Source organism: Methylobacterium sp. J-076, assembly GCF_022829405.1.
Lineage (GTDB): Bacteria > Pseudomonadota > Alphaproteobacteria > Rhizobiales > Beijerinckiaceae > Methylobacterium.
The window spans coordinates 281,329-336,318 of sequence record NZ_JAKSXW010000133.1 but is presented as its reverse complement, the minus strand read 5'-3'; the positions used below and the strand labels follow the sequence as shown (position 1 = coordinate 336,318).

Below are 54,990 nucleotides of genomic sequence, written 5' to 3'. Positions count from 1 at the left end.
CGTTGATCACCGACTGGCCGATCATCGCGCAGCCGCCCATGCCGCCGAACAGCGCCGAGACGATGTTGGCCGCCCCCTGGCCGAGGCACTCGCGGTTCTTGTCGCTGCCCGTGTCGGTCATGTCATCGACGATCTGGGCGGTGAGCAGGCTCTCCAGCAGGCCGACCGCGGCGAGGGTCGCCGCGTAGGGGAGCAGGATCCGCAGGGTCTCGAGGGTGAAGGGCACCTGCGGCAGGGCGAAGCTCGGCAGGGCCGAGGGCAGGGCGCCAAGATGCGAGACGGTGCGCACGTCGAGGTGGAGCCAGGCCGTCAGCCCGGTCAGCACCGCGATCGCCACCAGCGGCGCGGGCACGGCGCGGGTGATGTACGGGAAGCCGTAGATGATCGCGAGGCCGAGGGCGATCAGCCCGTAGGTGGCCGGGCTCACCCCGGTCAGCTCCGGCATCTGCGCCAGGAAGATCAGGATCGCCAAGGCGTTGACGAACCCGGTCATCACCGATTGCGAGACGAACCGCATCAGCCGGCCGAGCTTCAGGAAGCCCGCCGCGATCTGGATGAGGCCCATCAGGATCGTGGCCGCGAAGAGGTACTGCACCCCGTGGTCGCGGACGAGGTCCACCATCACCACCGCCGTGGCGGCGGTGGCGGCGGAGATCATCGCCGGGCGCCCGCCGGTGAAGGCGATGGTGCAGGCGATCACGACGGAGGCGTAGAGGCCGACCTTGGGATCGACCCCGGCGATCACCGAGAAGCCGATCGCCTCGGGGATCAGGGCGAGGGCGACGACGATACCCGACAGGATCTCGACGCGGGCGCCGCCGAATTGTGCGCGAAGGCGCGCGGCAAGGCGCGCCGGAGGGGCGGAGGAAGTCTGTGATGTCATCGATTGAACCGCAGGGAGACCGGTGCCCGGGTATCGGGGCTGGCCGCGTCTCGAATGCGTGGTCCGGCGGATCGGCGGCCGGAAGAGCCACCCGGGCTTGCACCGGGTCCTTGCGAATGGCCCCCTGTTACGCGGCCTCGTGCTGCGATGCAACGTCCCGACGGACGCGCCGCCTTTCGCGCCGTGACCCCGAGGCGGCATCCCGGCGGGACGGCCCGTTCCGGCCTCCTACAGCCCCGGTCCCTTCGCGGCGCCGATGATGTGCCCGAGCCGGCCCTCGCGGGCATGCTGCACCAGCACCACCCAGCCGTCGGCCTCGGACACCGCGGCGGCGGAGGCCGGCACCTCGAACCGCACCGGCTGGCCGGTCCAGGAGCCGAGGCGCTGGAGACCGCGCACCACGTTGACGTAGGTGGCGACCCGGCCGCCGTTCTCGCCCGCCCCGACCTCCGTCTCCCGGCGCTTCAGGAGCGGCACCAGCCAGACGTCGTCCTTGCCCTCGGGCTTCGGATCGGGCTTGGCCGGGCCCCCGCGGACCCCGACCTCGACCACGATCCGGTTGCCCTGGACCTCGGCACTCACCGGCACCGGCAAAAGGGTCGCCCGGTCCACCTCCGACAGCAGGCGCTCGATGGCCGGGCGGTTCGAGCCGATGGCGGTGGGGCCGCCGTCCACGATGGCCTGCGGGGTCACCACCTGCCGGGCGCCCCGCGCCCGGGCATAGGCCCGCTGCCGCTCGTTGAGCGCGCGCAGGCCGAGGGTGTCGTGCCAGCCCAGATAGTCCCAGTAGGTCACCGGCAGGGTGAGGGCGATGACGCCCGGCTTGCGGGCGAGGTCGCGCATGACGGGCTCGGCCGCCCGGCAGGCCGTGCAGCCCTGGCTGGTGAACATCTCCACCACCGCCGAGACGGGCTCGGCCCGCGGGGCGGTTGACGCGATCAGGCAGGCGAGGCCCGCCGCGGCGGAGAGGACCACGCGGCGCGCGACGGTGCGGGTGCGGGCTCGGGCGTGCCTCATTGCCGGGCGATCACAGCGCGGTCGGCTCGGCCTGTGAAGTCACGTTGCCTTGAGATGCCGTTTTCCGTGGGGCGGCCTTCGGCAGCATGTCCGGGCGCCAGCGGCGGTGCATCCACAGCCACTGGCCGGGATTCTCGCGCACCCAGCCCTCCACCACGTCGGTCATCGCCTGCATGGCGCCCGTCACGTCGATCGTCCCGTCCGCGTCCCGGGGCAGGGTGACGGGCGGGGTGAGTTCGAGGCGGAACCGCTCACCCGGCAGGCGGATGACCCGCGCGCCGTGGACGGGGCAATCGTAGTGGCGGGCGAGCTTGGCGAGCAGCGGGTTCGCGAGGCACGGGCGGCCGAAGAACGTCACCACCACGCCCCGCGTGAAGTGCTGGTCGATGAGCTGGCCGAGATGGCCGCCGCGGTCCACCACCCCCTGCATGGCGAAGGCCGAGCCGGGGCCGGAGGCCGCCAGCCCGCCCATCGTGCTGCGGCGGACCTCCTGCACCAGCCGCTTGGCCGCGGGGTTGTTCGGCGGCCGGAACACGGCGGTCGCCTCCAGCCCGAACTTCGCCGCGCAGATCGCCGGCAGCTCCCAGTTGGCGAGGTGCGCCGAGAAGATCAGGCCGGGCTGGCCGTCGTCGCGCAGGGCGAAGAAGTGCTCGATGCCCTCCACCTCGCTGCGCAGCGGCCCCGTGGCCTCGGGGTCGTAGTCGAGCAGCGTGTCGAGGTGGGCGTATTCGGCCCCCGTGCGGCCGAGGTTGTCCCAGGCCGAGAGGGCGATCTCCCTGACCTGCGCCTCCGCCATCTCCGGGAAGGCGGCGCGGATGTTGGCGAGCGCCGTCCGGTGCGCGGGGAGCAGTGGCCCGATCCTGCGCAGCAGGCCCCCGCCGAAGGTCGCCGCCCGCTCCGGCCCGAGGAGGCGCGCCAGGGCGAAGATCAGGCGGATCAGCGGGATGCTGGCGAAGCCGGCGAGCCGCGGGAAGGACCGCTTCAGGATGAGGGCGAGGCGCAGCAACGTATTCAATATCCTGGACGAAGGCCGCCCTTAGACCATGTTTCCCGCTGCGGTGCGAATGGGGCAGCCGGACCGCGCGACCCTACAGCGCCACGATGATCTTCCCGAACACCTTGCGCGACTCGAGCCGCTCCAGCCCCTGGGTGAAGTCGGCCATGGGATAGACCGTGTCGACCACCGGGCGGATGCCGTCCTTCATCTTGGCGAGGGACTGGCCGATGTTGGCGAGCGAGCAGCCGAACGAGCCGGTGATGCGGTATTGCTGCTGGAACAGCTGCATCAGGTTCATCGTCGCGCTCGGGCCGGAGGTGGAGCCGCAGGTGACGAGGCGCCCGCCGCGCTTCAGGCACAGGAGCGAGCCGTTCCAGGTGTCGGCGCCCACGTGCTCGAACACCACGTCCACGCCCTTGCGCTTGGTCAGGCGGCGGACCTCACCCTCGAACCGCTCGGTGCGGTAGTTGATGACGTGGTCGGCCCCGAGTTCGGCCGCCCTCGCGCCCTTCTCGTCGTCGCCCACCGTGGTGAAGACCGTGCAGCCGATGGCCTTCGCCATGCGGATCGCCGCCGTGCCGATCCCCGAGCCGCCGGCATGGACCAGCACGCTCTCGCCGGGCTCCAGCTTGGCGTTGTCGAACAGCATGTGCTGCACCGTGCCGAAGGCGATGCCGGCGCAGGCGGCGTCCGCGTCGGCGATGCCCTCCGGCACCGGCACCACGAGGCGGGCGGGCAGGGTCACGAGCTCGCGGGCGAACCCGTCGATGTGGAAGCCCATCACGCCGCCGACCTCCTCGCAGAGGTTGTCCCGGCCCTCGCGGCAGGCGCGGCATCGGCCGCAGGTCAGGGCGCCGTAGGGCACGACGCGGGTGCCCGGCGCGAGCCCGGTGACGCCCTCGCCCACGGATTCCACCTCCCCCGCGGCCTCGGCCCCGACGATCAGGGGCATCCGGCGCTTGGCGAAGGCCATGCCGCGGAAGCCCCAGACGTCGATGAAGTTCAGCCCCACCGCGCGGATGCGCAGCCGCACCTCGCCCGGGCCGGGGGGCGGCGGCGGCTCGACCTCGGTCAGGCGCAGGTCACGGTCGCCGAAGAGTTGGAGGGCTCGCATCGAAACGGTTCCAGTGGATGGCATGCGAGGCCGGCGATGCGGACCTCAGAGGACGACGCTGCGGGGGCCGCAGGGGATCGCGTCGAGACGGCGGCCGATCCGCTGCCGGCTTGGCCCGGACAGCCGCCCGATCTGCGCGTTCGGCACCGTGAACGGCTTGCCGCGCGCGATCGGGGGATGCGACAGGCCCGCGGCGGCCCGACCCCCGATCGGGCAGTCGCTCGGCCGATGGCTGCCCGCGCCCGTCGTGTTCGTCGCGACCACCGCGTGCCCGTTGGCGGCGTCGAAGTCGGCCCCCGACAGGACGAGGACCGGCCGGCGCTTATGGACCGGCACGTCGATGAAGGGGAAGAGGGCGGTAGGAACGTCGAACCGCTCAGAGCCCGTCATGGGCCTCGGCATCTTCGGGGCTGTTCCATGCGGTCGGCGTCGCCGTCCGGGACAGGAGATAGGGATCGGGCGCATCCCGTTCGGCCGTGATCGTCGCCCCCCGCCGCGTCTGCAGCGCCCGCCAGAACGCGGCATCCCTCGGCTCCGGTGCGAGGCCGCCCGCCGGACGCTCCGCCTCTCGGGCGCGGCGGAACCGGAGGGGGCGCCCTTCGAGGCGCTGGACGAGCCCTGCGCCGGAGGCGAGCCCCCGGATCGCTTCCGACAGGGAGGGATCACCCTCGATGTGCTGCGGGCGGAGAACCGCCGCGCGAATGATCATCGTGGCCATCCGGGCACCTCGGGCCGCAATCTACGGGGTCGGCCCCGCCCGATCAATCGGGCGTGAGATACCGCCGCCGCGCCCAGCCTACGGTGCGGCCGATGCGGACGCGGCACCAGGTGGTGCGGCTCGGGGTGTCGTTGGTGCAGCCGAAGACCAGGGCGCGCTGGCGGATCTCGCCGACCACCTCGGCGGCGGCATCCGGCTCGACGCGGATGCTCAGCGGCTCGCCGGGGGCGAGGCCGGTGACCCGGTAGGCCTGCGGCTCGGCACGGGCCGCGCCGACGGGCAGGATCGCGAGCAACAGGGTGGCGGCGAAGGGGCGCATCGGCAAGGTCACAGGGCACTCAGGAGCGGTGGACGCCCATCATCGCGGTCAGGCCGCCGTCCACCGGCAGCACCGCCCCGGTGATGTAGCCCGCGCCCTCGCCCATCAGGAAGGTCGCCAGCGCCGCGACCTCCTCGGGCCGGGCGAAGCGGCCGGCGGGGATCTGGCGCTCCATGCCGGCCCGGTGGGCGGCGTAGGGGGCGAGCATCGCCGTGTCGATGAAGCCCGGGGCGATGACGTTCACCGTCACGCCGCGCTTGGCGGATTCGACGGCCAACGTCCGGCAATAGGCGATCAGCGCGCCCTTGCTGGCGGCGTAGGCGGCGTTGCCCGCGTTCCCCCGCAGCGCCGCCACCGAGCCGATGGCGACGATCCGGCCCGCGCGGGCCCGGGTCATCCCCCGCACCAGCGCCTTGGCGAGGCGGGTGAGGGAGAAGAAGTTCACCTGCATCGCCGCCTCCGCCCGGTCCTGATCGAACATGGCGGCGAGCCCGTCGCTCGACTGGCCGGCGTTGTGAACGAGGCCGTGGTAGCCGACCTCCTCGGCGGTGTCGCAGAAGGCGTCGAGCGCCGCCCGGTCGGCGAGGTCGACGGCGTAGCCGCGGATGCCGAGGCCGGGATGGGCCTCGTTCAGCGCGCTCGCCAGGGCCGCCGCCGCCTCGCCCGAGGCCCGGTAGGTGAAGTCGACCGCGTAGCCCGCCCCGGCGAGGCCGCGCACGATGGCGGCGCCGAGCCCCGTGCCGCCCCCGGTGACGAGGACGCGCTTCTCTCCCCCGCCGCTCATGCCGGCTCCGCCCCGAGCACGAGGCAGGTGTTCTGGCCGCCGAAGCCGAAGGAGTTCGACAGCACCGTCCGCACCGGCACGTCCCGGGCCTGCCCGACGATGTCGAGGCTCAGCGCCGGGTCGGGCTGGCGGTAGTTGATGGTGGGCGGGATGCGCCCGTGGCGGATCGACAGCAGGGAGGCCACGGCCTCGATGGCGCCCGCGGCGGTGAGGGTGTGGCCGATCATCGACTTGTTCGAGGTGACGGGCAGGGTGGCGGCCCGCTCGCCGAACACGGCGGCGATGCCCGTGGCCTCCATCCGGTCGTTCTCCGGCGTGGAGGTGCCGTGGGCGTTCACCGTGTCGATCTCATCCGGCGTGAGGCCGGCATCGTCCAGGCTCGCGCGGATCGCCGCGAGGATCGGCGCCCCGTCCGGGCTGGAGCGGGTGCGGTGGAAGCCGTCGCCCTTCTCGCCGCAGCCGAGCACGTAGCCGAGGATCGTCGCCCCCCGCGCCACGGCGGCGGCGGCGTCCTCCAGCACCAGGGCGGCGGCACCCTCGCCCATCACGAACCCGTCCCGGTCCTTCGAGAAGGGGCGGGAGGCTTCCTCGGGCGTGTCGTTGCGCGTCGAGAGGGCGGAGAGGAGCGAGAAGCGGATCAGCGATTCCGGGTTCACCGAGCCGTCCGTGCCGATGCACAGGGCGGCCGAGGTCTCGCCCCGCCGGATCGCCTCGACGCCGAGCTGGATCGCGGTCGCCCCGGAGGAGCACGCGGTGGAGAGGGAGATGGGCGAGCCCCGGGTGCCGAACCGTTCGGCGATCCGGTCGGCGACGGTGCCGAACAGGAACAGGTCGTGCCACGCGTCGAAGCGGCCCGTGGCCACGGCCCGGAGCAGGCCGGCATAGTCCACCGGCCCGTCGCCCTCGACGGCCTCGGCCAGCGCGCGGCGCTGGGGCCATTCCATCTCGACGGGGGGGACGGCGATGAACAGGGGCCCGGGGAAGGTGCCCTTGCCGCCGACATTCGCCTGCTCCAGCGCCTCCTCGGCGGCCACGGCGGCGAACCGCTCGGAGAGGAGCGGCGCCACCAGCGGGTCGGTGTCGAGGAAGTCGACGGTGCCGGCGATGCGGGTGCGCAGCCCCTCGGTGGGGAAGCGGGCGATCTCCCGGATCCCGGAGCGGCCCTCGGTCAGGGCGGCCCAGGTGTCGGCCTGGCCCCGGCCGAGGGAGGAAACGAGGCCGAGGCCCGTCACCGCGATGAGCGGCCGGCCCCTGGCGTCGCGATAGGCGCGTGCGGTCATGGGAGCGTCCTGTACGGGATTTTTCGGCTCCGCACAGCCGGGTGGCGTGAAAAGCTGGGCTGCGCAGTCAGGACTTCGGGTCCTCGCTCAGCCGCCGTTCCATGTATTGCCGGAGGACCGCGTTCATGCGGCTCTGGTAGCCCTTGCCGCCGCGCTTGAAGAAGGCGACCACGTCGCCGTCGAAGGTTGCGTGGACGGACACCCGGGCGGGGGGGAGTCCCACGAAGGCCTCCGCCCATTCGTCGTCCGAGGCGGTGGCCGGGTTGTCCGTGTCCGCGGCGGCGATGCGCTCGACCTCGTCGTCCGGCATGGCACGGAGATGCGCCCAGTCGGTCCTGTCGCGGTTCGGGTCAGGTCGCTTGGCGGTGGGCATGGTACAACTGCCTTTCCCGTCTGTTGGCGCGGCGCGCGGAGATGACCCGCTGCTTGCCATCCCGCGGTGTGAAGGTGACGTTCAGGACAAGGCCGTTCAACTCCACGAGGGCATTGTAGCGCGTCTCGCCGTAGTCGAACCGCTTGTCTTCGCGGGTGAGGAGGAAGCGGCCGTCGAAGACCGCATCCAGCCCGGCGAAGTCGAGACCGCGCTGGGCGAGGTTGGTCTCGCTCTTGCGATCATCCCACGACGTATGGTCGCCCTCTCCCACACCCCGCCCCCACGAGACGCGAAGTCAGCCTGGATCAATCCACCGTCGCCGGCATGTCGGCCAGGCGCAGCACGGTCTGGAGCAGCACGTCGGCGCCGGCCGCGCAATCAGCCTGGGTCGCCGATTCGGCTTCGTTGTGGCTCACCCCGTCCTTGCACGGCACGAAGATCATCGCCGCGGGCACCCGGCCGGCGAGGTTGCAGGCGTCGTGCCCCGCCCCGGAGATGATCCGGCGCTTCGACAGGCCGAGTCCCTCGGCGGCGGCCTCCACGGCGGCGACCACCTGCGGGGCGAAGGGCACCGGCTCCTTGCGCCAGATCCGCTCCAGCACGAGGGTCAGGCGGCGCCGCTCGCCGATCTCGGCGGCGGCCTGCCGCAGCGCGGCCTCCATCGCGTCGAGGGTGGCCGAGCGGGGGTCGCGCGTGTCCACGGAGAAGGCGACCCGCCCCGGCACGACGTTGCGCGAGGGGGCGAGGATGGTGGCCTCGCCGATAGTGGCCACGGCGCTCGGCCCGTGGGCGAGGGCGATGCGCTCGGCCGCCAGGGCGAACTCGGAGAGGCCGAGCAGGGCGTCCCGGCGGCGGGGCATCGGCGTGGTGCCGGCATGGCTCTCGAAGCCCTCCACCGTCCCGTCGAACCACGCGATGCCCTGGCCGCCCTCGACCACGCCGATGGTCTTGCCCTCGGCCTCCAGGATCGGCCCCTGCTCGATGTGCAGTTCCACGAAGGCGCCGATGGGGCGTTCGCCCACCGCCTCGCCGCCGCGATAGCCGATGGCGTCGAGCGCCTGCGCCACCGTGATGCCGGCGGCGTCGCGCTTCTCCAGGATCTCGTCCGTGGTGAACTCGCCCGCATAGGCGGCCGAGGCCATCATGGCGGGGGCGAAGCGGGAGCCCTCCTCGTTGGTCCAGTTGACCAGCAGCAGGGGCGCCCGCGTCTCGATGCCGGCATCGGCCAGGGTGCGCATCACCTCCAGGCCGGCCAGCACGCCGAGCACCCCGTCGAACTTGCCGCCCGTGGGCTGGGTGTCGAGGTGGGAGCCGAAGGCCACCGGCGGCAGGTCCGGGTCCCGGCCGGGGCGCAGGGCGTACTGGGTGCCCAGGGCATCGACGCCGACCGTCAGCCCCGCCGCCTCGCAGGCGTCGCGGAACCAGTCCCGCACCTTCCCGTCCTCGGGGGAGAGGGTCAGCCGGTTGATGCCGCCCTTGGGCGTGCCCCCGAAGGCGGCGGTCTCGTGGATCGTCGCCCAGAGACGCGCGCCGTCGGCGCGCAGGTTGTGGGTGCTGGAGGGGGTGCTCTCACTCATACCGGTTCCTCTCACGGGCTCCCGCCGCGTGGCAATGCTCAGAGGGGAGCCGTGGTGCTCGGCCGCCCCGACCGGATGCGGAGCAACCCAGGTGCCAGCCGGGCCGGGATGGGCCGGCGCCCGCGGGGTGTCAGCCCTGCGGCCGCCGCACGGGTGAGGCGTCCAGCAGGCCCTGTCCATCGACCTGCAGGGCGAAGGCGATCTCGCCGAGGGCGGTGGCCTCGATCCCGCTGATCCCGTCCGCGTCGGCGACGTCGGCGGCGATGAGGAAGATGTTGTCCCGCTGGCTGTCCGGCCGGCCCGCCGCCGCCGCGATGTGGCGCAGGTTCTCCGCCCGGCCGAGGCGCGTGCGGGCCCTGGCGATGGCGTCGTAGAGTTCCGTCTCCAGCATCAGGGTGTCGTAGCCCTTCTCCAGGATCGGGTCGGCGCGCAGGCCCTGGAGGGCGGCGTCGAACTCCCCGCCCGCCACCTCGCCGTCGGCGACGATGACGTTGGCCGCCGCGGAGACCGCGGCCAGCATCAGCACCCGGTCGCCGGCATAGGCCATGACCGTGCCGGAGACCCGGCCGAAGAGGGAGCTGAAGAACGTCATCGCGGCGGGCTCTGGCTGTCGTCGGGCGGGGGCCTACCCGCAAACCGTGCCGTGGGGAATCGCATCAGGGATAAATTGAATCCCCGCCTCGCTAGACACGCACCGGCAACATGCGCCTGTCATCCCTGGACTCGGCTGCGCTTCCCCCCTCGCGCGGCCGACGGGGCGGGCCCGTCACCCCCGTGGTCGGGTCCGTCCCCGTCGCGTCAGCGCCGGAACGGAGCGCGGTGAGCCCCAGAGCCGCCTGCGTTCCGGCGCCGTCGCCCTCCCGCGGGCAGCGCTCTCCTCAGCGCCAGAACGGCTTGACGTCGAGCAGGTCCGCGCGGGCGTCGGCGGCCTTGTCCAGAAGGTCCTTCACCCGCTTCTCGTCCACCTCCGGCATGGCCGGCCCGCCCTCGTCGGCGAGCCCCAGGGGCAGATGCCGGACGGTCTCGATGTCGTTGAGCGCGCCGAGGTGGTCCTGCAGCTCCGAGAGCGCGTCGCCGAACGCCTTCTGGCGCTTCTGCGCCTTCGGCTTCGGGAACAGGTCGGCGAAGAACTCGGCGCCGTAGCGCAGCTTCTTGGCCGAGATGCGCGCCCGGTGGCGGGTGTGGGCATCGAGATGGCGCAGGCCCTTCCCCCGCTTCTTCACCCGGCGGCGGGCCTTGTCGAGGATGCCGGCGGCGAAGTGCCGCCCGTCCTGCCGGGCGGCATCCTGCTCGCTCCACGGGCCCACCTCGACCCAGCCGGCGATGTCGAGCAGGAGGCCGCGCCATTGCGGGCTGGCCAGGATGCCCTGCACGGCCAGGTAGGCCCGCTCGCGGGCGGCCTTGGCCTTCTCGCTCACCGCGTCGAGGGCCGGGTCGCCGGGGTTGTGCTCGGCGAGGACGGGCAAGGTGTCGTGCAGGAACACGTCGAGGTTGCGCGCCTCCCCGAACGGCTCCGTCACCCGCTTGATCTCGTCGGCCAAAGCCGTGGCCTTCGGGTCGCCCTCGAACAGCGGGGCGCAGAGGGAGAGGGCCGAGCGCAGCCGCCGCAGGGCGACGCGCATCTGGTGCAGGGCGCTCGGGTCGCGCGGGCCGTCGAGGAAGGCGGTCTCGTTGAGCCGCAGGTGGCGCAGGCAGCTCCGGGCGACGGTGCGGAACACGGTGCCGGCGTCGGCGTCCGGCGACAGGTCCACCGCCCCGGCCTTGCACGGCGTCGGCACTTCCCGGTCCAGCACGGCGAAGCCCCGGGCGCTCTTAGACAGGACGCCGAGGCGCAGGGGCACGGTCTCGGCCAGGGCCTGCGCGAAGGCGAACAGATCGGCCACCCCGCCGCTCTCGATCTCCAGCTCCACCTCGCAGAGGGTGGAATCGCCCGATGCGCACTCGACCCGGCCCTCGTCGAGGGTCACGAGGATGCGCGATTCGCCGTAGCTCACCGGGTGGACGCGCCGCTCGATCAGCGTCGTGAACAGCGGGGCGAGCTCCGTGCCCGCCCCGGCCAGGACGGGCTCGGCCGCCGTGCCGGCCCAGGCGGCCGGATCGGGCGAATCACCCGCCACGTCGCTCTCCCACTCGGCCCGGTCGAACAGGCCGATCTGGCCCGAGCCGGCCTTGACCGTCTGCACGTACCGGCCGCCCTCCGAACGGATGCGCAGGGTGAGCCCGGCCTCCTTCAGCGCACGCCCGGGCGTGTCGAAATAGGTGGTGAGGAGAAGCTTCGGCTCGGTGGCGGCCACGTCCTTGAGGAGGGGGTGGCCGCTCAATGCCGTGAGGTCGGGGCCGCCACAATCGAGCTTCAGCTCGATCTCCCGCGGCTCTCCCTTTCCTTCCACCGCCTCGCTCATGTGACTCACGTCCCGCTTTCCTGTCTCTCTGGCTGGCCAAGTGGCCGATCTACCACGTCTCAAGGGCATCGTCCGCCCGGACGTCTCTCCTACGCTTGACGGCGCCAAGCGATCCGATGCTATCGCGCGATGGCCGCGATTGCGGCGGCGCGGCAATTTCAGTATAGTTTGATTTTGCGACATTAAATCGCTTGCAATTCAATTGCTTTCCCGAGTATCGCCCCACGCCAACCAGATCTGCCCGCCCTCCCCAGGCCAGGGAGCGGGACGCATCCGCGTCGGTTGAACGAGCGGCCCGTCATTCGAGCACCCTCCGTGACTGCGTTGAAGACACTCCTCGCCGGCGTCATCGGCCATGTCGATCATGGCAAGACAGCGCTCGTGCGCGCGCTGACGGGGGTGGAGACGGACCGGCTCAAGGAGGAGCAGGCCCGCGGGGTCTCCATCGTGCCGGGCTTCGCCCTGCTCGCCGGGGAGGCCGGGGAGATCGACCTCGTGGACCTGCCGGGCCACGAGCGGTTCGTGCGGGCCATGGTCTCGGGGGCCACGGGGATGCGGGCGGTGCTGCTCGCCGTCGATGCCAACGAAGGCATCAAGCCCCAGACCGTCGAGCACCTTGAGATCGCGCGCCTGGTCGGCGTGCGCCGGGGCGTGCTGGCGCTGACCAAGGCGGACCTCGCCTCGCCGGAGACGATCCGCACCCGCGCCGCCGAGATCGCCGCCGCCGCGGCCCGGGCCGGGCTGGAGACCGGGCCCGTCATCGCCACCTCGACCGTCACGGGGATCGGCCTGCCGGCCCTGTCGGCGGCGCTCCTCGGCCTTCTGGCCGAGGCGGGGCCGGGCACCGACGACGGGTTCCCCTACCTGCCGGTCGACCGGGTCTTCACCCGCGCGGGCTTCGGCACGGTGGTGACCGGGACCCTGCGCCGGGGGCGGCTTTCGGTGGGCGACACCGTCGCGATCGCCCCGGGCGGGCGCAGCGCCGTGGTGCGCGGGCTCCAGATCCATGGCCGCCCCGTCGAGGTGGCCGAGCCCGGCCGCCGGACGGCGGTGGCCCTGCGCGGCGTCGGCCTGGACGAGATCGCCCGCGGCCAGGCCCTGTGCCTGCCGGACCTGCTGGTTCCCACCCGCTGGCTCGACGTGGCGATCACCGCCGCATCGAGCGCCGAATCGGCCCTGCCCAACGGCCTCGCCTGCCGCCTGCTGTTCGGCACCACCGAGGTCGAGGCGCGGCTGCGCCTCCTCGACCGGCCGTCCCTGGAGCCGGGGGCGTCGGCGCAGGCGCAGCTCCACCTCTCCGAGGACGTGGCGGTGCCGGCCCGGGAGCCCTTCGTCCTGCGCCTCGATTCGCCCGCCGCCACGATCGCCGGAGGGCGCATCCTCGATCCGGCGAGCCGCCGCCGCCGCCGCAACGACCCCCGCGTGACCGCAGACCTCGCGGCCATCGCCGCCGGCCGCCCGGCCGAGGCCCTCGCCGTGCGCCTCGGCCAGGCCGGGGCCCTCGGCGCCCCCCTGGCGGAGCTGGCCCGGCTCGCCGGCTCCACACCCGAGCGCGTCCGCCGCCTTCTCACCGCCGCCGGGGCCCGCGAGATCGCCGAGCGGTTCGTGGGGGCGCCGGCCTTCTCGGCCCTGCGGGCGGGGACGATGGGAACCCTGTCCCAGTTCCACCGGGAGCGCCCGATGGACCACGGCACGCCCCTGGATCAGGTGGCGCGGGCGCTCGCCCTGCCGGAGGCGGTGACGGGCGCTGTGCTGCGCGACCTTGCGGGCTCCGGCGAGGTGACGCAGGCCGGCACCCTGTGGCGCCGGGCGGATTTCGACCCCGCGCGCAACGAGACCGAGACGGTGCGCCGCCTGGAGCAATCGTTCCGCAAGGCCGGCCTCAACCCCCCCGACGAGGCCGAGGCCATCGGCCGGGACATCCGCCGCCGGGACGCCCTGAACTACCTCGTCGGTTCCGGCGCGGTCATCCGCGCGGTGGACCGGGTGCAGCGCCGGGCGGTGCTGTTCCACCGGGAGGCAGTGGCCGACGCCCGCGAGCGGCTCCTCGACGCCTTCCCGGCGGCGGCCGATGCGGAGACCGGCTTCCTGGCCCGCGAGGCCGGGGCGGCCCTGGGCATCTCACGCAAATTCTCGATCCCGCTCCTGGAGCACCTCGACGCCACGGGCTTCACCCGCCGCGCCGGAGACAAGCGCATCATCGTCGCCCTGGAGACGAAGGGGGCCGCTCAGAAGTCGCTGCCCGGCCAGTCGTCCGGGCTCGGCTCGTAGCAGGTGTAGCCCACGAGGCAGGCGGCGCTGTCGCGGGTTGGCCGGAAGGCCCGGCGGGCGATCTCGGTCGGCTCGCAGAACGATCGGTCGCGGACGAAGCGGTCGTAGGTCTGGCCCCCGGTGCCGAGCACGATCGCCCCCTGGGACGTCACCAGCCGGGACGCCTGGGCGCAGCTCATGGCGGTCGTGGAGGGCCGCCCCTGTGCCAGGGCGGGCGTCGCCGCCAGCGCGGCGACGGACAGGGCGATCAGCCTCTTCGACACGGGTGCCTTCCTCATGGGGGCTCAAGCCCGGCGCCGCGGACGCGGTTCCTGTGACCCGCGGGCGCATCCGGGGGCACCGATCACGGGGGGGCACCCCGCGGGGACACGGGGCGGATCACCTCGTCATGCGAGCCGGGGATCCGAACGGGCGTCGCGCCGACGCGCTCCGTCCTCCGCCGAGGGAGGGATGCGCCCGGCTCTGAGGACGATCCCGATTCTTCCGTCGGAGATCCAGGGTCAGGGCCGGCCGAAGGCAGGCTCCGCTACCCCGCCCCCCGGGCCTTGTCGCGGCAGGCGCCGCAATCGCCCTCGACCTCCAGGATGCTGTGGGCGGGGGTGAAGCCCGCGCGCTTGAGGGTCTTGCCGAGCCCGCTCTCCACCTCGGGCGAGGTGGTCTCATCGATGCCGCCGCAGGTCCGGCAGATCAGGAACACCACGTTCTCCCCGATCCCGTGGGCATGGGCGCAGGGCACGAAGGCGTTGCGGCTGGCGATGCGGTGGACGAGGCCGAGTTCCATCAGGAAGTCCAGCGCCCGGTAGACCGAGACCGGCGCAACCCGCCGCCCCGGGCGGCTCAGGCGCTCGGCGATGTCGTAGGCCCCCGGCGGCGGCTCGCTGGCCGCCACCGCCTCCAGCACCTCCCGCCGCAGGGCGGTGAACTGCACCCCCCGCTCGCGGCACAGCTCCTCGGCGCGGGTGAGGATCACCGCCGGCTCGGCCCGGCAGGAATGGGCATGGCCATGGTCGTGACCGTGGCGGTGTCCGGCGGATGGCAAGATGGCGGCTCCCCGCATGGCCGCCCGGCGTGGCCGCCGGACGAGCGCCGGTTGTGCGGCGGCTTTGTTACAGTGTATCACTCCCTGCCGGGACCGCACCAGGGGCCGGCGCGATGCGCGGACGCCGCCGCCATGCCGGCCGGCGGATCTCGCGTCCCGCTCCGCCCCCCGCTCGTGAAGCCTCGCCCGTGCCCCGCCGCCCGTCCGCCCCACTCCGCCCCACGCTGTACCGCAGCGGGCTCGCCGCGCGCCTCGCCCTGGCGGCCGGCATGGCGGCCCTCGTCTGGCTGGCCATCGCCTGGGCCCTCGCCGCGTGAGCGCCGCCGCCCCCGCGCCGATCCGCCTGCACGGCTTGACCCTCGGCTACGACAGGCACCCGGCCGTCCACCACCTCGACGGGACGATCCGGCCCGGCGACCTCCTGGCGCTCGCCGGCCCGAACGGAGCGGGCAAGTCGACCCTGCTCAAGGGCCTGACCGGTGAGATCCCCGTCCTCGACGGGCGGATCGAGCGGCCGGACGAGATCGCCTACCTGCCCCAGATCGACGCCATCGACCGCAGCTTTCCCTTGAGCGTCATGGACCTCGCCGCCATGGGCTTGTGGCGCCGCCTCGGCCCGTGGCGGGCCCTGCGACGGACGGGGCCGGCGGTGCTCGACGCCCTGGCCACGGTCGGGCTCTCCGGGTTCGAGGCGCGGCCCATCGGGACGCTCTCCGGCGGGCAGTTCCGCCGGGCCCTGTTCGCCCGCCTGATCCTGCAGGATTGCCGGACGATCCTCCTCGACGAGCCCTTCACCGGCATCGACGCGAGGACCACGGACGACCTCCTCGCCCTCGTGCGCCGCTGGCACGGGGAGGGCCGGACGGTGGTGGCCGCGCTTCACGATTTCGGCCAGATCCGCGCCCACTTCCCGGCGACGCTGCTGCTCGCCCGCGAGCCCGTCGCCTGGGGGCCCACCGCCCGCGTCCTGACGCCGGAGAACCTCGCCCGCGCCCGCAGCCTGTCCGAGGCGTGGGACGAGGACGCACCGGTCTGCGACGGCGCCCGCCATGCCGGGCCGCCGGAGCCGCACGCCCATTCCCACGCCCACGGCCATTCCCACGCCCACCCGCCCCTCAGCGACCGCGAGGACGCCGCGTGATCGATCCCTTCGCGCCGTTCGTGGAATTCGGCTTCATGCGCAGGGCGCTGGCGGGCTGCCTCGCCCTGTCGGTCTCGGCGCCGCCGGTGGGGGTGTTCCTCATGCTCCGGCGCATGAGCCTGATGAGCGACGCCATGAGCCACGCCATCCTGCCCGGCGCGGCGGCGGGGTTCCTCGTGGCGGGCCTCTCCCTGCCGGCCATGACCCTCGGCGGCCTCGTGGCCGGGCTGGCGGTGGCCCTGCTCGCCGGGGCCGTCACCCGCACCACGGTGCTGCGGGAGGATGCGAGCCTGGCGGCCTTCTACCTGATCTCCCTGGCGGGCGGGGTGCTGCTCGTGTCCCTGCGCGGGTCGCAGGTGGATCTGATGCACTTCCTGTTCGGCTCGGTCCTCGCCCTGGACGACCCGGCGCTGATCCTGCTCGGGGGCATCTGCACCCTGACGCTCGCGGTCCTCGCCCTGATCTACCGGCCGCTGGTGATGGAGTGCGTCGATCCGCTGTTCCTGCGCAGCGTCAGCCGGGCGGGCGGGCCGGTGCATTTCGCCTTCCTCGGCCTCGTGGTGGTGAACCTCGTCGGCGGCTTCCAGGCCCTCGGGACGCTCCTCGCCGTGGGGCTGATGCTGCTGCCCGCGGTGGCGGCCCGGTTCTGGGCCCGGGAGCTGGGCGGCACGATGGGGGCCGCCGTGGCCATCGCGGCGCTGGCGAGCTTCAGCGGCCTCTCCCTGTCCTACCGGTTCGACCTGCCGAGCGGCCCCGCCATCGTCCTCGCGGCGGGCGCCCTCTACGTCGCCTCCATGCTCGTCGGCCCCCAGGGCGGCCTGCTGCGCCGCCTCGGACGGCGGCGGCATCTGGAGGCGTGATCCGCGCTCCCCGCACCGTCTCCAGCCCCGCGCCCACCCCTCCGCACAGGGGGGAGGAGGGCGCGTCGAGGTTCACGATCCTGGTTTTCCGGAAAGCGCCCTAACGCCGCGCCCCGTTCGGGAGGGAGCCGCCGCCCGGGGCCGCGGCGCTTCGCCCGCGGGGACGCGAGGGCGCCCTGTCGGGGACAGGCCCCCTCACTCCCCCGCCAGGGCCGCCAGCCCCTCGCGATAGGTCGGGTAGGCCAGCCTCACCCCCAGTTCCTCGCGGATCAGCCGGTTCCGCACCCGCTTGTTCTCGCCGTAGAAGCTGCGGGCCATCGGGGAGAGGTCGGCGGTCTCGAAATCCACCTCCGGCGGCGGCGGAAGGCCGGCGAGGGCGGCGGCATGCTCGATCACCACCTGCGGCGGCGTCGGCTCGTCGTCGGTGACGTTGTAGATCGCACCGGGCCGGGGCCGGTCCAGGGAGGCGAGGAGCGTCGTGGCGATGTCGTCCACGTGGATGCGGTTGAAGACCTGGCCCGCCTTCACGATCCGCTGCGAGCGCCCCTGCCGCACCTTCACGATGGGGTTGCGTCCCGGCCCGTAGATGCCCGACAGGCGGAACACCTGAACCGCCTTGCCCGTGCGCGCGCCGAGGGCGAGCCACGCCGCCTCGGCGGCGAGGCGGGCGCGGGTCCGCTCGCTGCGGGCGGCGGGGGGCGTGGCCTCGTCGATCCAGGCGCCGCCCTGGTCGCCGTACACCCCGATGGTGGAGAGGTAGCCGATCCAGCCGATCCGGCTCCCGGCGATGGCCTCTGCGTAGCGCGGCAGGACGGGGTCGCCCTCCGCATCGGGGGGCGCGGAGACGAGGAGGGCGTCGCTGTCGGCGAGGTCCCCGGCGATGCGCGGGTCGTTCGCCTCCGGCCCGAAGGCCCGCACGGCAAAACCCGTCTCCCCGGCGAGGCGCGCGGCCCCGCCCGCCTCCGTCACGGTGCCGCGGACGGCGCCGAAGCGGTCACGCGCGGCCTCGGCGAAACGGCGGCCGGTGAAACCGAGCCCGAAGACGAAGAGATTCATGGGCCGGATGTTCGGGAGGCGGGCGCCCCCGTCAAGCGGGTAGGGGCGACTATTCCGCCACCGCCTCGGTGACGTGGACCGGGCCGGCGTCCCGCAGGATCGATTCGGCGGCGGCCGAGGCGAGGAGGGCGTAGCCCCGGTCCGCCATGTGCAGGCCGTCCGAGGCGAAGAGCTGCTTGGTGGTCAGCTTCCCGTCGCGGACCCAGCCGTGCATCAGGTCGGCCCGGCGGATCACCGGCACGTCGAGGGCATCGCCGATCTCGCGGACGGCGTCCCGGAAGCGGTTGGCGCCCGGCGTCGCCTCCAGCTTCGGGCACCATTGCGGCTCCATCAGCACCACGTCGATCCCGGCGTCCCGGATGCGGCGCACCGCATCGAGGGTGGCGGCGCGGAAATGCTCCAGCGAGACGCCGCGCAGGGGGTCGTTGCTGCCGGTCTGCCAGATGACGAGCTGCGGCTCGGGGCGGATCACGTCACGGTCGAGGCGGGCGAGCATGTCGTCCACGTGCTCGCCGCCGATGCCCCGGTTGATCACCGTGACATCCACCCCGTGCAGCTGCGCGCGCAGGTCGGTCTGGAGCTGGGCCGGGTAGGCGTTGGCGGGGCTCGACGCGCCGATCCCCTCCGTCGAGGAGGAGCCGAAGGCGATGATGCGCAGGGGCGCGCCGATGGCGATCTGCCGGGCGACGTGCGGAAGGTCCGGCGCCTCGGTCAGGTCGAAGCCGAGGAGGTCGAGGGATTCGGGGAGGAGGTCCGCATAGGCGAGCACCGCCGTGGGGATCACGAGCAGCCCTGCGGCGAGGGCCGCCCGGCGCAGCCATCTCTTGGCGTGGGTGCGGACCGGGCTGGCGGAAGGATGCGTCGACACTAGGACCGTCTGGTTCGGCGAGCGGCTGCGATTGTGCCAGAGTGTGTCCCCACCACGGAAGGATCGGTTCCGTCTTTCCGGTGAAAACCAACTGAATTCGTAACTCAATGTCAACGAACTCAGACCGCGACTCGAAGCCGACCCTGTCGCACCACCGTGGCCGGAACGCGGCGGCCCGGCCTCGGGGCCCCGCGCGCGGGTCGCGCCGGGGCCCGAGGCTCGAACGCTCGGGGGCTCAGTCGTTCTTGCGCTTCACGATCGCCAGGGTCTTGGGATCGAGCTTCAGGTCGAACTTCTTGCCCGCGGCGTCGTAGGCGTCGTCCACCTCGATCATGCCGTCATCGAGCTCGATCTCGCTCCACTTGGTGAACCCTTCCTGCTTCAGCACCGCCTCGACCTTGGCCTTCTGGTCGTCCGGCAGGGGCGTGTCCGCCCGGGCGGCGGGGGCGGGGGCGAGGGCCACGGCGAAGGCGAGGGCGGCGAGGGCGGGGGCGAGGCGCATGGCGGTCTCCGTTTCCGATTTGTGACAGAAGCCCGAACCCCTGTGCGGGCCACCGGTTCCACCCCACCGACCCGCTTGAGCCGCCACGGATTTTCCCGCACACCTGCGACACCCCGTCGCGGGTGCGTGAAGAGTCCGGAGCCCGCCCGCCGATGGTCACCCGCGTCGCCACCGTCGCCTTCGAGGGAATCGAGGCGCGCGCCGTCGACGTGCAGGTGCAGATCCTCCCGGGCGCGGTGAACTTCACCGTCGTGGGTCTGGCGGACAAGGCGGTGGCCGAGTCGCGCGAGCGGGTCCGCGGCGCCCTGATCGCCTCCGGCCTCGCCCTGCCGGCCAAGCGGATCACCGTCAACCTCGCCCCGGCCGACCTGCCGAAGGAGGGCTCGCACTACGACCTGCCCATCGCGCTCGGGGTGATGGCCGCCATCGGCGCGATCCCCGCGGACGCGCTGGCCGGCTACTGCGTCCTGGGGGAGCTCGCCCTCGACGGCACGCTCACCCCGGTCAACGGCGTGTTGCCCGCGGCCCTGGCGGCGGCCGGGCGGGGGCTCGGGCTGATCTGCCCGGCCGCCACCGGCCCGGAGGCGGCCTGGGCCGGGGGCGAACTCGACGTGCTGGCGCCGCGCTCGCTGATCCAGCTCGCCAACCACTTCAAGGGCAGCCAGGTGATGGCCCGGCCGGTGCCGGCCGTCGCCGCGGCGGAGGAGGCCCTTCCCGACCTCGCCGACATCAAGGGACAGGAGGGGGCCAAGCGCGCCCTGGAGATCGCCGCCTCCGGGGGGCACAACCTGCTCATGTCGTGGCACTTTGTTTGACCGGATGGCGACCCTGGGCTTAGGCTCGCCGCGCCATGCCCAAGGTCTACTCCTACATCCGGTTCTCCCGCCCCGAGCAGCTGCGCGGCGACAGCCTTCGGCGCCAGCGCGACAAGGCCGACGAGTGGGCCGCGGAGCGCGGCCTCGTCATCGACGAGAGCATCCAGGATCTCGGCGTGAGCGCGTTCCGCGGCTTCAACCGCGTCAAGGGTGCGCTTGGTGCGTTCCTGAGGCTCGTGGAGCAGGGGAGGATCGAACGGGGCTCCTACCTGGTCATCGAGAGCCTGGACCGCTTCGGACGCGACAGGATCCGGCAGGTGATGCCCGCGTTCCTGGAGGTCATCAACGCGGGCATAATCATCGTCACGCTGGCCGACGGCCAGGAACTGTCGGCCGAGCGCGTGGACAGGGAGCCGATGGCGATCTTCGGCGCGATCATGGTGATGATGCGCGCCAACGACGAGTCTCGGATGAAGTCGGAGAGGCTGAAGGAGGCGTGGGGCGCGAAGCGGGCGAGCGGCGCTGTAATCACCTCGCGCGTGCCGGGGTGGCTGAAGGTGGAGGTCGTCGACGGCAAGCGGAGGATCGTCGAGATCCCTGAGCGTGTCGAGATCGTCCGACAAATCTTCGTCGAGACCATCGCGGGATACGGTCGTCGGCAGGTCGCCCTACGCCTGAACCGCGATGGGAAACCCGCTTTCGTGTCGAAGTCCGGCTGGCACCCATCCTACGTCCAGAAGCTGCTGGAGGGGCGCGCGGTCCTAGGCGAGTACCAGGCTTTCAAGCGGGGCGAGGACGGCGTCCGCAGGCCGGTCGGGATGCCGGTGGCGGACTATTTTCCCGCCATCGTCTCGGAGGACGATTTCGTCACCGCGAACGATAAGAAGGCCGGCCGGACGACTTTGAGAGGGCTTCCGGGGAAGGGCGTCACCAACTTGCTGCGCGGGCTCGCGCGGTGCGGATGCGGCGCCAGCATGTCACGGGAGAACAAGGGCATGCGCGGCGGCGGGGCCTACCTCGTCTGTTCGAACGCCAATCGGGGCGCGGGCTGCGAGAACCTGCGCCGATGGAAGGTGGTCGACGCGGAGCGCATCGTGCTGCGCGCGGTCAGCGCGCTGGACGTGGGCACCCTTCTCCGGAAGGAAAACGTCGTCGTGCCGGCCGCGAGGACGGAGGCGGACATCGTCCGCCTGGTCGAGGACACCAAGGCCAGGCGCGAACGGATCTACGACGCGGTCGAACGGGGCGACGACGGCGCCTCGGACCGCGCCATGGCCCTCTCGGTCAGGCTCAAGGCGCTGGAGGCGGAGCTCGCCGAGCACCGCCTCGTCAGCGCGAGGCGGGCCGCCGAGCCGAGCCCCGACCAGCGACGGCGGCGCATCGCGGAGCTCTTCGCCCGGTTGGAGAACGACGGGGAGGAGGAGCTCGCGGACCTGCGCACGCGCATCGGCCAGGAGCTGCGCTCGACCCTGACCCGCGTGACCTTCGCGCGCCACCAGGTGACCCTGGTCTACCCGATGACGGCCGCCCGCGGACGCGCCGCCCTGACGCCGGGCAGGAAGGAGATCGTGGTCAAGGCGTTCGACGACGACCCTGTCCACGTCGCGGAGATGATGGCCGAGGAGGAGGACGAACGGTCATCTCAATGAGATCGGTCGCTTGGAGTAGAGGCATCTTGGACGCACGGCTTGCAAGGACACTCCCGCAAAAATCACGAAATTCTACATACGTCGCGTAAGTCGTTGAAATACCTGGTGAATTTTTAGAGCCAACTAACGTACTATTACGAATTCTTACAGCGACGGGTGTGACTGATCGTGGCGCGCTAACAAGCTGGCCCGCACAAATAATTCTGAAACCTGATGTTTTTCGTCCGGCGCCCAGGGCATGCCGATAGGTCGACTGCCGGGCAACATGGTCCTTCGGGGCATGGAAAGGCCCTCAAGCGCATGGCGAGTCCCGAAAAATCCACGGAAAATCCGGCGGTTTTCCCCCTTCCAAACCGGTGCCCACGGAGTTTTTTGCGACGAGGGAAGTCACGATAAACCCGGCAGCCAGCGCCGCGACCGTCGTCCGTTGGGTGATGTTTCGAGGGTCATGCCGATTGCTCATTCTCGCCGCTGCCGGGCGCCGGCCTTCGGCCCGGTCACGAGAAAGCCCGGCGGGATGGCTCCCGCCGGGCTTTCTCGTTCCCTCATTTCGGTTCGATGCCTAGCGCATGCTCGCCGCCTGCCCGTCCGGCACGAACCTCTTTCGCCTTTCCGCATGATCGGCCGCGACCTGCGCCAATCGCGTCTTGATGTCCTGGCCGGTAATGTGGGCGTAAGCCTTCGCCGTTTGCCGGATGCTGGCGTGGTTGAGCACCTTGCTGGCCGCGAGCAGGTCGCCGGTGGCCCTTACGATCCGCGCCCCGCAGGTCTTGCGCAGGTCGGGGATGTGGAGGTCGGTCACCCCGGCCTCCTCGCAGATCTCCCTCCAGATGTAGCCCATCCTTTCGTAGGTCACAGGCCGGCGCTCACCGGCCGGGCACGGCGAGGCACCGGGGCCGGAACGCGAACGACGGCTCGCGACGAATGTGAAGACGTCGACGGGGTCGTCGTCCCACGCCGCCTTCAGGATGGCCTCGACCTCGGGCGTGATGTGGACGTCATGGGGCTTCCTGCCCTTGCCGACCACCTTGATCAGACCGTCCCGCCAGTGGACCTGATCCTTTTTGATCATGGCGGTCTCGCGGCGCAGGCCCGTCACCGTCACGAACCTGAAAATGGGCCACACGTCCGGGCGGATCACCTCCAGCCGCATCTCCTCATCGATGGTCATCTCCCGCTGCCGGGGCTCCTCCTTCAGGACGAGCTTGCGCCAGGGCGGCTCGCGGGGAAGGAAGGCCTGCTCGGTGTCCTTGACGTGACCGAGCACGAACCGCACCACCGCGATCACCTCCTTGTTCACCGTCGCGTTCGAGACGACGTCCGCCTTGCCCTGCTTCGCCACGGGCATCGCACGGCGGTCGGCGATGAGCTTGGCCACGACCTTCCTGTCGATGCGGCTCACGAGCGTCGTGGCGCCGATCCTCTCCTCCAGCCACTTGAAGGATCGGTCGAAAGTCCGGGCGGACGTGTTGGCCTTCGCCGCCTCCCGATAGGAGGCGACTGCGTCCGCCCAGGTCATGTCGAGGACATCCTCGGCAGCCCGCCGCGCGACCTCGTCGTCGAGCGCCTTCCTACGGATGGCGCGGGCGACCTTCTCGGCCTCGCCCTCGACGGTCTTCTTGGTGGAGCCGCAGTAGCGGACGCCGCCGACGACGAAGTCGTAGTGGCGGAACGGCGACCCCTTCACCGCCCTCGTGAGCTTCCTGGCCATCTTAGCGCCCTCCCTGTCCGGAAGGGACGAGGGGCCGGCGAGCCCGCTGGCCCCGGGCATTCCTGCGGATGGCGCGGGCGAACTTCTCCGCCTCGGCCTCGCCGGTCCTCTTGGTGGAACCGCAGTGACGGACGCCGCCGACGACGAAGTCGTACTGGCGGTACGGCGATCCCTTCACCGCCCTCGTGAGCTTCCTGGCCATCTCAGCGCCCTCCCTGGGAGGAGCGCCGGCCGCCGCGGCCGCGGGGCATCGGCGGCGCGAGCATGCGCCGCCGGACGAATTCCTCCAGGTCGTCGTCGGTGACCCGGAGGGCGCGGCGCTCGACGCCGTCGCCGACGTCGAAGGCCCGCAACCGGCCGGCGGCCACGTGGCCCCGGACCTGGCGGAGGCACATGCCGAGCCTGTCGGCGGCCTCCCGCAGGGTGAAGACCCGGTCGAAGAGGAGGACCAGGGTGCCGGTGAATGCGGAGGCGCCGCCCGTGGCTTCGGGCATGCGGCCCCGGTCGCACGCCCCGAGGGGCGCACGCTGGGTGTACGTGAACATGGTTGGATCCTTTCGTGCCGCCGGCGGCGGCGAATGACGTCTCGATGCGACCCGTCGCGCGGGTCGCCCCTCTCCGGATTCGGGCCTACCGGCCCCGGGCGGCCATCGCGGCGGAGCGGGCGCGCCACTCCTCCCGCCGCTCGGCGTAGGCGGCGTCGGCCCAGCCGCGCGCCTTGCCCTCGTCGACGTGGCCGGTGTGGCCGTAGTAACGGCGGTCCGCGACGACGAAGGTCATCCGGAACTCCGGGTCGGAGCCGCGCCGGTAGACCTTCGGGGCACGCATCCGCGCAGCGCCGTCGCCCTCGCGGGGCGTCCCGGTGCCCCGGGCGGCGCGCACGCCTCCCCGATCACGCTCCCCCTCGGGAACGTGCTTCCTGATCTCGCTCATGGTGATGTCCTCTTGGCGTGGTGATGACCGGGACGGCGCGACGTGCCTTGTGAGTGCTCCGCACCGCCCCGGTGCCGGGTCCGTCCCGGCGTTCAGTCCTCGTCGTGGTCGTGGGGGAGCCGGGCCTCCGCTTCCCCGAGCCGGGCGAGGGCGGCGATCCTCGCGGTGACGTCCCCGATCCCGACATGCGCGTAGCGGAGGGGCGTGAGCGTGGTTCCCCGGTTCCGGCGCGGCGCCGCCTTGGTCTGCCAGCGCAGCGTCGCGGTCCTGCCGCCCAGGGCGCAGACCAGGACCGAGCGGCCGCCGTCCGCGTGGATGGCCTCGGCTACGGCGAGGGCGCCCCTGGCGAAGGCCAGGGCCATGTCGCCGTCCGCGTAGGGGGTCGGCCCGCCGTAGCGGGCGCCCCCGACGGTGAAGCTGCACCGCTGCGTGTCCTCCGCGTGGTGGCGGAAGACACGGGGGAAGCCGGTCCTGGCGCTCCCCCCGACCCCGAGGGGCAGCTCGCGCTGCGCCTCGGCCACGACTTCCCCTCCGCCGCCCTGGTCAGGGGGGCGCTTCGTCGACTTCCTCATGATGCGTTCCTCTCGGTGCTCGTCCTCGGACGCGGGCGACGTGCCTTGTGTGTCGGTCGCCCCGTCCGTCGGTCATTCCCTCCGCGGCGGCACGGATGCCGCCGGGTTCTCGACAGGCCCCTGGGCCTCGCGGCATCGCCGCCCTCGGCCGGCCGTTTGACGGTCGTCCATCGATCGCCTAGCACCTCCCTCGTCGCGGTGTCCTTGGTTCCTCTTGGGTCGCGGCTGGCACCGGCCTGTGCCTTGTGAACATGGGGCCGGAGCCGCTTTCTGGGTCGCGAGACCCGTCAAGCCCCGGCGGTCCCCGCCGGGGCTTTTCTTTTGCCGGCGGGGCCGTGGTCCCGCCTGCCTTGGTCCCGGGGTTCGCCGGCTCGCCGCCGCCCCCCGATGAGATGAGCCTGACGATCACGCCGGCATTTGCCAAGCCCAAAAATCTCAAGGCCAAGCTTCCTGTAGCTCTCCTAGACAGTGTTCCGGAGGCTCCAGGCACGTATCGGGGACGTATTTTCCAAAGCTAGTCTTAACCAGCTAAGTGTCTGTATTTTAGAGAGGGCAAAAGGATCGACTATCCCGTTCTTGGACGATCCTTGGCCGGTGGGAAATGGGCAGCTGCCATCGAGGCTTGGCCGGACCAGGGTCCCGGACCGGACCTCGTCGACCCGGGCGACCCATCCGGCCCGAAAACCGGCATGGAAGCCGCGTTCAAGCCCCGAAAAGTTATCCACAGCATTCACCTCCGTGGGGTCAAACGACTCTTGCGACTCGCTTTTTCGGCGGCGTCGCCGTGCCCGAGGTTGCCATCGACACCACCTCAATCCCGCGCGGCGGCATCGGGGAAGCGCAGGACGACGCATCCCGGTTCGTCGGATCGAGGCCTTCGGCCGGCGAGGATCGCCCTGCGCTCGGCCTCGACGAGGCACTCGTGGGCGACCGCGACCCTGGCCCGCTCCACGGCGCTTTCGTAGACGGCCTGGCCGAGCTCGGCACGGACCTCGACTAGGGTGCCCAGGAGGGCGAGGACGGCCTCATCCATGGCGGGCCTCCATCGTCAGCGCGGCATGGCCGTCCATCGCGGCCTCGTGCTCCCGGACGAGGCGCAGGAACGTCGGCCCCTCGATGACGAGGTCGACGAGCAGGCGCTTGGCGAGGGACTTGATCAACGACTTGTTCAACCGCACGCACGAGAGCGCCGCGGAGTAGCAGGCCTGCAGGTCGGCCTCGACTTGCTCACGCAGGTCGGCGTCGTGTTCGAGGATCTCGTCGGCGCGGTCCATGTGCCGGCGATGCAGGAGCGTCTCGCCGAGCCCGAACGACACCCTGATGGCGGCGGCGATGGCCGTTGCCTGCTGCAGGTCGTCGTGGCTGCCGGTGCTCGGCCCGTAGCCGAAGGCCTCCTCGCCGGCGCGGCCCGCGAGCGCCATGACCACCATGGCTCGGAGGCGGCCCGCGGTATGCACCATGGCACCTTCGAAGCCGGCGGTGATCGACCCGCCGCTGGAGGCGGTCTGGATCAGGCTGATCCGCTTGATGCGGCCGGCTCCCACGCGGTGGCCGACCACGGCATGCGAGATCTCGTGGATGGCGCAAAGATGGCGGTCGGCCGGTGAGCGCTCGTCCGGCGGCGCCATCGCCGCCATGATGTCGGCGACCTCCATCGGCCTGGCGGCGACGCGGGCGGTGCGTCTGGCCGCCGCGACCCAGGACATGGCATCCGCGCCGGTGGCACCGGCCCCGGCCACCGCCACGCCAGCGAGGTCGACGCCCGGCAGGTCGTTGCCGAGGTGCTGGCGGAGGATGCCGGCGAGCCCGGCGGCGTCGGGTCGGCGCACGTGGACGAGGCGGCCCAGACGGCCCGGCCGGAGCGTCGCGGGATCGACCCGCCGCGGGAAATTGGTCGCCCCGACGAGGATGACGCGCGATCCCGGGGCTGCGGTCATCTCCAGCTCCCTCAGATAGGCGGCTTGGACAGGCGCCCAATAACTGGAATTCCTGTCCTGCGGATTATCCCTGCTTGGCAGGCCGTCGATCTCGTCAAGTAAGAGCACACAGCCATTCGGCATCGACCTGGCCGAGGAGAAGGCCGCCATCATCGAGACGATGGTCTTGTCGAGATAGGTCGATGTCTCGAACCAATTCGCGATCGACGTCTCGACTAATGGAAGCTTGAGGGACTTTGCAAGGCTGTGCACAAGGCTGGTCTTGCCGACGCCGGGTTCGCCGAAGAGGCAGCAAGACTTGTCCGCCGACTTCCAGAAGTTCTCGGCGTCCAGGGTCTCCCGATCCTCGACCAGCTTGAGCGCCCACTCGATGGCCTCGCGTCCGTGGCCCTGCAGGTCGCGGACGTGGGGCACGTCGCGGAGCCTGGTCGAGGAGGTGGCGCGTGCGGCGATGGCCCGCTCCAGGCGTCGGACGCAGGCGGTCGCGCCGCCGGTGCCGCCGCGCAGGGCGGAGGTGAGGTCGGGGAGGTCGAGGCCCTCGACGCCGGCGGGGACGGTCCTGGGCCTGTTGCCGGTGACGACGCGGATGGCGGCCGCCACCAGCGCCGGTGTGGGCCGGCCCGGCCGCAGGCGAAGGTCGGCGGCGGCGACGAACGCCGGCGGCACGTGGGCCTCGGGGGCATGGCAGACGACGGCGACGCGCTTGCCGCGGGCCATGCACTCGGCCAGCTCCTCGGCGCCCTCGTCGGGCTTCCTGCGGTGGCGGGTGGTGCCGTCGCGGACCTCGCTTAGGTCCCATGCGGCGATGGAGTTGAGGGCCCTGCGGAGGGGCACGACCCATGCGGCGGTCGGGGCATCCACCAGGAGGGCGAGGCCGCGCTCGCCGACGATGCGGCGCCGGATCCTGGCGGTGAGCGCCGTCCCGAGGAGGAGGCGGGCGAGCACTGTCGCGGCGGCCACGCTGGCGGGCGGCGCGGCTGGGTCGGGTTCGTCGCCTTCGAGGAACTCCGCGGCCTCGATGTCGGTGACGATGGGCTTTCGAAGGTTCTTGATCATGGCTGCCTCCGCGCAGGGGCAGCCGGCCGCTCACGTTGGCGGCAGGTTCAGCCCTGGAGGGTGTCGGGAAGGCGCGGTCGCGCCCGTGACGTCTCGCGGCCGGGACGGACCCGGACCGAGGCAGCAGATTTTCGGAGGGCGAGGATGGTGATCATCGGGAGGTGTCCAACGAAGGGAGCCTCCCGGAGCCGCGCGAAAAAGGGCGCGCGGCTATCCGCGGGAGGGGGAATCGGCGCGCGCCGGCGAGGCCTGGGCCACCCGGTTCGCCGTGCGTTTCGTCTGCGCGGTCATGGATCCTAATTGCAAGTTAAGGCCGGCGAAGGCAAGTATTGTCGAATAGGGACATCGAAGGAACTGTGGAAAACCCGCGGTGACGGTGATCCTCGAAACGAAAACGGGTCGGAAAGTTCCCGACCCGTCGAGCTTCGTCCTGGTCCTCCGTCGTTCCGGGCAGCCTAGATCGCCGGCTCCATGGCCGCGGTCGCCGCGCGGGCGGGCTGCCGTGCGGCGCGCCGCGGGGCCACGGCCGGCTGCTTCGCCTTCGCGACGTCGGGGGCCGCCTTGACCTTGGGTCGCCTCATGGGCTCCAGCTTGACCGGCTGCGCGCGCAGCTTGGCCGGCTTCTGCCTCACGAAACGTCTGTCGCCCTCGGCGCGAAGGGTGCGCAGCCCGGCTTGCAGGACCTCGCGCATGATGTCGTTCTTGCTGCGATCCTCGTGGAACGCGACCACCTTGAGTTCCTGATCCAGGTCGTCGGGAAGGTAGACGCTCCGGAGGACGAGATTGGATCCAGTTTTTCCGGCCATCGGAACCTCCATGCGTATGGGTATATATATGTACGGGTTCGCTTGTCGTCCGCAAGGGCCCTGCTAACGGTAGGGCCGCAGGACGCGCTCCGCCATCCCCCCCAGGACCATCAGGGAATTGTACCCGGGCCCGATGATCTGCGAGTGCATGGGGGCGTGGATCCTGGGCCATCCGGGCAGGTCGAAAGACAGGTCGCCGAGCATCCCATCCTCCAGCCGTTCCGCGTTCCTGCGCGAGACGCGCCCTTGCAGCGCCTTCGGCAGGAGCGGCGTGAACCACCATGCGTCGAACCCGGAGGCGTCCACCACGACGTCCGCCGGCACCTCCACGGGTACGTCGCTGGTGTTGTTCTCGCAGACCACGACGAGCTTCGTGCCACCCGTGCCGGCCTTGATCTCGATGGCACGCCCGGGCGTGAACAGGAGGCCTTCGGTCTCGGAGAGGATGTCCGTCACGTTCTCCCAGACCACGCCCCTGTTGAGCCGTTTCACGAAGTTGCGGCGCTCGTCGTTATAGAAGGCGGCCCAGGGTTCCGGATCGTCGAATATCCGGTTCTCGAAGAAATTCACTGTCCTATTGAAGAGGGTTCCCTGGGTATTCACGAGGTTTATTTTTCTTCCGTCCGGTAGGTGACGCACCAGCCATGCGGCAATCGCCGCGGTCGTGCCTCCCCCACCGATGATCACGACCCCGGCGTCGCGTTTTCCCAGGTTCGTCAGGATCCTCCTTCGGTGGGTCCAGAAGTCCCTACCGCTGTAGACGTCCTTGAAGGGCGTCTTCGTCAACTTGTTCAGGGATGGCCCTGGGCCGGTGAAAACCACGCCATCGAACCCTTCGAAGGCATCCGGACGGCCAGTCTTTCTCTCGTTGAATTCCACCGTCCAATGCCGTCGCGACCTTCGGATTCCGGTCACCTTTCCGAACACGGGCTTATTGTCAGCCTGCCGAAACGCAAATCTGATGTAGTTCGCGAACTCACGATGAGTTTGCGGTTTTCTCCCTCGTGACACCCATTCCGCATACCTTGCCTTGTTATGGGGAGGGCTCAGTTGGAAGGCGTCCCATGAGAAATCTCGCTTGAGCATGCCAGCGATGTCAGGGAAGGCCTCGTCGGAATAGTATGGAAAGCCGAGATCCCGTTCGGCGGGCGTGCAGAGCTTCTGGTCTCCGTCCGTGTATCCATGGGAGCCGTCCCAGGCGGCGGCGATCCCATGTTCCTCGAAGACAGTGACGCTGATCTGGTTTCCGGTCCCCTCGAAGCGGTTCAGGCAGTGGGCCCGGGCGACGATGGCGGCGGCCTTCGGACCGCAGCCCACGACGGCGATGTTACTCTGTCCCAAGCGACCCCCCCACGTTTCGACCAAGGATATGCGTCCGCGGTGGATTCGAAAATCATCCGGCGTGCAGTCGGCGGACCTCGCGCTCGACCTCGTCCAGGACGGCCGTGCCCAGGGCGAGGGGGACGGCCCCGACGATGCGGTCGAAGGCGGGGGCGTCGAAGGGTCTCGACGCGTTCGGCGCCGCTTCGTCGCCGTTCACCTCGGGGTTGCGAGCCGGGCGGCAAACCCGGCGAAGCTGCTTGCAAGGGCTCGGGCAGTCATGGGCGGCATCCTGACCGCCGGTGTTGAAACCTGAAACTTAAAATCAGCGGGTGTCGTACCGCCTACAGACGACCCATTGACGTTCGTACCGAAGGCTCCGCTTCGGTAAACGCTACCGCTTGGCCGAATGGCAAATAACCATCAATTGATGAGATTTTATAGATCGGAACAATGCCGAAAAATTCTTGTTGTGACGAAGGTTGAATATGGCATTCAGCACTACAGGAGATCTTGCATGAAGAAGTTCACACTCGCCCTCACCGCATTGACCGCCCTTGGCGGCATCGCCCTCGCGTCCGGTTCGGCCTCCGCCGCCCCGATGTCCGTCAACGGCCTCCAGTCCGAGAGCGGCGTCACCCAAGTCCGGATGATGCAGGGCGACCGGATGATGATGAAGAAGCGCATGATGCGGAAGCAGATGATGAAGCGCCGCATGATGAAGAAGCGGATGATGAACCGCGGCATGTGATCGCCGACGCTTCCGGAGGCCCCGTCACGGGGGCCTCCGCCCTGGACGACCGACATCCCGAGGGAGACCGTTTGCCTCGCACCTACCTGACGCGCTCCGCGCCCGACACGGGCGAGGTCGAGCGCCGCCGATGGATGTTCCGACACCCGGTCGTGATCCGCGTCACCCACTGGGTCAACGCGATCTGCCTCCTGGTGCTGCTCATGAGCGGCCTTCAGATCTTCAACGCCCACCCGGCCCTGTACTGGGGCAAGGTCTCGACCTTCGATACGCCGCTGATGGGGATGTCCTCCACCGAGGACGATCCGCCCAAAGGCGTCACGACGGTCATCGGGCATTCCTTCGATACCACCGGGTATCTCGGCTCATCCACCGGTAGCGACGGCGAGGCGGCCGACCGCGGCTTCCCTAGCTGGGCGACGCTTCCGAGCGACCAGGACCTCACCGGCGGTCGCTCCTGGCACTTCTTCTTCGCCTGGGCCTTCGTCCTGAACGGCCTTGCCTACCTGCTCTACGGGCTGGTCAGCGGGCAGCTCCGGTTCCGCGTGATCCCGTCACGCGATCAGTTCCGGCACTTCGGCGCGTCGGTGTGGGAGCACCTGACGCTGCGCTTTCCGCAGGGCGACGAGGCCAAGCGATACAACGTCGTCCAGAAACTCACATACCTCGTGGTGCTGTTCGTGCTCCTGCCGGTTCAGGTCCTCGCCGGCCTCGCAATGTCGCCGGCGATGGACGCGGCCTTCCCATTCCTGCTGACGCTGTTCGACGGGCGCCAGTCGGCCCGCACGGTGCACTTCGTCGTTGCGGCCCTGTTGGTCCTGTTCGTGGTCGTGCACGTCGCCCTGGTCCTGCTGTCGGGCTTCTGGAACAACATGCGCGGCATGCTCACCGGTTGGTTCGTGATCGAGCGCAAGGTCGAGCCGGCACCCGTCACCGGGGAGACCCGGGCATGAGCCGCCTTCCGAGCCGAAGGGCCCTCCTGACGGGGGCTTCCGCCGCGGCCGCGGCGGCCGTGCTCGGCGGGTGCGACCGCCTTGGCAATGCGGAGTGGTTCCGGCGCACCCTCAAGACCGGCGAGGACGCCAACCTCTTCGTCCAGCGCCTGCTGCTGACCGACCGGACGCTGGCCCCGGAATACGCCGAGGCCGACATCTCGCCGTGGTTCAAGCCGAACGGCACCGAGGATCCGCCGGACAGGGACTACAAGGCGCTCGCGAAGGGCAGGTTCGCCAAGTACCACCTGCAGGTGGACGGCCTCGTGGAGGCGCCCTTCAGGCTGTCCCTGGCCGAGCTCCGCAAGCTTCCCGCCCGGACCCAGATCACCCGGCATGATTGCGTCGAGGGCTGGAGCGCCATCGGCAAGTGGACCGGCGTGCCGCTCGCCGACCTCCTTAAACGGGCCAAGCTCAAGCCCGAGGGGCGCTACGTGGTGTTCCACTGCGCGGACACGATGGACCAAGGAGAGGACAACGGCGGAGCGGACACCGCGGAGGATGGCGGCTCCGACGAAACAATCCCTGCCGGCAATGCCAACCCAGCCATGACGAAGCAATCGGGCGGTGGGGAGAGCAGGAAGGACTCAGGCGGCCAGCAGGCGTCTGATGACACTGCGGCCAGTGGTGGATCACCGGTCAGGTACTACGAGAGCATCGATCTCGTGGACGCGTTCCACCCGCAGACGATCCTCGCCTACGACATGAACGACAAGGCGCTTCCGGTCTCGAACGGCGCCCCGCTGCGCCTGCGGGTGGAACGCAACCTCGGCTACAAGCATGCCAAGTACGTGATGCGCATCGAGGTGGTCGAGAGCTTCGCCCATCTGGGCGATGGCAAGGGAGGATACTGGGAGGACCAGGGCTACGCCTGGTACGCCGGCATCTGAGTTGGCGCGGACGTGACGTCTACGTCTCCGCGAGCATTGGAAGCGCATCTCTCCTGGCGAACTCCGGGGGGCCTTCGCGGCGACATCCGGCCCTTGCAAAGCTGCAAAGTACAGTCAGCGCCGCGCAGCTGGCTATCAGACCGGCGACTCGGCCTCGAAGCGTCCGAAATGAGCGGCCCGCGAACCTGACCGGTACATCCGGCCTGACGAAACCTGCGACGGACCAATGTTCGGACTGCAGCGCGAACATTGAAGGACGATGCTGTCATGTCCCTACATTCCGAACGCCTAGGCACGGGCCGGCCGCTACTGATGGTCCATGGGTTGGGGGCCAATCTCCACACCTGGGATCCGCTCCTGACCGCATTACGCGGCTCGCGCGAACTGATCTTGGTCGACCTGCCGGGACATGGCAGATCGGCCCCGCTCGCGGGCCGGCAGACGGTGGAGGCCTATGCGGACGCCCTAGCCGGCTTCGTGCAGTCGCAAGGCCTGACGACGGCGGACCTCGTCGGCAGTTCGGTGGGGGGCCGGCTGGTGCTGGAGCTGGCGCGGCGGGGCATCGGTCGGCACTGCGTGGCGCTTGATCCCGGCGGTTTCTGGCGCGGGTGGGAAACACGCTGGCTACACTGGTCGCTCGCGGCATCGATACGCCTGGTGCGGTTGCTGCGGCCCTTCCATCCCGGCCTGTCGCGCCACGCCGTCACCCGTACGCTGCTGCTGGCCCAACTGTCGGCACGTCCGTGGCTGCTGCCACCGCAGCTCGTCGTAGGGGAGCTGCGGAGCCTGGCGGCCACACCGGTGTTCGATGCGATGCTGCGTGAACTGGCACGCGGGCCGTTGCAGCAGGGTTCGGCAAGGACGCCCGGCCTTGTCACCATAGGCTGGGGCCGCCAAGACCACCTGCTGCTGCCGCGCCAGGCTGCACGCGCCCTGGCAGCCTTCCCGTCGGCACGGCTGCACTGGTTCGAGAACTGCGGCCACTTCCCGCATTGGGATCAGCCTGCCGAGACGGCGCGCGTGATCCTGGAGACGGTTGGGAAGGATGCGCCTTGAAATGGCTCGTCGCACACCCGGGCCCGCGGCCATCCACGGGTCGTCGAGCATATCGGCCGAGCTTGCCGCCTCCGCCCTGGAGAGGGTCCATGGTCCGGTCTTCCATGGCCGCAAGAACGTAGCAGCGCTCCAAAGCCAACTTATAGCGCAGCCAAAATTCAGGCAGACCTTCTACGGACGCAAGGTCGTCCTTGCCCGGGAACGGCCCACGGCCCCCTCGATGTTCGGAACGGGATCCCGTTTCCGGCTCAGTACGTCGACCCCCGAATTCGCCGCGCTCTTATCCGCCGCGGTCCGCTTCAGTTCCCCGATCACCGTGAAGAAGATCATGACCTACCTTCGCTACGCACCCGACATCGAGAAGCCCGCCGCGGACGAGCAGGAGACCATCGACGGCATCATCAACGGCATGACGCAGCAATCGGAGACCGTCGAGACACGCGAGCACCATGCCGTGCGCGCCAGCCACGCCAAGAGTTCGGCCTGCGGAACCGGCGAGTTGACGATCGCCGCCGGCCTGCCGCCCGAACTGGCCCAAGGGCTCTTCGCCAAGCCCGGCACCCACCCGGTCGCCGTCCGCTTCGCCCAGGGTCCGGGCGAGACACTAGGCGACCGCGTCTCGACCCATCGCGGGATGTCGATCAAGGTGTTCGACGTCCCCGGCGAGAAGCTGCCCGGCCACGCCGTCGATACGCAGGACTTCGTGCTCGCGACCGGGACCACCTTCCCCTCGGGCACGGCGGCCGGCTTCCTGCGGGACGGCACGGTCATCGGCAAGTCGACGGGTTTGCCGGAGGGGGTCAAGAGCGCGGTCTCCTCGACCATGCGCAACCTCAACCGGGCACTGCACGCCTTCGGGACGGAGAGCGCCCTCGCCGACTTCTTCGGCCATCCCTACAGCCACCCCCTGGCCGACAGCTACTTCAGCCAGGCGCCGGTTCGCTTCGGCGATTACGTGGCCAAGCTCGGCGTCGTGCCGTCGACGGAAGGCCAGCGCGCCCTGTCCGAGTGGCGCCTCGACCCGCACCAGGACGAGGATGGCTTCCGCCACGCCACGGTGGCCTTCTTCCGGGAGAACGAGGTGGTGTTCGAGTTGAAGGCCCAGCTCTGGGCCGACGCCGAGAAGCAGCCCATCGAGGACGCCTCGATCGACTGGCCGGTCGCGATCAGCCCCTATCGCACCGTCGCGACGCTGCGCCTGCCCCGCCAGGATGCCTATGCGCCGGACCGCGTGCGCTACTTCGACGAGGTGATGACCTTCCGGCCGGCCCACAGCCTCGCGGCTCACCGGCCGCTCGGCTCCGTGATGCGGGCGCGCCTACAGGTCTACCGGGCGTTGAGCGACTTTCGCCACCGCAGGAATGGCGTCGCATCGGAGGATACGGCAAGCATCGGTCTCGTGCCTGCCTAGCTGTAAGAACCCGACGCTTGGTACCCCGCCATCGCCCTCGGCGGCGAGGGCGGCCTGCACCTGGTCTGGCGCCTTCCGCCCGGGTTTCCTCCCGCCTAGTGGATCCAGCTCATGGCGCGCAAGCGGGGGGTCGGCGGCTACGCGCTTTCGAGCGGGGCGGACTACGACTTCGACCCCGGGGCACGGGACGACATGGGGGTCTTCGGTTATCCTCGCCCACCGAGACGTCGATCGAGGTGGCTGTCGGCAAGCCGCGGTCGATGCTTGAGGAAACTGCCTGAAGCGACGGGAGCCCTGCGTCGGCGTGCCTGGACGCGCTCCGCCGCCGCCGAAGGGACCGCGACGGCGGCGCTGCGGACCGCGCCCGGGACCGCCGGCACGTCTCGAACCTACTCGGGGTCGCCGGTGGCCATGCCGTCGAAATCGCCGGCGTGAATGCTCCGGGGTGCGGTGATCTCCCCAGGGCGCCGGGCGTCGCGCTCCCGTCGCCAACGGGCCTCGCGCTCGGCCTCTTCGAGGGCGGCGCGTCCCAGGGCGACCAGCACGGCGGCGACGATGCGCTCGAAGGCTGGCGGGCCAAAGGTCTCGCTCGCGAGCGCCAGGCGCCTGAAGAGATCGCCGATGGCCTTGGCGGGGTCGTCGGTGCGGAGCGGTGGCGCGGTGATGGCGGGGACGTGCGTCTGGGTGTCGGGCATGACGGCCTTCTCGGGCCGCCGCGCGAAAATTAGCGTCGGTCAGGCCCCGTGGGCGGGAAGGGAAAGCGGGCGTTCGGGCGCGGCTTTCCGTTTGAGGCGCGGGGCGTGGGTCACGGGAGATCCGATCAGGTCCGGTGCGATCCGGATGACGGCCAGTGGGCCTGGTCGCGCGCGCGGTCAAGGAGGCTCGGGGCGAATTCGTCAGCTGTCGGTAGTGGTTACGGTGGATGCCCCGGGACGCGGATGCGGCGGGAGCGTGGGCCATCGTGCCTGTCGGGGGAGCCCGAAGTGGGGGCGGAGCGCGACTCGTAGGGAAGCGGGGAGCGGGAAGCGCTACCTGGTTCCCGCTACCTTTTTTGGGGGTTGGTTAACCGTGCCGGGCGCAGGCTTCCGCGGTGGATGGAGGGTGCGATGCCGGAGCGGGATGCGGTCTTCCTTGCGTGCGACCGGCTACTGGCGCGGCGGGAGCGGGTTTCGCTTCGGAACGTGATCGCCGAGCTGCCGCGCGGGGGCTCGAACCGGGCGGTCGGGCCTCACATGGCCGAGTGGAAGGTCGAGCGGGACTACAAGCCGGGGCTGGAGGTCGACCACCTGCCGGAGGGCGTCCAGGGCGAGCTCGTCAAGTTCGCCTTCCTGGTGGTTGAGGCGGCGAAGGAGGCGGAGGCGGCGAGCCTGGCGAACGACCGCGGGCGGGACGAGGCGCGGCGCCGGGCCAACGACGAGATGCGCGACGAGGCGCTGGCGGCCCTCGACGTGCTGACGGCGGCGAACGCGCGGCTGACGCTGGAGACGGACGCGGCGCGGCAGGAGGCCGAGGCGCTACGGACCGAGAACGTGCGCCTGCGCGAGCGCCTCGACAGGATCAGGGCCGAGGAGTTCTGGGACCGCGTCATGCGGGAGGTGCGCGACCTGATGCCGGTGGGCGGGTCGCTGCCGATGGACGAGATCCTGGCCGGACTGAGGCCGTCGATCCACCGCGGCGCCCGGCTTCACAGGGAGCCCCTGGACGCGGGCACGCTGCGGAAGAAGATGATGATGCGGGTAAGGTGGGAGCGGTTTTTCGAGGCGGGCCCCGACGGCACCATCGTGCGCAAGGCCGCGGAGGCCTAGGTCGCCTTCGTTGGGCGGGATGCGCGCTTCGCCCTTGCCGCGGGCTCCTTTATCGGGCGCGCCGACTTCCTGGCGAGGACGGTGCAGACGAAGCGGTTCCCGTAAGTGACCGCCACGTGCCTCACCACCATGAACTGGAGGATCAGGCACCCGAGATAGACGAGCAGCACCGGGATCGGCCGGACCGTGAACGCCGCCGCCGTGCCGAGACCGACGACGAACAGCGCGGCGAAGCCAGCATAGTCGCGTGTGAACAGGTATTCTCCATGGGCGTAGAGGACGGCCGGGTCGTTCTCGATCTCCTTGAACAGCCGGTACCACGTCCGGTTCTCGCCCTCCGGTTCGGTCGGCCAATCCTTACCGAGCAACTTCCTCAAACCATCCACGTCGATGCGCGGGTCGGATCCGGCGAACTGGCTGAAGGCACGATGGCCGGGCAGGGCATGCCGGCGCCGCAGGAACACCAACCAGACCTTGATCTTGTCGCTCAGGAAGCCGTTGGCGATGGTCGTGAGGATAAGGGCCAGCGTCAGGGGCACCAAGCTCGTCGCGCCCGCCACGAGGCCCTTGAGACCCGCGGCCGACACGGCCTCGTACTGCGTGAAGGCGTACAGGACGACGACGTTCATCGCGATGGTGGCCCATAGCTTCGGGCGGTTCGCGTCCTTGAGGGACTTGGTCTTGCTGTCCTTCGCCACGTGGTTTCCTCCGCGACCGTTCACCCGAAAATCTCGCCCTAGGCGCGATCCGTACCGGGGCGTCTAACGACCTCTGAAACGATCCTCCTGTATCCGTCCGGCGTGTGGATCAGCATGAGGAGGGGGGTGGTTTGCGCTGGCGCGAGAAGCAGTGCGGTCGACAAGTCCGTCGCGGACGGCCCGCTGCTGACAAGATGATTGTGCCAGGTTCCCAGCGGGTAGATCGTACCGTTCGTTCGCTTGACGAGCTCGACGATCCGATCGCGTAGGCCTTGGGTTCCGAGTACGAATTCCTCGGGGCTGAACCGGCTGTCGGGAGGCGCCTCGATCAAGTCTACGACATGGAAGGTTTCGGAAGCTTCGGAAAAGCGACCGACGATCACGCCGCCGGTCTCGCTACCCGCCTTCGACGCCACCTCCCGGCAGATGGCATCGTGCACACGACCGCTGATCCGAGCGAGGACGCCCGGCTGGGCGGGATCGGCTTCGACGAACGGGGACACGACCGTCCGCTCCCAACTCAGCCCGAGACCATCCGCGGCCAGTTTCCCGAGCACGAGGTGCCCGCAATCATCGGGTAGGCCGGAAGATTGGTAACGGGTGAGCATGGTGGCCATCGGCGCGGTCATCGCGGACAACAGCGCATCGGGCATCGGGAACGTGAGCGAGGAGCAGCCCTGACCGATCTCGATGGCCCGAGCCTCGGCCCAGGAGCCGAAGACCTCGGCGTTCACCGATGGGTCGTCGCCGAGCAGGCGATAGGCCTCGACCGCAAGGTCGTCGGTCCGTGGGTTCGCGTTCGGCCCTTCCACCGCGACGTAACCAATCTTTCCGCCCGCGAGCAGGCAGGTCTCGATCACCCGAGGGCGCCTCGTCGCGACCCTGCCCAAAGCCAAGGCTTCTCGAACGGAGATGGAGGCAGTCGCATTGACGACGGCGTAGTGGTCGCCGGGCATGATGTCGGCCGGGTCCTTCTCCGACGAGACAAGGGCACCGGCCACGTTGGTGTGGAGCATGCGCGGGGGCTGCGCGAGACAGCTCAACGCTTGGGCCAGAAACTCCGACTTTTTCCAGGAGATGCTCGCACCCGGCGACCGAGGAAGAAGGGCGTGCCGCGCCATGTTGTGAGGCGCCATCACCTTCCGGTCGATCACCAGCGACGGCGCCAATCCCGCGCGTCCCATGTGCACCGCGATCTTCGAGCCGACACTGCCACAACCGATCAGCGTCCAGCCAGGTCGGTCTCCCGATTCCTCGCCGGACGCGCCGCGGAGCAGGTCGACCGAGATCTGATCGCGATGCATGGCGATCCTAACCGGCGTGACGCTCGTCGGAGAGAGGTCGGCGTTCCCCTCGACCTCGATCACGTAGGGAAGCATCTCCACGGCCGAGCTCGTACCGATGAGGTTCGACGGCCTGCGGACGAGCAGGATCACCAGCAACGGCATGGGGATCTTGAAGCTCCGGCCCTGCATCCTTTGCTGGACTAAGTCGAGCCTTGCGCGCAGTTGGTCGCCGCAACCTAGATCCGCGGCACGCATCAGCAGGCTTCGAACGTCGGTCACCGTTTCAGGAAGATACTTCGCTCCTACGAAGGGGCTTCCATTCGGCGCCTTGCCGGACCAGGCGACGAGCCCGATGGTGCGGCCGGCACGGATGCCGTCGTTCTCGCTGAACGTCCAATCGCCCCTGATGCCGTCACGGATCACCATCGAGGTGTCGGACAGCGTCACGAAATAGGTCGACACCGTTCCATCAGCTTCGGCCGCCGCACGGTAGGTTGCCTCGAACGAAGTACAGCCTTCGTCGCGTTTTTGTAGCGACCGTGCCCAGGCGGCATCGACGATGGCCGTGTCGTGCAGGTCGTCTCGCCGTGTCGGCTCCCAGCCATGCGCGGGATCTATCAGGCGCACTTCCGCGGCACGCTCCAGCCAGTCGGCCATCTGGTCCAACAGGCCGGTGAAGCCGCGCGAACGCATCAGCTCGGTGGCGGAGCCGAAGACGACACAAGGCTCGGGCGGGCGTCCGGGACCCCACGGCTGGAGATGGGGATGCGAGCGGTCGAAGTCGTCGCGCAGGTTGAACGTCGGTGCCGACCACGGGAAGTGTTTTCCGAACACGACCTTGACGGGCTCGATGGCCCGCACGCCGTTGTCGGAATGGCCCCGCGCCAGCCAACGGCTCGGGAGGTTCGAGTCCATCGCCAGGACCGCCACGGCTTGCCCGTGGCCGTCGTCAGGCACCCATTCGATCCCCTTCACCGCCGGGTGGGCCTCGGCGGCGCGGAGAGCCCGGGTCACCGGGCTTGGGGTCGGGAGCTCGGGCAGGGCCGGGCTCATCCGTGAGCGAACGGCTGGGTGCCGAGACCGGTCACCGCCGCAGCGGTCGCCGCGAGCCGGACCCGCTTGGGACGATGTCCGCCAGCAGTGATCTCGATCTCATAGGGGCCGTCGCCCGGCTGGTCCGCGACGCACGTGAACGTACCCCCCCGTTCGGAGAGGATCTCACGGTACTCGCGCTCTGCCCTGACGCAGGGCGGGTCGCTGTCGTCGTCCGTGATCGTCTTGCAGCTGGCAATGATCCTTGCCTGCGCATTCGCCTGCCCGAGCGCCGAGCGGGCGTCTTCCGAGACCTCTACGTCTTCGCCCAGGTCGGACCAGCTGTCGTGGGACAGGCTGTGCCAGGAGCAGTGGTGCGGCGCGATCAAGATGTCGTAGGCGAGATCCTGATCGGCGTACTCCTTCCTCATCCTCTCCCAGATCGCGACCTCGGCGTCGCCGCCGATCAAGTAGCGGGCGGCCGACGGAACGTGGTCGCCCGTGATTGCCATGGACAAGATCACCGACGAGTTGTTTTTGGACAGCTCCTCGGCTTCCTCATCGGTATCGGCGAGCATCGGTGCCAGCAAGTCTGCCTGGAAGGCACCGGTCTGGCCCGCGATGACGGAAAAGCTTTCGCCGGCCTTCACCAGGATCTCTTCGAGATCGTCGGTCTTACCGTCGATGTCCTCACCCAGGATGATGACCTTGTCGCCGTGACCGCCGATGCCCTGTTCCTCGAAGAGGCGGACCCGGCGGCGCGCCTCCGTGGACCATGCGCAGGCGTCATCGCAAAGCGGGTGGTTGCGGGAAGCACGCCGGAAGACGATGGGCGAACTCCACATTTCGCGGATCAGGATCTTGTCGGTACGCTCGGACCAATCCGAGGGCGGCCCGAGATGGAAATGCTCGACGAGGCCCAGGATGTGATCCTTGTCGGGGTGCGTCAGAAGGAAGGCGTCCACGTAGACGCGGCCGTCTCCGTCGGTGTCGAGGCGCTCTCGGAGCTGGTCGATCACGTTCGGCGTCTCGTCTTCCGGATCGACAGCCGCGGGCCGGATATTGATGTCGACAAGCAGCGTGCGGCCGTCGTCGAATCGGAACAACGTCATGTCCCCGCAGCCGACCTTGAAGTGTGAAACCGTGGCGGTCATGCCCCCTCGCTTGTTCGCAGTAACGCCCTATTAGGTATGTCTACACCGAACTTGGGCCCTAGGGTATCGCCTGTCAAGGACGCGATGTTATCCTACGGCGAACTTTTCGATTCTCGCGATGGCTTGGGAGACGGGCGGCGGTGGCGACCTTTGGCGAGAAGATCCGCGAGCTCAGGAAGAAGTCCGGGCTGACCCTCGATCAGCTCGGGGAGATGACCGGCTCCAGCAAGTCCTACGTGTGGGAGCTTGAGAACAAGAACCCCCCGCGGCCCTCCGCGGAGAAGATCGACCGGATCGCGAAGGCGCTCGGAGTGACGTCGGACTACCTGATGGACGCCAAGGCCGACCTCGTGACCGCGGAGGACGAAGCTTTTTTTCGCAAGTTCAAGGGTCTGGACCCGGACGTGAAGGATCAGATCCGGAGGATCACGGAGACGTTCAGAAAGTGACGGCCGACGCGCGAGAGCCGGTGCCGCCGTTGTGGCGGTGGTGATGTCCTGCGACCCTGGCCTCGAATCGAATCGAGAGCGCCATGGCCGCCCCCGCACAGATGAGCCCCCTGCGTTGGGCGATCCAGCTGACCCAGATGCTCGACAAGGTGATGGGGGACGACCGGTATCCCGTCGATGTCGAGCAACTCATCCTCGAATACTCGCAGCAGGTCTGGCCCGACGACCCGGTACTCGGGATCGAGAGCCGGCCGATCCGGGGCTTCGAGGGGGCGTTGGTGCCGCTCCGCGACGACCGGCGGGGGTGGCTCGTCATCAGCAACTCCGAGGCCACGCCGGGGCGACGGCGTTTCACCGTGGCGCACGAAGTCGGCCACTACCTCCTCCACCGGCACCGAATTCCCCTGCACGGCATCTACTGCAAGGAAGAGGACGTCAGCCACCGGGCCGGCAAGGACATCGAGAAGGAGGCCGACGAGTTCGCCGCCGCCCTTCTGATGCCCTCGCACGATCTCCGTCGTCAGATCGACCCGAAGGCCAAGCCGACGCTTCTGGAGCTGGGGGCACTCGCCGAACGATACGGCGTCTCGCTGACTGCGGCGGTGCTACGTTGGCTGGAACATACCGAACGTCGTTCCGTCATGGTCGTGTCGACGGAGGGGTATGCCCTTTGGGCTCGTTCCAGCGGACTCGCCTACAGGACCGGGCGGTACATCAAGACTTCGGGCAGGCCGTACGAGATCCCCCCGGCTTCCGGCGCCGCGCAACCGCACCTGGCCGACGAATGCCGCGTGGGCATCAAGCATGCCGCGGGGGTCTGGTTCGACGAGGACGTTGAGGAACACACGGTCCACGCGACCGCCTTCGACAAGGTCATCTCGCTGCTTCACATGGGAGATGGAATGGCACGGTGGCAGGTGCCAGACGAGGAGCAGGAAACCGACGTCGTCGATCGTTTCGAGGCACTCAAAAGGATCCGATAAATATCCTGCGGTGAACGGGTACCGGTGAGCCCTTAACACGAACGCCGCCGTCGTCGCCTTCCGGCAGGCGGAGGCCAAGCCGTCGATCTCGAAGGGAATTCGCGTCGACGCTGAGGCGTGGAGGTCTAGGAGCACCGCCCGCTCAATCGCACCTGAACAGTTGGAAGCTGTCCTGGCCGACCTCATCTTGGCCTCATGGGCAACGCGTTCGACGTCATCATCGTGGGGGGAGGCGCCGCCGGCATCGGTGCCGCGCGGCGGCTTGCGGCCCACGGCTCATCCGCCGTGCTGCTTGAGGCGTCCGCGCGCCTCGGAGGCCGAGCCTTCACGCAAGAGCTGGGTGGGTATCCGCTCGACCTCGGCTGCGAGTGGCTCCATTCGGGCGACCGCAACTCCTGGGTCGCCATCGCCGAGGCATCGGGCTTCCAGGTCGACCGGGGCGAGCCGCCCTGGTCGATGGCGCACCCCGGCATCACCCAGGACGAGGATGCCCAGGAGGCGGCACAGAAGGCGTACGGCGACTGGGAAGAACGGCTCCGCTCGGTCGCTGCGGACAGCGACCGAGCCAGCGACGCGCTTGAGCCCGGCGGCGTGTGGAACGCCTACGTGCGGGCCATCGCCGGCTTCATGAGTGGCGTCGGACCCGAGGAGATCTCCGCCATCGACTACCTGGCCTACGACGATGCCTCGACGGGCAGGAATTGGCACGTGCCGCTCGGTTACGGCACGCTCGTCGCCGCCAGCCTGCCGTCCGCGACGACGCTGCGGCTCGCCACCCCCGCCGAGCGGATCGACCTGACGGCGGACGGCGTCGCCGTCACAACCCGCGCCGGCACCGTCCGCGTCGGGGCCGCCATTCTCACGGTCTCGACCGCGGTCCTGGCCGGCGACGCGATCCGCCTTCCCTCCGGAACCGATCCCTGGCGCGAGGCGGCCGCCGCACTACCTTTGGGCCGCAACGAGAAGGTCTTCCTTGAAATCGGGCGCGATGCCGCGTTCGAGGCGGACACACATGCCTATGGCAATCTCGACGACGCGAGGTCCGCCGCCTATTCCATCCGTCCCCACGGGTGGCCGGTGATCGAGGCGTTCCTCGGTGGCGACGGCGCCCGCATCGTGGCGGAGGAAGGCCCGGCCGCCGGCTTCGCCCACGTGTCGGCCGAACTAGCTTCACTGTTCGGCAGTGACGTGGCGTCGGCCATCCGCCCCCTTGCGGCGACGTCCTGGAGCCGGATGGCGTCCATCGGTGGGGCGTATAGTTGCGCCCTGCCGGGCCGATCCGATGCACGGGCGCGGCTGGCCCGGCCATTCGAGGACCGCCTGTTCTTCGCCGGCGAGGCGACGCATCCTTTCGACTTCACCACCGCACACGGAGCCCACGACAGCGGGGTAAGGGCCGCCGACGAGGCCTTGGCGGCGCTCGGGGACAGGCGGGGCGAAGCGGCCTGACGAAGCCCCGGAGGCGTCCGCATGGCCGCAGGGGCCGGAACATCCGGGGGCGGGGCCGATTTCCGAAGTTCCCGGACAGCATCACCCAAGACGCGCGCCGCACGGGCTGTCCCGTACGAAGTCGGTGCGCCAGGACAACTTCATGACCGACGCCGCCGACCAGCGCCTCACAATGCAGGACCCGCGCACCCAGTACCCGCAGCCGCCGTTCAAGCGCCAACCCCAGGAGGCGCCGGGCCTCGCCGAGGCGATGGACCCGAAGCCGGACCATGGCGAGACCAGCTACGTCGGACACGGGCGCTTGGCGGGGCGTAAGGCCCTGGTGACCGGCGCCGACAGCGGCATCGGGCGCGCGGCCGCCATCGCCTTCGCCCGCGAGGGCGCCGACGTGGCCCTGAGCTTCGTCGAGGCCGAGATGCCCGACGCCCGGGAGGTCGCCAAGCTCATCGAGGCCGAGGGGCGCAAGGCGATCCTCCTGCCCGGCGACATCACCGACAAGGCGTTCTGCGAGACCCTGGTCCACAAGGCGATCACGGGCCTGGGCGGCCTCGACATCCTGGTGAACAACGCCGGCAAGCAGATCAACCAGAAGGACATCGGCGACATCACGGACGAGCAGTTCGACCTGACGCTGAAGACGAACCTCTACGCCATGTTCTGGATCACCAAGGCCGCGATGCCGCTGCTCCCGGCCGGGGCGTCCATCATCAACACCGCGTCGGTGGTGGCCTACAACCCGCCCAAGATCCTGGTCGACTACGCCACCACCAAGGCAGGCATCATCGCGTTCACGAAGGCTCTGGCCAAGCAGTCCATCGAGAAGGGCATCCGGGTGAACGCGGTGGCGCCGGGACCGTTCTGGACCGCGCTGCAGCCATCGGGCGGCCAGCCGCAGGAAGCGGTCGAGAAGTTCGGGTCCGAGGTGCCGCTCGGCCGCCCCGGCCAGCCCGTCGAGCTCGCGCCGATCTACGTGTTCCTGGCGTCCCAGGAGGCGAGCTTCGTGACCGGCGAGGTCTACGGCGCCACCGGTGGCAACGGCACCGCATAGGGTTTCCCGGCGCGGATTGGGATAGGAGAAGGCGATGATCGACGACCGTGACCTACCGGCGGAGCCACCGGTGACCGAGGACATCGGCCTGCCGACGCCGCCCAGCCCCGGACGCCTGCCCCCGCCGCACCTGCCGCCGGCACCACCGAGGGAGGATGCCCCCTCGTCCGACGAGGTGTCGCCGGATCGCTCCGATCCCTGAGTCCCTCGGTGCCGGCCACGTGCGAGCGCCGGCACCGCCCAGGCCTTGGGACGTTTCCTTGGAACGGAGATGGTCCAGGAGGACAAGAGAGATGACGAAGCTGACGAGCGAGGACCGCGAGGACATTCCGAAGGGCAAGTACGCCCTGCCGGAGGAGAGGAAGTACCCCGTCGAGGACAAGGCGCACGCGCGCAACGCCAAGTCGCGCGCCGCCCAGCAGGAGAAGGCCGGCAACCTCTCGACGGCCGACCGGAAGCGGGTCGATGCCAAGGCCGACGAGATCCTCGACAAGGACTGACCGCGCGCCGTTGCTAGGTCTTCGGCACCTCCATGCCTCGCCTCACCGCCGGACGTTTGCCGACCCGATCCAGCCAGGCATGGAGGTTCGGGACGACCGGCAGGGTGTCCCGCAGCGGCTCCCTCAGGAAAGCCGTCTAGGTTCGCTCGTCCTGCGGCACCACACCGGTGGCGGCGATACGGTCGGTTAGATCCTTCAGCTCCTGACGAAGCACGCCGAGATCCTTCTCGCCGAGGCCGGTACGGCAGACGACGGATTGCTGCGCGACCGAGACTTCGCCCTCAAGCCTGATGCCGGCCTCGGTCAGTCCGACGAACACCACTCGCCGGTCCACGCCGCGGGCGCGGGTCACGAACCCGGCCGCCTCCAGCTTGTCGACGAGCGGGGTGACGGCGTTCGACCCGAGCTGCAGCCGCTCGGCGAGGGCATGGACCGGTGCGGCACCGTCCTGCCACAGGGCGAGCATGACGAGGTACTGCGGGTAGGTCAGTCCGAGCTCGGCAAGCATCGGTCGGTAGGCGCGCACCACCGCGTTGGTCGCGGCGTAAAGCGCGAAGCAGAGCTGGTCGTCCAACCGAAGTCTGGACTTCTTCGAACCCATCGCTCAAATTCCATTCAGGTCTGGATGATCCACGCATGAACGAAGCTGTCAAGCGGCGGTGACCCGGACCATAAGCCCGCCCGGCCAGGCGAGACCCGGATCAAGGGTCCGCCAACGAGGAGAAACGCCATGAGTGCAGTTCGCCTGCCGCGGCGGCGGCATCCTCGCCACCTTGGGCGTCATCGCGGTGGCCGCCGTAGCCTTGCTTCTGCGGGCCGGTTGAACGGCGTCGGAATCCGGAAGGCCAGGAACAACTTGGCCTGGCAAGACCCACCGCGGCGATGACGCCTATCGACCACAAGCCGAGCAGGCTAGACGCTAAACGACGACGAGGGATGACGGGATGACCATGGACGGCACGGAGGTCCTCAAGAGGGCCGTGACGGAGGACGAGGCCGCGATCCTCGGCGACTGGACCGGGGCCTTGAGGGAAAGCGGGTCGCTCCAGAGCGGACGCATCCGCGAGGCCGAGCTCCAGACCCAGGCCAAGGTCGTCCTCAGTCAGTTCAGCGACGCCCTCGCCGCCGGCGGCCTGGACGCGGACGGCGAGGGTTACGCGACGTTGCGTGAGACCCTTGCCGACATCTCCCGCTCGCGGGCGATCCAGGGGTTCACCCCGACCGACACGGCTAACTTCGTGTTCTCGTTGAAGGAGCCCGTCTTCGAGGCGCTCCGACGGACGTCCGCCGCGGACGCCTCCGCCCTGGCGGCCGGAGTATGGGCCGGAGGCAAGGTGCTCGACCGGCTCGGCCTGCACACCATGGAGGTGTTCCTGGCCAGCCGCGAGGAGGTCATCGGGCGCCAGGGCCAGGAGATCGCCGAGCTCTCGACCCCGGTGGTCCGGCTTTGGGACGGCATCCTCGCGCTGCCGCTCATCGGCACCCTCGACAGCGCCCGGACCGGCGTCGTGATGGAGAACCTGCTCCAGGCGATCGTCGACGAGGAGGCCGAGATCGCCATCATCGACATAACCGGCGTACCGACGGTCGACACCCTGGTGGCGCAGCACCTGCTGAAGACCGTCGCGGCGGCGCGGCTGATGGGCGCCGACTGCATCGTCTCCGGCATCCGGCCCCAGATCGCCCAGACCATGGTCCATCTTGGCGTCGAGCTGAACGTCGTCTCGAAGGCGACCCTGGCCGACGCCTTCGCCGTCGCCCTGAGGCGGACCGGCCGCAAGGTAGTGCGCCAGCAAACATCAACCGAGGAGCGCCGCTGACGCCATGGACCGCATCCCGATCCTGAAGCTGGGTGGCGCCCTCATCGTCACCATCCAGGTCGACATGCACGACCGCCTCGCCCTCGCGCTGGAGGAGGACCTCACCGCCATGATCGCGCGCACCGGCGCACGCGGCGTCCTAATCGAGATCTCGGCGCTGGAGATCGTCGATTCCTTCATCGGGCGCATGCTGGTGAGCATCGCCGCCGTCTCGCGCGTCCTCGACGCGGAGACGGTCGTGGCCGGCATGCGGCCGGCTGTCGCCATCACCCTGGTCGAGCTCGGCCTGGAGCTGACCGGCATCAAGACCGCCCTCAACGTCGAGCGCGGCATGGCGTTGATCCAGGCACGGCTCGCCGAGGAGGAGGACGGTCGCGGGGGCGACCGTGACCGTCACGAAGGCTGAGACCCTGCCCGTCCGATCCGGCGACGACGTTGTGCGCGTGCGGCAGCGCGTCCGTGCGCTCGCCATCGAGATCGGCCTCGGGCTCGTCGACCAGACCAAGATCGTCACCGCCGCGAGCGAGCTCGCGCGCAACACCCTCGACTACGGCGGCGGTGGCGACATGCGGGCCGAGATCGTCCAGGCCGGGACGCGCAAGGGCCTGCGCCTGACCTTCGAGGATCAGGGCCCCGGCATCGCCGACATCGAGCAGGCGATGACCGACCACTTCACCTCCGGCGGCGGCCTTGGCCTCGGCCTCGGCGGAGCCAAGCGGCTTTCGAACGAGTTCCATATTGAATCGACGCCCGGGGCAGGCACGCGCGTGACGATCGCGCGGTGGAAGTGAGCATGCACCGGATCACCGTAACGGAAGCGAGCCAGGTGTCCGAGGCGCGACGGCGCGCGGTGGCGATTGCGCAGTCCGTTGGCTTCGACGAGACGGCGGCCGGCCGGGTCGCCCTCGTCGTTACCGAGCTCGCGACGAACATCGTCAAGTACGGCGTGCCCGGCGAGATCCTTGTCGGCACCTACGAGGACGGGACCGGCTCGGGCATCGAGATCCTCGCCCTCGACAAGGGACCCGGTGTCTCGGATCTCGGATCGGCGCTGCGCGACGGCCATTCCACCGGTGGCAGCGCCGGCGAAGGGCTCGGCGCGGTACGCCGCCTCGCCGACGCGTTCGACATCGTGTCTCGGCCGGGCTCCGGAACGGCGGTTCTGGCCCGTATGTCCGGCGTTCGTTCCGTCGCCCCGGAAGCCGAGGCGACCTTCGGTTCCGTGACGGTGCCCCTGAAGGGGGAGGCCGCGAACGGCGACGCCTACGGCATCCATGAGCGCGCGGACGGCTGGACGGCCATCGTGGCGGACGGCCTCGGGCATGGGCCGGATGCGGCGAAGGCGTCCGAGGAGGCCCTGCGACTGTTCCGACGCAACCAGGGCAAGCCGCCCGCCGCGATCCTGACGGCCATCCATGCGGGACTGTCTCATACGCGGGGCGGCGCGATATCCGTCGCACGCTACGCCCGGGACACCTCCACCCTCACGTTCACGGGCATAGGCAACGTCCTGGGCGCCGTCGTCTCCGGAACCGGGACCAAGCGCACGGTCAGCCTCGCCGGGACGGCGGGGCACGTGGCGCGACGCATCCAGGAGTTCGAGTACCCCATGAGTCCCGAGGACCTGTTCGTGCTGTGCTCGGACGGGATCGCGACGAGCTGGTCACTCGACGCCCATCCCGGCATTGCCGGCGCGCACCCGGCGCTCGTGGCCGGCGTGATCTTCCGCGACTTCGCCCGCGCCCGCGACGACGCCACCGTGCTCGTCGTGCGGGGACAGGTCCGATGAGGTGGCCGCTCCTCACCAGCGCCGTCGAGCACGAGGACGACATCGTCACGGTGCGCCAGCGCGTTCGCCGGCTGGCCGAGCGCCTCAGCTTCGAGGTCCAGGACCAGACCCGCATCGCCACGGCCGTGTCCGAGATCGCCCGCAACGCCTACGGCTACGCCGGCGGCGGCCGCATCGAGTACGGCCTCGATCAGGGACGGGACGGGCAGTTCCTGGTGATCAGGGTTAGCGACAAGGGCCCTGGCATCGTCGAGCTCGATGCGATCCTGGCGGGTCGCTTCCGCTCGACGACCGGGCTCGGCATCGGCATCACCGGCTCGCGCCGCCTGATGGACCGCTTCGAGATCGACACCGCGCCCGGCAACGGCACGGTCGTGACGTTCGGCAAGCGCCTCCCGCCCGGCGTCGAGGACTTCACGGGTCCCGGGCTGGTCAGCCTGGCCGACGACGTGGCCCGCGCCCGGACGGCGGAGCCGCTGGTCGCCCTGCGCGAGCAGAACCGCGAGCTCCTGAGCAGCCTCGCCGAGCTCGCGGAGCGCCAGGAGGAGGCACAGCGCCTGAACCGGGAGCTTGCCGAGACGAACAGGGGCGTGGTGGCGCTTCACGCTGAGCTGGAGGCGCAGGCCACGCTCCTGCGCGAGGCCGGCACCCTCCTTGAGAGCCAAGTCGCCGCGCGGACGGCGGAGCTCGCCGATGCGAACGCGCGCCTGCTGACTGAGGCGGCCGAACGGGAACGGATGGAGCAGAACCTGCGCCAGTCGCAGAAGATGGAGGCGGTCGGGCAGCTCACCGGCGGCGTGGCGCACGACTTCAACAACCTGCTCACCGTGATCAAGTCGTCCACCGACCTGCTGAAGCGTCCGGACCTCCCGGAGGATCGCCGCGTCCGATATATCGGGGCGATCTCCGACACCGTGGACCGCGCCGCGAAGCTGACCGGGCAACTCCTGGCGTTTGCACGCCGCCAGGCCCTGAGGCCCGAGGTGTTCGCAGCCTGCGACAGCGTGCGGGCCATCGGCGACATGATGGGTACGCTCACCGGCTCGCGCATCGAGATCGTCACGGAACTGCCCGAGGAGACGTGCTTCGTGCACGCCGACCCGAGCCAGTTCGACACGGCGCTCGTCAACATGGCGGTCAACGCACGCGATGCCATGGACGGCGAGGGCCGGCTCCTAATCCGCGTCAGGCCGGTCGAGGCGATGCCGGAGATGCGGGGTCACGCCGCCGTCACCGGGGCGTTCGTCGCGGTGTCGATCAGCGACACCGGAGTTGGGATACCCGCAGACGGCCTGGAGCGGATCTTCGAGCCGTTCTTCACGACCAAGGCCGTCGGCCAGGGCACGGGGCTCGGCCTCTCCCAGGTCTTCGGGTTCGCCAAGCAGTCGGGCGGCGAGGTCGCGGTCGAGAGCGAGGTCGGACGCGGCACCACCTTCACGCTCTACCTGCCCCGCGTCGCCGGCGGAGGCAGGGCGGTGGACGCTGGCGAACCGGAGTCGCTCATGGACGGACACGGCACCTGCGTGCTCGTCGTCGAGGACAACGCCGAGGTCGGGACCTTCGCGGTGCAGACGCTGACCGACCTCGGCTACGTGACCGTGCTGGCCACGAACGCCGCGGAGGCGCTGGCCGAACTCGCAAGCGATGCCGACCGTTTCGACGTGGTGTTCTCGGACGTGGTGATGCCCGGCATGAACGGCATCGATCTCGCGCATCGTATCCGCGAGCGACACCACGACCTGCCGGTGCTGCTGGCCTCGGGCTACAGCCACGTGCTGGCCGAGAACGGAACCTCGGGGTTCGAACTCCTGCACAAGCCGTACTCCATCGAGCAGCTTTCGCGCCTGCTGCGCAAGGTCGCCACCTGGCAGCGCCGAAAGCGCATCCTGGGCGGGTAAGGCGACATGGGGCCAAGCCGAGCGCAACGTTGCGAAAGACAAATCGGGAGCGGAAGTCGGATCGTGGGATCTACGGTGTCGAGAGGCAAGGCGTGATGTCCGGACAAGCCACGGGTCGGGCTCCACAGCCCTACCCTGACGCCAGCGGTCTCGCACCGGACGTGCTCCACCGGTCCATCTTCGAGAGCGCCGTCGACTTCGCGATGATCGCCACCGGCCTGGACGGCCGGGTCGTCGCCTGGAACGTCGGGGCCGAGCGCGTGCTCGGCTGGTCCGCTTCGGAGATGACCGGTGAGCCGGTGGACCGGATCTTCACGCCCGAGGACCGTGCCGAGGGCCGCCCGACCATCGAGATGCAACTTTCCCTGGCGGAGGGCCGGGCCGCCGACGAGCGCTGGCACCTGCGCAAGGACGGGAGCAGGTTCTGGGCGAGCGGCGAGATGATGCCGCTCCGGGACGCCTCCGGCGAGCACATCGGATTCCTCAAGATCCTGCGCGACAGGACCGGGGCGCGCGAGGCCGGGGAAGCGTTGCGCGAGGCCGAGATGCGGCGCGCCACCCTGCTGGAGCTGACCGACAGGCTGCGCGACATCCGCGATCCGGGCGACCTGAGTCACGCCGCATGCGAGGTCCTGGGGATCGCCCTGGACGTGAGCCGGGTCGGTTACGGCATCATCGACAAGTCCGCCGAGACCATCACCATCGAGCGGGACTGGAACGCACCCGGCATCGAGAGCCTGGCCGGCGTGCTGCAATTTCGCGATTACGGGTCGTACATCGACGACCTGAAGCGCGGCGAGACCGCCATCGTCCCGGACGCGGCGCAGGACCCGCGCACGCGCGACAACGCGGCCGCCCTGGAGGGCATCAGCGCCCGGGCTTTCGTGAACATGCCCGTGGTCGAGCAAGGCTCGTCCGTGGCGCTGTTCTACGTGAACCATGCGGTCGCCCGGTCATGGAGCGCTGGCGAGGTCGCGTTGATGCGGGAGGTCGCCGAGCGCGTGCGAGCCGCGACCGAGCGCCTTCGGTCCGAACGGGCCCTTCGCGAGAGCGAGGAACAGTTCCGCGTCTTCGCCCAGACCGTCCCGAACCAGGTCTGGGCGGCCCGACCGGACGGGTACCTCTACTGGTTCAACGAACAGGCCTACGCCTACAGCGGGAGCCCTCCCGGGTCCATCGAAGGCCCGACGGAATGGGGGCGCATCGTCCATCCGGACGATCTCGCCTCGGCCGGTGAGGCATGGGCGCATTCGCTGGCCTCCGGCGCGGTGTACGGGACCGAGTTCCGCATCCGTCGCGCCGACGGGGCCTACCGCTGGTTCCTTGTCCGGGCCGAACCCGTCCGGGCATCCGACGGCGGCATCACGCACTGGGTGGGCACCAACACGGACATCGACGACCGGCGGCGGCAGGCGGCCGAACTCGCCGAGCTGAACGCCACCCTGGAAAGGCAGGTCGCCGAACGCACCACAGACCGAAACGCCCTGTGGCAGTTGTCGAGCGACATCATGCTCCGTTGCGGCTTCGACGGCCGCATCGTCGCGGTCAACCCGGCCTGGCTGTCGATGCTCGGCTGGCGCGAGGATGACCTCGTCGGCTCGTCGCTATTCGACCTTCTCCATCCCGACGACGTCGAGAAGACCCTCGAAGGTGCGAGCCGCTCGGCCAACGGGACGTCGCTTGCCCGCTTCGAGAACCGCTACCGCCACCGGGACGGGAGCTACCGCTGGATTTCGTGGTCGACCCGCCCCGACGACCGCCTGATCAACGCGGTCGGTCGCGACGTCACGGCGGAGCGGGAGCAGGCCGAGGCCCTGCGCAGGGCCGAGGAGCAGCTTCGCCAGTCACAGAAGATGGAAGCCGTCGGGCAGCTCACCGGGGGCTTGGCGCATGATTTCAACAACCTGCTCGCCGGCATCTCCGGCAGCCTCGAACTGCTGCAGACCCGGATGAGCCAGGGCCGGCTCACGGACATCGACCGCTACGTCAATGCCGCCCAGGGCGCCTCGAAGCGCGCCGCCGCCCTGACGCACCGTCTCCTGGCCTTCTCGCGTCGCCAGACCCTCGACCCGAAGCCGACCGACGTGAACAGGCTCATCGGTGGGATGGAGGAACTCATCCGCCGCACCGTGGGGCCATCCGTCCACTTCGAGGTTGTCGGCGCTTCCGGGCTGTGGCCGGCGCTGGTGGACCCCCCGCAGCTTGAGAACGCCCTGCTGAACCTGTGCATCAACGCTCGCGACGCGATGCCGGACGGTGGTCGCATCACCATCGAGACCGCCAACAAATGGCTCGACGAACGCGGGGGCAAGGATCGTGACCTGCCGCCCGGACAGTACCTGGCGCTCTGCGTCACCGACACCGGCACAGGCATGCCGCCGGACGTGATCGAGCGCGCCTTCGACCCATTCTTCACGACCAAGCCCATCGGCCAGGGCACAGGTCTCGGGCTGTCGATGATCTATGGGTTCGTCCGCCAATCAGGCGGACAGGTGCGGATCTACTCCGAGGTCGGCGAGGGCACGACGATGTGCCTCTATTTGCCCCGGCACTACGGCGAGACCGAGCAGGCCGACGTGATGGCCTCGCTCGGCGATGCACCCCGGGCGAAGCAGGACCAGACCGTGCTGATCGTGGACGACGAGCCCACCGTCCGCATGCTGGTCACCGAGGTGCTGGAGGATCTCGGCTACACCGCCATCGAGGCCGCCGACAGCCAGTCCGGCCTCAAGGTCCTGCAGTCTGACGTGCGCATCGACCTGCTGGTCACCGACGTCGGCCTGCCGGGCGGCATGAACGGTCGCCAGATGGCCGACGCCGGCCGCGTGTCGCGCCCCGACCTTAAGGTCCTGTTCATCACCGGCTACGCCGAGAACGCGGTCGTTGGCAACGGCCACCTCGAACCGGGCATGGCAGTCCTGACCAAGCCGTTCGTGATGGAGGCGCTGGCCACCCGTATCAGGGACCTCATCGCAGGGCCGTGATCCCGGCGTCCCGAACGGCCCGAGGACCGTCACCCGTCGGTGCACCGACGGTCGCAAGGTCATCGCGGCCGGGTCGAGGCCGCGGTGACCTTGCGCAGGATGCGGGACAGCTGGTCAGAAGGGCCGGAAGGAAACCCGTCCGGACATCATCCGAGCGGGTTTCGATGTCACGTCCCGCCTTGCCGGCTGGCTTCCTGCCGCAGCGACCTAGCGAGGCGCCGTCGTACCCGTGGCGGTTCCGGCGAAGGCCGCCTTGAGGTCGCCGATCACGGCGTCCTCGGCCTGCTTGGCCTTGGCGACGACGTTGCCCATCCCGAAGAACTCGTGCGTGACGCCGGGATAGTCGCGATAGGTCACCTGCCCACCGGCCGCCTTGATCTTGTCGGCGAGCATCTTGCCGTCGTCGTGGAGCGGGTCGATCTGCGCGGTCACGACGGTGAACGGCGGCAGCCCCTTGAGATCGGCCTTGCCGACGATGTCGAGGCGCGGGTCCGAGCGGTCGGCGTCGTTGCGGACCGTCTGGTCGTAGAACCAGCCCATCATCGGCTTGTCGAGCGGCTTGGCGGACGCGTTGTCCTTGTAGGATGGGGTGTCGAGGTTGGTCCCGGCCATCGGATAGACCGCCACGACCCGGAGCGGCTTCTCGACGTTTCCGTCGCGGGCCGCGATGGCGACGTTGGTCACGAGGTTGCCGCCGGCGGACTCGCCCAGCAACGCGAGCTTCGAGGGGTCGCCGCCGAAGCTCTTGGCATTCGCCAACGCCCATTTGTAGGCGGCGAAGGCATCCTCCTGCTGGGCGGGGAACTTGGCCTCGGGCGCGTGGCGATACTCGACCGAGACGACCACGGCCTTCGCGCCCTTGGCGATGGCGCGGGGCGTCGCGTCGTAGGTGTCGATGTCGGCGATCACGAAGCCGCCGCCATGGTAGTAGACCACCACCGGCAACGGACCGGTGGCACCGTCGGGCGTGTAGATCCGGACCTTCTGCGATCCGC

The 54,990-nt window shown here is 70.0% G+C and carries 58 protein-coding genes, 1 pseudogene and 1 other annotated feature (2 of these 60 cut by a window edge); of the genes and pseudogenes, 24 read left to right on the top strand and 35 right to left on the bottom strand.

What is annotated here, in order from left to right; all coding sequences use genetic code 11:
* The 14 genes from MKK53_RS17070 to MKK53_RS17005 all read right to left on the bottom strand — a co-directional run.
* A protein-coding gene (locus MKK53_RS17070; RefSeq protein WP_243929888.1) for a SulP family inorganic anion transporter crosses the window boundary here: on the bottom strand, positions 1-883 show its 5' portion. Its footprint begins 626 nt before the window's first position; 883 of the gene's 1,509 nt are visible here — the first part of the coding sequence; it begins with the start codon at positions 881-883; its stop codon lies beyond the left edge, outside the window.
* A 57-nt stretch (positions 884-940) separates the two neighbouring features.
* Positions 941-996: a sequence feature (sul1 is cis-regulatory element that is thought to sense ions involved in sulfur or methionine metabolism; They are found in Alphaproteobacteria), on the bottom strand.
* Positions 997-1,111: 115 nt separating this feature from the next.
* Positions 1,112-1,900: a DUF1223 domain-containing protein gene (locus tag MKK53_RS17065; protein ID WP_243929887.1), complete on the bottom strand. Its 789-nt coding sequence runs from the start codon at positions 1,898-1,900 to the stop codon at positions 1,112-1,114.
* A gap of 10 nt (positions 1,901-1,910) precedes the next feature.
* Entirely contained in the window at positions 1,911-2,906 is a 996-nt protein-coding gene (locus MKK53_RS17060) for a lipid A biosynthesis lauroyl acyltransferase (protein ID WP_243929886.1), read from the bottom strand.
* Between the two features lie 82 nt (positions 2,907-2,988).
* A complete protein-coding gene (locus MKK53_RS17055) occupies positions 2,989-4,011 on the bottom strand; it encodes a zinc-binding dehydrogenase (RefSeq protein ID WP_243929885.1) in 1,023 nt (340 codons plus the stop codon).
* Between the two features lie 45 nt (positions 4,012-4,056).
* Positions 4,057-4,401: a hypothetical protein gene (locus tag MKK53_RS17050; RefSeq protein ID WP_243929884.1), complete on the bottom strand. Its 345-nt coding sequence runs from the start codon at positions 4,399-4,401 to the stop codon at positions 4,057-4,059.
* Positions 4,388-4,720, bottom strand: a complete 333-nt coding sequence (locus MKK53_RS17045; protein WP_243929883.1) for a hypothetical protein — start codon at positions 4,718-4,720, stop codon at positions 4,388-4,390. The genes MKK53_RS17050 and MKK53_RS17045 overlap by 14 nt, the downstream gene beginning before the upstream one ends.
* A gap of 52 nt (positions 4,721-4,772) precedes the next feature.
* On the bottom strand, positions 4,773-5,048 hold the full coding sequence (locus MKK53_RS17040) for an SH3 domain-containing protein (protein WP_243929882.1): 276 nt from the start codon (positions 5,046-5,048) through the stop codon (positions 4,773-4,775).
* A gap of 19 nt (positions 5,049-5,067) precedes the next feature.
* Entirely contained in the window at positions 5,068-5,832 is a 765-nt protein-coding gene (locus MKK53_RS17035; protein WP_243929881.1) for an SDR family NAD(P)-dependent oxidoreductase, read from the bottom strand.
* Positions 5,829-7,112, bottom strand: a complete 1,284-nt coding sequence (locus MKK53_RS17030) for a beta-ketoacyl-ACP synthase (RefSeq protein WP_243929880.1) — start codon at positions 7,110-7,112, stop codon at positions 5,829-5,831. The genes MKK53_RS17035 and MKK53_RS17030 overlap by 4 nt, the downstream gene beginning before the upstream one ends.
* Before the next feature lie 67 nt (positions 7,113-7,179).
* Positions 7,180-7,485, bottom strand: coding sequence for a BrnA antitoxin family protein (locus tag MKK53_RS17025; RefSeq protein WP_243929879.1), 306 nt, complete (start codon positions 7,483-7,485; stop codon positions 7,180-7,182).
* Positions 7,463-7,756 carry a BrnT family toxin gene (locus tag MKK53_RS17020; RefSeq protein ID WP_243929878.1) on the bottom strand — a complete coding sequence of 98 codons (294 nt, stop codon included), beginning with the start codon at positions 7,754-7,756 and terminating at the stop codon, positions 7,463-7,465. Before MKK53_RS17020 ends, MKK53_RS17025 begins: the two co-directional genes overlap by 23 nt.
* A 34-nt stretch (positions 7,757-7,790) precedes the next feature.
* Complete coding sequence (locus tag MKK53_RS17015) at positions 7,791-9,062, bottom strand: Zn-dependent hydrolase (protein WP_243929877.1); 1,272 nt, start codon at positions 9,060-9,062, stop codon at positions 7,791-7,793.
* Between the two features lie 130 nt (positions 9,063-9,192).
* Complete coding sequence (locus tag MKK53_RS17010) at positions 9,193-9,654, bottom strand: tellurite resistance TerB family protein (protein ID WP_243929876.1); 462 nt, start codon at positions 9,652-9,654, stop codon at positions 9,193-9,195.
* Positions 9,655-9,940: 286 nt separating this feature from the next.
* A complete protein-coding gene (locus MKK53_RS17005) occupies positions 9,941-11,464 on the bottom strand; it encodes a CYTH and CHAD domain-containing protein (protein WP_243929957.1) in 1,524 nt (507 codons plus the stop codon).
* 315 nt (positions 11,465-11,779) lie between these two features.
* Between MKK53_RS17005 and MKK53_RS17000 the strand changes: the two genes are divergently transcribed.
* On the top strand, positions 11,780-13,735 hold the full coding sequence (locus MKK53_RS17000) for a SelB C-terminal domain-containing protein (RefSeq protein ID WP_243929875.1): 1,956 nt from the start codon (positions 11,780-11,782) through the stop codon (positions 13,733-13,735).
* Here MKK53_RS17000 and MKK53_RS16995 read toward each other — a convergent pair.
* Positions 13,693-14,013 (bottom strand): hypothetical protein, encoded by a 321-nt coding sequence (locus MKK53_RS16995; protein WP_243929874.1) that lies wholly within the window; start codon positions 14,011-14,013, stop codon positions 13,693-13,695. The two genes, MKK53_RS17000 and MKK53_RS16995, sit on opposite strands and share 43 nt — an antisense overlap.
* 248 nt (positions 14,014-14,261) lie before the next feature.
* Positions 14,262-14,774, bottom strand: a complete 513-nt coding sequence (locus MKK53_RS16990) for a Fur family transcriptional regulator (RefSeq protein WP_279599082.1) — start codon at positions 14,772-14,774, stop codon at positions 14,262-14,264.
* A 188-nt stretch (positions 14,775-14,962) separates the two neighbouring features.
* On the opposite strand from MKK53_RS16990, the gene MKK53_RS25470 reads away from it, so the two are divergent.
* From MKK53_RS25470 to MKK53_RS16980, 3 genes are read left to right on the top strand one after another with little or no spacing between them, the layout of a single operon-like run.
* Positions 14,963-15,091, top strand: a complete 129-nt coding sequence (locus MKK53_RS25470) for a hypothetical protein (protein WP_279599081.1) — start codon at positions 14,963-14,965, stop codon at positions 15,089-15,091.
* A complete protein-coding gene (locus MKK53_RS16985; RefSeq protein WP_243929873.1) occupies positions 15,088-15,915 on the top strand; it encodes a metal ABC transporter ATP-binding protein in 828 nt (275 codons plus the stop codon). Before MKK53_RS25470 ends, MKK53_RS16985 begins: the two co-directional genes overlap by 4 nt.
* A gap of 35 nt (positions 15,916-15,950) precedes the next feature.
* Entirely contained in the window at positions 15,951-16,775 is an 825-nt protein-coding gene (locus MKK53_RS16980; protein ID WP_279599107.1) for a metal ABC transporter permease, read from the top strand.
* Positions 16,776-16,970: 195 nt separating this feature from the next.
* On the opposite strand, the gene MKK53_RS16975 is transcribed toward MKK53_RS16980, so the two are convergent.
* The 3 genes from MKK53_RS16975 to MKK53_RS16965 all read right to left on the bottom strand — a co-directional run bounded on the left by MKK53_RS16975 (position 16,971) and on the right by MKK53_RS16965 (position 19,201).
* On the bottom strand, positions 16,971-17,831 hold the full coding sequence (locus MKK53_RS16975; protein ID WP_243929871.1) for an SDR family oxidoreductase: 861 nt from the start codon (positions 17,829-17,831) through the stop codon (positions 16,971-16,973).
* Between the two features lie 49 nt (positions 17,832-17,880).
* On the bottom strand, positions 17,881-18,699 hold the full coding sequence (locus tag MKK53_RS16970; protein ID WP_409564350.1) for an SGNH/GDSL hydrolase family protein: 819 nt from the start codon (positions 18,697-18,699) through the stop codon (positions 17,881-17,883).
* Positions 18,700-18,934: 235 nt separating this feature from the next.
* Positions 18,935-19,201 (bottom strand): PepSY domain-containing protein, encoded by a 267-nt coding sequence (locus tag MKK53_RS16965; RefSeq protein ID WP_243929870.1) that lies wholly within the window; start codon positions 19,199-19,201, stop codon positions 18,935-18,937.
* A 152-nt stretch (positions 19,202-19,353) separates the two neighbouring features.
* Here MKK53_RS16965 and MKK53_RS16960 point away from each other — a divergent pair.
* Positions 19,354-20,001: pseudogene (locus MKK53_RS16960) on the top strand (magnesium chelatase domain-containing protein); the annotation flags it as partial.
* A gap of 50 nt (positions 20,002-20,051) precedes the next feature.
* A complete protein-coding gene (locus MKK53_RS16955) occupies positions 20,052-21,665 on the top strand; it encodes a recombinase family protein (RefSeq protein ID WP_243929869.1) in 1,614 nt (537 codons plus the stop codon).
* A 562-nt stretch (positions 21,666-22,227) separates the two neighbouring features.
* Here MKK53_RS16955 and MKK53_RS16950 read toward each other — a convergent pair.
* The 10 genes from MKK53_RS16950 to MKK53_RS16905 all read right to left on the bottom strand — a co-directional run bounded on the left by MKK53_RS16950 (position 22,228) and on the right by MKK53_RS16905 (position 30,220).
* Complete coding sequence (locus MKK53_RS16950) at positions 22,228-23,376, bottom strand: tyrosine-type recombinase/integrase (protein ID WP_243929868.1); 1,149 nt, start codon at positions 23,374-23,376, stop codon at positions 22,228-22,230.
* 1 nt (position 23,377) lies between these two features.
* Complete coding sequence (locus MKK53_RS16945) at positions 23,378-23,578, bottom strand: hypothetical protein (RefSeq protein WP_243929867.1); 201 nt, start codon at positions 23,576-23,578, stop codon at positions 23,378-23,380.
* Position 23,579: 1 nt separating this feature from the next.
* Complete coding sequence (locus MKK53_RS16940; RefSeq protein ID WP_243929866.1) at positions 23,580-23,921, bottom strand: helix-turn-helix domain-containing protein; 342 nt, start codon at positions 23,919-23,921, stop codon at positions 23,580-23,582.
* A gap of 85 nt (positions 23,922-24,006) precedes the next feature.
* Positions 24,007-24,309, bottom strand: a complete 303-nt coding sequence (locus MKK53_RS16935) for a hypothetical protein (protein ID WP_243929865.1) — start codon at positions 24,307-24,309, stop codon at positions 24,007-24,009.
* 92 nt (positions 24,310-24,401) lie between these two features.
* Positions 24,402-24,881: a hypothetical protein gene (locus tag MKK53_RS16930; protein WP_243929864.1), complete on the bottom strand. Its 480-nt coding sequence runs from the start codon at positions 24,879-24,881 to the stop codon at positions 24,402-24,404.
* Between the two features lie 811 nt (positions 24,882-25,692).
* A complete protein-coding gene (locus tag MKK53_RS16925) occupies positions 25,693-25,914 on the bottom strand; it encodes a hypothetical protein (protein WP_243929863.1) in 222 nt (73 codons plus the stop codon).
* A complete protein-coding gene (locus MKK53_RS16920) occupies positions 25,907-27,874 on the bottom strand; it encodes an AAA family ATPase (protein WP_243929862.1) in 1,968 nt (655 codons plus the stop codon). The genes MKK53_RS16925 and MKK53_RS16920 overlap by 8 nt, the downstream gene beginning before the upstream one ends.
* A gap of 455 nt (positions 27,875-28,329) precedes the next feature.
* Complete coding sequence (locus MKK53_RS16915) at positions 28,330-28,680, bottom strand: hypothetical protein (RefSeq protein ID WP_243929861.1); 351 nt, start codon at positions 28,678-28,680, stop codon at positions 28,330-28,332.
* Positions 28,681-28,743: 63 nt separating this feature from the next.
* Positions 28,744-30,021 carry a SidA/IucD/PvdA family monooxygenase gene (locus MKK53_RS16910; RefSeq protein ID WP_243929860.1) on the bottom strand — a complete coding sequence of 426 codons (1,278 nt, stop codon included), beginning with the start codon at positions 30,019-30,021 and terminating at the stop codon, positions 28,744-28,746.
* A gap of 52 nt (positions 30,022-30,073) precedes the next feature.
* A complete protein-coding gene (locus tag MKK53_RS16905) occupies positions 30,074-30,220 on the bottom strand; it encodes a hypothetical protein (RefSeq protein ID WP_243929859.1) in 147 nt (48 codons plus the stop codon).
* 297 nt (positions 30,221-30,517) lie between these two features.
* Here MKK53_RS16905 and MKK53_RS16900 point away from each other — a divergent pair, with 297 nt between their 5' ends.
* The 5 genes from MKK53_RS16900 (at position 30,518) to MKK53_RS16880 (ending at position 35,100) form a co-directional block, all read left to right on the top strand.
* Positions 30,518-30,751 carry a hypothetical protein gene (locus MKK53_RS16900; protein ID WP_243929858.1) on the top strand — a complete coding sequence of 78 codons (234 nt, stop codon included), beginning with the start codon at positions 30,518-30,520 and terminating at the stop codon, positions 30,749-30,751.
* Positions 30,752-30,822: 71 nt separating this feature from the next.
* Positions 30,823-31,704, top strand: coding sequence for a cytochrome b/b6 domain-containing protein (locus MKK53_RS16895; protein ID WP_243929857.1), 882 nt, complete (start codon positions 30,823-30,825; stop codon positions 31,702-31,704).
* Positions 31,701-32,633, top strand: a complete 933-nt coding sequence (locus MKK53_RS16890) for a molybdopterin-dependent oxidoreductase (protein ID WP_243929856.1) — start codon at positions 31,701-31,703, stop codon at positions 32,631-32,633. The genes MKK53_RS16895 and MKK53_RS16890 overlap by 4 nt, the downstream gene beginning before the upstream one ends.
* Positions 32,634-32,900: 267 nt before the next feature.
* Entirely contained in the window at positions 32,901-33,689 is a 789-nt protein-coding gene (locus MKK53_RS16885) for an alpha/beta fold hydrolase (protein WP_243929855.1), read from the top strand.
* A gap of 328 nt (positions 33,690-34,017) precedes the next feature.
* Complete coding sequence (locus MKK53_RS16880) at positions 34,018-35,100, top strand: catalase family protein (protein WP_243929854.1); 1,083 nt, start codon at positions 34,018-34,020, stop codon at positions 35,098-35,100.
* A gap of 389 nt (positions 35,101-35,489) precedes the next feature.
* Here MKK53_RS16880 and MKK53_RS16875 read toward each other — a convergent pair whose 3' ends face one another.
* Positions 35,490-35,795, bottom strand: a complete 306-nt coding sequence (locus MKK53_RS16875; RefSeq protein WP_243929853.1) for a hypothetical protein — start codon at positions 35,793-35,795, stop codon at positions 35,490-35,492.
* Between the two features lie 411 nt (positions 35,796-36,206).
* Between MKK53_RS16875 and MKK53_RS16870 the strand changes: the two genes are divergently transcribed.
* The gene (locus tag MKK53_RS16870) at positions 36,207-36,905 is read left to right on the top strand and encodes a DNA-binding protein (RefSeq protein WP_243929852.1); all 699 of its coding nucleotides are present in this window, start codon (positions 36,207-36,209) and stop codon (positions 36,903-36,905) included.
* On the opposite strand, the gene MKK53_RS16865 is transcribed toward MKK53_RS16870, so the two are convergent.
* The 3 genes from MKK53_RS16865 to MKK53_RS16855 form a co-directional block, all read right to left on the bottom strand.
* Positions 36,902-37,603, bottom strand: coding sequence for a hypothetical protein (locus MKK53_RS16865; RefSeq protein WP_243929851.1), 702 nt, complete (start codon positions 37,601-37,603; stop codon positions 36,902-36,904). The genes MKK53_RS16870 and MKK53_RS16865 overlap by 4 nt on opposite strands.
* A gap of 38 nt (positions 37,604-37,641) precedes the next feature.
* A complete protein-coding gene (locus MKK53_RS16860; protein ID WP_243929850.1) occupies positions 37,642-39,864 on the bottom strand; it encodes a Mov34/MPN/PAD-1 family protein in 2,223 nt (740 codons plus the stop codon).
* 74 nt (positions 39,865-39,938) lie between these two features.
* On the bottom strand, positions 39,939-41,075 hold the full coding sequence (locus tag MKK53_RS16855) for a metallohydrolase (RefSeq protein WP_243929849.1): 1,137 nt from the start codon (positions 41,073-41,075) through the stop codon (positions 39,939-39,941).
* A 140-nt stretch (positions 41,076-41,215) separates the two neighbouring features.
* Between MKK53_RS16855 and MKK53_RS16850 the strand changes: the two genes are divergently transcribed.
* The 6 genes from MKK53_RS16850 (at position 41,216) to MKK53_RS16825 (ending at position 45,504) form a co-directional block, all read left to right on the top strand.
* Positions 41,216-41,524: a helix-turn-helix domain-containing protein gene (locus tag MKK53_RS16850; protein ID WP_243929848.1), complete on the top strand. Its 309-nt coding sequence runs from the start codon at positions 41,216-41,218 to the stop codon at positions 41,522-41,524.
* A gap of 83 nt (positions 41,525-41,607) precedes the next feature.
* The gene (locus MKK53_RS16845; RefSeq protein WP_243929847.1) at positions 41,608-42,507 is read left to right on the top strand and encodes an ImmA/IrrE family metallo-endopeptidase; all 900 of its coding nucleotides are present in this window, start codon (positions 41,608-41,610) and stop codon (positions 42,505-42,507) included.
* Between the two features lie 195 nt (positions 42,508-42,702).
* On the top strand, positions 42,703-43,956 hold the full coding sequence (locus MKK53_RS16840; RefSeq protein ID WP_243929846.1) for a flavin monoamine oxidase family protein: 1,254 nt from the start codon (positions 42,703-42,705) through the stop codon (positions 43,954-43,956).
* A 142-nt stretch (positions 43,957-44,098) separates the two neighbouring features.
* Positions 44,099-45,004 carry an SDR family oxidoreductase gene (locus MKK53_RS16835; RefSeq protein WP_243929845.1) on the top strand — a complete coding sequence of 302 codons (906 nt, stop codon included), beginning with the start codon at positions 44,099-44,101 and terminating at the stop codon, positions 45,002-45,004.
* Between the two features lie 34 nt (positions 45,005-45,038).
* The gene (locus MKK53_RS16830; RefSeq protein WP_243929844.1) at positions 45,039-45,206 is read left to right on the top strand and encodes a hypothetical protein; all 168 of its coding nucleotides are present in this window, start codon (positions 45,039-45,041) and stop codon (positions 45,204-45,206) included.
* Between the two features lie 91 nt (positions 45,207-45,297).
* Positions 45,298-45,504, top strand: a complete 207-nt coding sequence (locus tag MKK53_RS16825; protein WP_243929843.1) for a DUF6582 domain-containing protein — start codon at positions 45,298-45,300, stop codon at positions 45,502-45,504.
* A 136-nt stretch (positions 45,505-45,640) separates the two neighbouring features.
* On the opposite strand, the gene MKK53_RS16820 is transcribed toward MKK53_RS16825, so the two are convergent.
* Positions 45,641-46,105 carry a MarR family winged helix-turn-helix transcriptional regulator gene (locus MKK53_RS16820; protein ID WP_243929842.1) on the bottom strand — a complete coding sequence of 155 codons (465 nt, stop codon included), beginning with the start codon at positions 46,103-46,105 and terminating at the stop codon, positions 45,641-45,643.
* 343 nt (positions 46,106-46,448) lie between these two features.
* Here MKK53_RS16820 and MKK53_RS16815 point away from each other — a divergent pair, with 343 nt between their 5' ends.
* From MKK53_RS16815 to MKK53_RS16790, 6 genes are all read left to right on the top strand, one after another.
* Complete coding sequence (locus MKK53_RS16815) at positions 46,449-47,324, top strand: STAS domain-containing protein (RefSeq protein WP_243929841.1); 876 nt, start codon at positions 46,449-46,451, stop codon at positions 47,322-47,324.
* Positions 47,325-47,328: 4 nt separating this feature from the next.
* Positions 47,329-47,730, top strand: coding sequence for an STAS domain-containing protein (locus MKK53_RS16810; protein ID WP_243929840.1), 402 nt, complete (start codon positions 47,329-47,331; stop codon positions 47,728-47,730).
* Positions 47,711-48,115 (top strand): anti-sigma regulatory factor, encoded by a 405-nt coding sequence (locus tag MKK53_RS16805; RefSeq protein WP_243929839.1) that lies wholly within the window; start codon positions 47,711-47,713, stop codon positions 48,113-48,115. Before MKK53_RS16810 ends, MKK53_RS16805 begins: the two co-directional genes overlap by 20 nt.
* A gap of 2 nt (positions 48,116-48,117) precedes the next feature.
* The gene (locus tag MKK53_RS16800; RefSeq protein WP_243929838.1) at positions 48,118-49,113 is read left to right on the top strand and encodes an ATP-binding SpoIIE family protein phosphatase; all 996 of its coding nucleotides are present in this window, start codon (positions 48,118-48,120) and stop codon (positions 49,111-49,113) included.
* Positions 49,110-51,011, top strand: coding sequence for an ATP-binding protein (locus MKK53_RS16795; RefSeq protein WP_243929837.1), 1,902 nt, complete (start codon positions 49,110-49,112; stop codon positions 51,009-51,011). Before MKK53_RS16800 ends, MKK53_RS16795 begins: the two co-directional genes overlap by 4 nt.
* A gap of 95 nt (positions 51,012-51,106) precedes the next feature.
* Positions 51,107-53,995, top strand: coding sequence for a PAS domain S-box protein (locus MKK53_RS16790; protein WP_243929836.1), 2,889 nt, complete (start codon positions 51,107-51,109; stop codon positions 53,993-53,995).
* Positions 53,996-54,202: 207 nt separating this feature from the next.
* Here the strand turns inward: MKK53_RS16790 and MKK53_RS16785 are convergent, their stop codons facing one another.
* Positions 54,203-54,990, bottom strand: partial view of an alpha/beta hydrolase gene (locus MKK53_RS16785; RefSeq protein WP_243929835.1) — the 3' portion only. Its footprint extends 349 nt past the window's final position; 788 of the gene's 1,137 nt are visible here — the last part of the coding sequence; its start codon lies off the right edge, out of view; it ends in the stop codon at positions 54,203-54,205.

Coding starts and splice junctions, on each gene's coding strand:
- MKK53_RS17065 (WP_243929887.1), bottom strand. CDS start 1,900: ATGAGGCACGCCCGAGCCCGCACCCGCACCGTCGCGCGCCGCGTGGTC.
- MKK53_RS17055 (WP_243929885.1), bottom strand. CDS start 4,011: ATGCGAGCCCTCCAACTCTTCGGCGACCGTGACCTGCGCCTGACCGAG.
- MKK53_RS17050 (WP_243929884.1), bottom strand. CDS start 4,401: ATGACGGGCTCTGAGCGGTTCGACGTTCCTACCGCCCTCTTCCCCTTC.
- MKK53_RS17045 (WP_243929883.1), bottom strand. CDS start 4,720: ATGATCATTCGCGCGGCGGTTCTCCGCCCGCAGCACATCGAGGGTGAT.
- MKK53_RS17040 (WP_243929882.1), bottom strand. CDS start 5,048: ATGCGCCCCTTCGCCGCCACCCTGTTGCTCGCGATCCTGCCCGTCGGC.
- MKK53_RS17035 (WP_243929881.1), bottom strand. CDS start 5,832: ATGAGCGGCGGGGGAGAGAAGCGCGTCCTCGTCACCGGGGGCGGCACG.
- MKK53_RS17030 (WP_243929880.1), bottom strand. CDS start 7,112: ATGACCGCACGCGCCTATCGCGACGCCAGGGGCCGGCCGCTCATCGCG.
- MKK53_RS17025 (WP_243929879.1), bottom strand. CDS start 7,485: ATGCCCACCGCCAAGCGACCTGACCCGAACCGCGACAGGACCGACTGG.
- MKK53_RS17015 (WP_243929877.1), bottom strand. CDS start 9,062: ATGAGTGAGAGCACCCCCTCCAGCACCCACAACCTGCGCGCCGACGGC.
- MKK53_RS17010 (WP_243929876.1), bottom strand. CDS start 9,654: ATGACGTTCTTCAGCTCCCTCTTCGGCCGGGTCTCCGGCACGGTCATG.
- MKK53_RS17005 (WP_243929957.1), bottom strand. CDS start 11,464: ATGAGCGAGGCGGTGGAAGGAAAGGGAGAGCCGCGGGAGATCGAGCTG.
- MKK53_RS16995 (WP_243929874.1), bottom strand. CDS start 14,013: ATGAGGAAGGCACCCGTGTCGAAGAGGCTGATCGCCCTGTCCGTCGCC.
- MKK53_RS16980 (WP_279599107.1), top strand. CDS start 15,951: ATGCGCAGGGCGCTGGCGGGCTGCCTCGCCCTGTCGGTCTCGGCGCCG.
- MKK53_RS16975 (WP_243929871.1), bottom strand. CDS start 17,831: ATGAATCTCTTCGTCTTCGGGCTCGGTTTCACCGGCCGCCGTTTCGCC.
- MKK53_RS16965 (WP_243929870.1), bottom strand. CDS start 19,201: ATGCGCCTCGCCCCCGCCCTCGCCGCCCTCGCCTTCGCCGTGGCCCTC.
- MKK53_RS16955 (WP_243929869.1), top strand. CDS start 20,052: ATGCCCAAGGTCTACTCCTACATCCGGTTCTCCCGCCCCGAGCAGCTG.
- MKK53_RS16950 (WP_243929868.1), bottom strand. CDS start 23,376: ATGGCCAGGAAGCTCACGAGGGCGGTGAAGGGGTCGCCGTTCCGCCAC.
- MKK53_RS16945 (WP_243929867.1), bottom strand. CDS start 23,578: ATGGCCAGGAAGCTCACGAGGGCGGTGAAGGGATCGCCGTACCGCCAG.
- MKK53_RS16940 (WP_243929866.1), bottom strand. CDS start 23,921: ATGTTCACGTACACCCAGCGTGCGCCCCTCGGGGCGTGCGACCGGGGC.
- MKK53_RS16935 (WP_243929865.1), bottom strand. CDS start 24,309: ATGAGCGAGATCAGGAAGCACGTTCCCGAGGGGGAGCGTGATCGGGGA.
- MKK53_RS16930 (WP_243929864.1), bottom strand. CDS start 24,881: ATGAGGAAGTCGACGAAGCGCCCCCCTGACCAGGGCGGCGGAGGGGAA.
- MKK53_RS16925 (WP_243929863.1), bottom strand. CDS start 25,914: ATGGATGAGGCCGTCCTCGCCCTCCTGGGCACCCTAGTCGAGGTCCGT.
- MKK53_RS16920 (WP_243929862.1), bottom strand. CDS start 27,874: ATGATCAAGAACCTTCGAAAGCCCATCGTCACCGACATCGAGGCCGCG.
- MKK53_RS16915 (WP_243929861.1), bottom strand. CDS start 28,680: ATGGCCGGAAAAACTGGATCCAATCTCGTCCTCCGGAGCGTCTACCTT.
- MKK53_RS16900 (WP_243929858.1), top strand. CDS start 30,518: ATGAAGAAGTTCACACTCGCCCTCACCGCATTGACCGCCCTTGGCGGC.
- MKK53_RS16890 (WP_243929856.1), top strand. CDS start 31,701: ATGAGCCGCCTTCCGAGCCGAAGGGCCCTCCTGACGGGGGCTTCCGCC.
- MKK53_RS16885 (WP_243929855.1), top strand. CDS start 32,901: ATGTCCCTACATTCCGAACGCCTAGGCACGGGCCGGCCGCTACTGATG.
- MKK53_RS16880 (WP_243929854.1), top strand. CDS start 34,018: ATGACCTACCTTCGCTACGCACCCGACATCGAGAAGCCCGCCGCGGAC.
- MKK53_RS16875 (WP_243929853.1), bottom strand. CDS start 35,795: ATGCCCGACACCCAGACGCACGTCCCCGCCATCACCGCGCCACCGCTC.
- MKK53_RS16870 (WP_243929852.1), top strand. CDS start 36,207: ATGCCGGAGCGGGATGCGGTCTTCCTTGCGTGCGACCGGCTACTGGCG.
- MKK53_RS16855 (WP_243929849.1), bottom strand. CDS start 41,075: ATGACCGCCACGGTTTCACACTTCAAGGTCGGCTGCGGGGACATGACG.
- MKK53_RS16845 (WP_243929847.1), top strand. CDS start 41,608: ATGGCCGCCCCCGCACAGATGAGCCCCCTGCGTTGGGCGATCCAGCTG.
- MKK53_RS16840 (WP_243929846.1), top strand. CDS start 42,703: ATGGGCAACGCGTTCGACGTCATCATCGTGGGGGGAGGCGCCGCCGGC.
- MKK53_RS16835 (WP_243929845.1), top strand. CDS start 44,099: ATGACCGACGCCGCCGACCAGCGCCTCACAATGCAGGACCCGCGCACC.
- MKK53_RS16830 (WP_243929844.1), top strand. CDS start 45,039: ATGATCGACGACCGTGACCTACCGGCGGAGCCACCGGTGACCGAGGAC.
- MKK53_RS16825 (WP_243929843.1), top strand. CDS start 45,298: ATGACGAAGCTGACGAGCGAGGACCGCGAGGACATTCCGAAGGGCAAG.
- MKK53_RS16820 (WP_243929842.1), bottom strand. CDS start 46,105: ATGGGTTCGAAGAAGTCCAGACTTCGGTTGGACGACCAGCTCTGCTTC.
- MKK53_RS16815 (WP_243929841.1), top strand. CDS start 46,449: ATGACCATGGACGGCACGGAGGTCCTCAAGAGGGCCGTGACGGAGGAC.
- MKK53_RS16810 (WP_243929840.1), top strand. CDS start 47,329: ATGGACCGCATCCCGATCCTGAAGCTGGGTGGCGCCCTCATCGTCACC.
- MKK53_RS16800 (WP_243929838.1), top strand. CDS start 48,118: ATGCACCGGATCACCGTAACGGAAGCGAGCCAGGTGTCCGAGGCGCGA.
- MKK53_RS16795 (WP_243929837.1), top strand. CDS start 49,110: ATGAGGTGGCCGCTCCTCACCAGCGCCGTCGAGCACGAGGACGACATC.
- MKK53_RS16790 (WP_243929836.1), top strand. CDS start 51,107: ATGTCCGGACAAGCCACGGGTCGGGCTCCACAGCCCTACCCTGACGCC.